At 72.6% G+C, this 57,109-nt stretch carries 47 protein-coding genes; 23 read left to right on the forward strand and 24 right to left on the reverse strand.

The annotated features are described in order from the left end of the window. Positions 1-1,437, reverse strand: a 1,437-nt coding sequence (locus A949_RS0129685) for an MFS transporter (RefSeq protein WP_019359697.1), incomplete at its 3' end; no start/stop codon positions are given. A 75-nt stretch (positions 1,438-1,512) separates the two neighbouring features. On the opposite strand from A949_RS0129685, the gene A949_RS0129690 reads away from it, so the two are divergent. The 5 genes from A949_RS0129690 (at position 1,513) to A949_RS0129710 (ending at position 5,992) form a co-directional block, all read left to right on the forward strand. Continuing rightward, positions 1,513-2,130 carry a TetR/AcrR family transcriptional regulator gene (locus A949_RS0129690; RefSeq protein WP_019359698.1) on the forward strand — a complete coding sequence of 206 codons (618 nt, stop codon included), beginning with the start codon at positions 1,513-1,515 and terminating at the stop codon, positions 2,128-2,130. Positions 2,131-2,266: 136 nt separating this feature from the next. Next, the gene (locus A949_RS0129695) at positions 2,267-3,472 is read left to right on the forward strand and encodes a cytochrome P450 (RefSeq protein WP_019359699.1); all 1,206 of its coding nucleotides are present in this window, start codon (positions 2,267-2,269) and stop codon (positions 3,470-3,472) included. Beyond that, positions 3,469-3,705, forward strand: a complete 237-nt coding sequence (locus tag A949_RS0129700; protein ID WP_019359700.1) for a ferredoxin — start codon at positions 3,469-3,471, stop codon at positions 3,703-3,705. Before A949_RS0129695 ends, A949_RS0129700 begins: the two co-directional genes overlap by 4 nt. Before the next feature lie 300 nt (positions 3,706-4,005). Then, a complete protein-coding gene (locus tag A949_RS35055) occupies positions 4,006-5,577 on the forward strand; it encodes a phenylalanine aminomutase (D-beta-phenylalanine forming) (RefSeq protein ID WP_019359701.1) in 1,572 nt (523 codons plus the stop codon). Between the two features lie 22 nt (positions 5,578-5,599). Further along, on the forward strand, positions 5,600-5,992 hold the full coding sequence (locus tag A949_RS0129710) for a nuclear transport factor 2 family protein (RefSeq protein WP_019359702.1): 393 nt from the start codon (positions 5,600-5,602) through the stop codon (positions 5,990-5,992). Positions 5,993-6,029: 37 nt separating this feature from the next. On the opposite strand, the gene A949_RS0129715 is transcribed toward A949_RS0129710, so the two are convergent. The 6 genes from A949_RS0129715 to A949_RS0129740 all read right to left on the reverse strand — a co-directional run bounded on the left by A949_RS0129715 (position 6,030) and on the right by A949_RS0129740 (position 13,117). Further along, positions 6,030-7,616, reverse strand: a complete 1,587-nt coding sequence (locus A949_RS0129715) for a benzoate-CoA ligase family protein (protein WP_019359703.1) — start codon at positions 7,614-7,616, stop codon at positions 6,030-6,032. Between the two features lie 118 nt (positions 7,617-7,734). Continuing rightward, positions 7,735-9,126, reverse strand: a complete 1,392-nt coding sequence (locus A949_RS0129720) for an FAD-binding oxidoreductase (protein WP_019359704.1) — start codon at positions 9,124-9,126, stop codon at positions 7,735-7,737. A gap of 57 nt (positions 9,127-9,183) precedes the next feature. Then, positions 9,184-10,206: an acyltransferase domain-containing protein gene (locus A949_RS35060; protein WP_019359705.1), complete on the reverse strand. Its 1,023-nt coding sequence runs from the start codon at positions 10,204-10,206 to the stop codon at positions 9,184-9,186. Positions 10,207-10,266: 60 nt separating this feature from the next. Beyond that, entirely contained in the window at positions 10,267-10,515 is a 249-nt protein-coding gene (locus A949_RS35065) for an acyl carrier protein (RefSeq protein ID WP_019359706.1), read from the reverse strand. Between the two features lie 95 nt (positions 10,516-10,610). Beyond that, positions 10,611-11,849: a ketosynthase chain-length factor gene (locus A949_RS0129735; protein WP_019359707.1), complete on the reverse strand. Its 1,239-nt coding sequence runs from the start codon at positions 11,847-11,849 to the stop codon at positions 10,611-10,613. After that, entirely contained in the window at positions 11,846-13,117 is a 1,272-nt protein-coding gene (locus A949_RS0129740; RefSeq protein WP_026005160.1) for a beta-ketoacyl-[acyl-carrier-protein] synthase family protein, read from the reverse strand. The genes A949_RS0129735 and A949_RS0129740 overlap by 4 nt, the downstream gene beginning before the upstream one ends. A gap of 187 nt (positions 13,118-13,304) precedes the next feature. Between A949_RS0129740 and A949_RS0129745 the strand changes: the two genes are divergently transcribed. The 3 genes from A949_RS0129745 to A949_RS0129755 are packed head-to-tail and all read left to right on the forward strand — an operon-like array spanning position 13,305 to position 16,080. After that, a complete protein-coding gene (locus A949_RS0129745) occupies positions 13,305-14,105 on the forward strand; it encodes an SDR family NAD(P)-dependent oxidoreductase (RefSeq protein WP_019359709.1) in 801 nt (266 codons plus the stop codon). Between the two features lie 35 nt (positions 14,106-14,140). Then, positions 14,141-14,884 carry a class I SAM-dependent methyltransferase gene (locus tag A949_RS0129750; protein ID WP_019359710.1) on the forward strand — a complete coding sequence of 248 codons (744 nt, stop codon included), beginning with the start codon at positions 14,141-14,143 and terminating at the stop codon, positions 14,882-14,884. After that, positions 14,881-16,080, forward strand: coding sequence for a thiolase family protein (locus A949_RS0129755; RefSeq protein WP_019359711.1), 1,200 nt, complete (start codon positions 14,881-14,883; stop codon positions 16,078-16,080). The genes A949_RS0129750 and A949_RS0129755 overlap by 4 nt, the downstream gene beginning before the upstream one ends. Positions 16,081-16,158: 78 nt before the next feature. Here the strand turns inward: A949_RS0129755 and A949_RS0129760 are convergent, their stop codons facing one another. Then, on the reverse strand, positions 16,159-16,944 hold the full coding sequence (locus tag A949_RS0129760) for an enoyl-CoA hydratase/isomerase family protein (protein ID WP_019359712.1): 786 nt from the start codon (positions 16,942-16,944) through the stop codon (positions 16,159-16,161). Continuing rightward, complete coding sequence (locus tag A949_RS0129765; RefSeq protein ID WP_019359713.1) at positions 16,941-18,554, reverse strand: class I adenylate-forming enzyme family protein; 1,614 nt, start codon at positions 18,552-18,554, stop codon at positions 16,941-16,943. The genes A949_RS0129760 and A949_RS0129765 overlap by 4 nt, the downstream gene beginning before the upstream one ends. 212 nt (positions 18,555-18,766) lie before the next feature. On the opposite strand from A949_RS0129765, the gene A949_RS0129770 reads away from it, so the two are divergent. Continuing rightward, complete coding sequence (locus tag A949_RS0129770) at positions 18,767-19,225, forward strand: nuclear transport factor 2 family protein (protein ID WP_026005162.1); 459 nt, start codon at positions 18,767-18,769, stop codon at positions 19,223-19,225. A gap of 81 nt (positions 19,226-19,306) precedes the next feature. Here A949_RS0129770 and A949_RS36965 read toward each other — a convergent pair whose 3' ends face one another. Next, complete coding sequence (locus A949_RS36965; RefSeq protein WP_078534808.1) at positions 19,307-20,158, reverse strand: AfsR/SARP family transcriptional regulator; 852 nt, start codon at positions 20,156-20,158, stop codon at positions 19,307-19,309. 920 nt (positions 20,159-21,078) lie between these two features. On the opposite strand from A949_RS36965, the gene A949_RS0129780 reads away from it, so the two are divergent. Then, complete coding sequence (locus A949_RS0129780; RefSeq protein ID WP_019359717.1) at positions 21,079-22,125, forward strand: LacI family DNA-binding transcriptional regulator; 1,047 nt, start codon at positions 21,079-21,081, stop codon at positions 22,123-22,125. 6 nt (positions 22,126-22,131) lie between these two features. Here the strand turns inward: A949_RS0129780 and A949_RS0129785 are convergent, their stop codons facing one another. The 7 genes from A949_RS0129785 to A949_RS0129815 form a co-directional block, all read right to left on the reverse strand. Then, positions 22,132-22,842, reverse strand: coding sequence for a sulfite exporter TauE/SafE family protein (locus A949_RS0129785; protein ID WP_019359718.1), 711 nt, complete (start codon positions 22,840-22,842; stop codon positions 22,132-22,134). Continuing rightward, a complete protein-coding gene (locus A949_RS38350) occupies positions 22,839-22,997 on the reverse strand; it encodes a hypothetical protein (protein WP_019359719.1) in 159 nt (52 codons plus the stop codon). The genes A949_RS0129785 and A949_RS38350 overlap by 4 nt, the downstream gene beginning before the upstream one ends. Beyond that, a complete protein-coding gene (locus tag A949_RS0129795; protein WP_019359720.1) occupies positions 22,994-24,433 on the reverse strand; it encodes an amidohydrolase family protein in 1,440 nt (479 codons plus the stop codon). Before A949_RS0129795 ends, A949_RS38350 begins: the two co-directional genes overlap by 4 nt. Before the next feature lie 94 nt (positions 24,434-24,527). Continuing rightward, a complete protein-coding gene (locus A949_RS0129800; RefSeq protein WP_019359721.1) occupies positions 24,528-25,934 on the reverse strand; it encodes a solute carrier family 23 protein in 1,407 nt (468 codons plus the stop codon). A 989-nt stretch (positions 25,935-26,923) separates the two neighbouring features. Then, the gene (locus tag A949_RS0129805; protein WP_019359722.1) at positions 26,924-27,796 is read right to left on the reverse strand and encodes a glycoside hydrolase family 16 protein; all 873 of its coding nucleotides are present in this window, start codon (positions 27,794-27,796) and stop codon (positions 26,924-26,926) included. Between the two features lie 482 nt (positions 27,797-28,278). Then, positions 28,279-30,516: an MMPL family transporter gene (locus A949_RS0129810; RefSeq protein ID WP_019359723.1), complete on the reverse strand. Its 2,238-nt coding sequence runs from the start codon at positions 30,514-30,516 to the stop codon at positions 28,279-28,281. A gap of 109 nt (positions 30,517-30,625) precedes the next feature. Beyond that, positions 30,626-31,225 (reverse strand): TetR/AcrR family transcriptional regulator, encoded by a 600-nt coding sequence (locus A949_RS0129815; protein WP_019359724.1) that lies wholly within the window; start codon positions 31,223-31,225, stop codon positions 30,626-30,628. Positions 31,226-31,760: 535 nt separating this feature from the next. On the opposite strand from A949_RS0129815, the gene A949_RS0129820 reads away from it, so the two are divergent. Further along, complete coding sequence (locus A949_RS0129820) at positions 31,761-34,061, forward strand: PI-PLC domain-containing protein (protein ID WP_019359725.1); 2,301 nt, start codon at positions 31,761-31,763, stop codon at positions 34,059-34,061. A gap of 55 nt (positions 34,062-34,116) precedes the next feature. Here A949_RS0129820 and A949_RS0129825 read toward each other — a convergent pair whose 3' ends face one another. Beyond that, a complete protein-coding gene (locus A949_RS0129825) occupies positions 34,117-34,536 on the reverse strand; it encodes a Fur family transcriptional regulator (protein WP_078534806.1) in 420 nt (139 codons plus the stop codon). Positions 34,537-34,724: 188 nt separating this feature from the next. Between A949_RS0129825 and katG the strand changes: the two genes are divergently transcribed. After that, the gene (gene katG, locus A949_RS0129830) at positions 34,725-36,938 is read left to right on the forward strand and encodes a catalase/peroxidase HPI (RefSeq protein ID WP_019359727.1); all 2,214 of its coding nucleotides are present in this window, start codon (positions 34,725-34,727) and stop codon (positions 36,936-36,938) included. Between the two features lie 110 nt (positions 36,939-37,048). Here katG and A949_RS0129835 read toward each other — a convergent pair whose 3' ends face one another. Then, positions 37,049-37,984, reverse strand: coding sequence for a LysR family transcriptional regulator (locus A949_RS0129835; protein ID WP_019359728.1), 936 nt, complete (start codon positions 37,982-37,984; stop codon positions 37,049-37,051). A 134-nt stretch (positions 37,985-38,118) separates the two neighbouring features. Between A949_RS0129835 and A949_RS0129840 the strand changes: the two genes are divergently transcribed. The 5 genes from A949_RS0129840 (at position 38,119) to A949_RS0129860 (ending at position 45,515) form a co-directional block, all read left to right on the forward strand. Further along, positions 38,119-39,429 (forward strand): aspartate aminotransferase family protein, encoded by a 1,311-nt coding sequence (locus A949_RS0129840; protein WP_019359729.1) that lies wholly within the window; start codon positions 38,119-38,121, stop codon positions 39,427-39,429. A gap of 341 nt (positions 39,430-39,770) precedes the next feature. Then, entirely contained in the window at positions 39,771-41,816 is a 2,046-nt protein-coding gene (locus A949_RS0129845) for an NADH:flavin oxidoreductase (protein WP_019359730.1), read from the forward strand. Between the two features lie 106 nt (positions 41,817-41,922). Continuing rightward, positions 41,923-43,191 (forward strand): aromatic ring-hydroxylating oxygenase subunit alpha, encoded by a 1,269-nt coding sequence (locus tag A949_RS0129850; RefSeq protein WP_019359731.1) that lies wholly within the window; start codon positions 41,923-41,925, stop codon positions 43,189-43,191. After that, entirely contained in the window at positions 43,188-44,399 is a 1,212-nt protein-coding gene (locus A949_RS0129855; RefSeq protein ID WP_019359732.1) for a hybrid-cluster NAD(P)-dependent oxidoreductase, read from the forward strand. Before A949_RS0129850 ends, A949_RS0129855 begins: the two co-directional genes overlap by 4 nt. Positions 44,400-44,600: 201 nt before the next feature. Continuing rightward, entirely contained in the window at positions 44,601-45,515 is a 915-nt protein-coding gene (locus A949_RS0129860; RefSeq protein ID WP_026005166.1) for a LysR family transcriptional regulator, read from the forward strand. A gap of 26 nt (positions 45,516-45,541) precedes the next feature. Here the strand turns inward: A949_RS0129860 and A949_RS0129865 are convergent, their stop codons facing one another. The 3 genes from A949_RS0129865 to A949_RS0129875 all read right to left on the reverse strand — a co-directional run bounded on the left by A949_RS0129865 (position 45,542) and on the right by A949_RS0129875 (position 48,167). Next, on the reverse strand, positions 45,542-46,111 hold the full coding sequence (locus A949_RS0129865; protein ID WP_019359734.1) for a hypothetical protein: 570 nt from the start codon (positions 46,109-46,111) through the stop codon (positions 45,542-45,544). 240 nt (positions 46,112-46,351) lie between these two features. Next, positions 46,352-46,774 (reverse strand): TraR/DksA C4-type zinc finger protein, encoded by a 423-nt coding sequence (locus tag A949_RS0129870; RefSeq protein ID WP_019359735.1) that lies wholly within the window; start codon positions 46,772-46,774, stop codon positions 46,352-46,354. 241 nt (positions 46,775-47,015) lie between these two features. Continuing rightward, entirely contained in the window at positions 47,016-48,167 is a 1,152-nt protein-coding gene (locus A949_RS0129875) for a S1 family peptidase (protein WP_019359736.1), read from the reverse strand. Positions 48,168-48,701: 534 nt separating this feature from the next. Between A949_RS0129875 and ctaD the strand changes: the two genes are divergently transcribed. From ctaD to A949_RS35075, 3 genes are all read left to right on the forward strand, one after another. Further along, positions 48,702-50,438 (forward strand): aa3-type cytochrome oxidase subunit I, encoded by a 1,737-nt coding sequence (gene ctaD / locus A949_RS0129880; protein ID WP_019359737.1) that lies wholly within the window; start codon positions 48,702-48,704, stop codon positions 50,436-50,438. Between the two features lie 8 nt (positions 50,439-50,446). Continuing rightward, positions 50,447-50,794, forward strand: a complete 348-nt coding sequence (locus tag A949_RS0129885) for a hypothetical protein (RefSeq protein WP_019359738.1) — start codon at positions 50,447-50,449, stop codon at positions 50,792-50,794. 87 nt (positions 50,795-50,881) lie between these two features. After that, positions 50,882-51,832 (forward strand): DUF389 domain-containing protein, encoded by a 951-nt coding sequence (locus tag A949_RS35075; protein WP_019359739.1) that lies wholly within the window; start codon positions 50,882-50,884, stop codon positions 51,830-51,832. Between the two features lie 123 nt (positions 51,833-51,955). Here the strand turns inward: A949_RS35075 and A949_RS0129895 are convergent, their stop codons facing one another. Next, on the reverse strand, positions 51,956-52,780 hold the full coding sequence (locus A949_RS0129895) for an SAM-dependent methyltransferase (protein ID WP_019359740.1): 825 nt from the start codon (positions 52,778-52,780) through the stop codon (positions 51,956-51,958). Positions 52,781-53,128: 348 nt separating this feature from the next. Here A949_RS0129895 and A949_RS35080 point away from each other — a divergent pair, with 348 nt between their 5' ends. Together A949_RS35080 and A949_RS0129905 are read left to right on the forward strand one after the other, a co-directional pair. Beyond that, positions 53,129-53,743, forward strand: a complete 615-nt coding sequence (locus A949_RS35080) for a hypothetical protein (protein ID WP_019359741.1) — start codon at positions 53,129-53,131, stop codon at positions 53,741-53,743. A 185-nt stretch (positions 53,744-53,928) separates the two neighbouring features. Further along, entirely contained in the window at positions 53,929-54,513 is a 585-nt protein-coding gene (locus tag A949_RS0129905) for a TerD family protein (RefSeq protein ID WP_019359742.1), read from the forward strand. Positions 54,514-54,819: 306 nt separating this feature from the next. On the opposite strand, the gene A949_RS0129910 is transcribed toward A949_RS0129905, so the two are convergent. Further along, positions 54,820-55,497, reverse strand: a complete 678-nt coding sequence (locus A949_RS0129910) for a GntR family transcriptional regulator (protein WP_019359743.1) — start codon at positions 55,495-55,497, stop codon at positions 54,820-54,822. A gap of 144 nt (positions 55,498-55,641) precedes the next feature. Here A949_RS0129910 and A949_RS0129915 point away from each other — a divergent pair, with 144 nt between their 5' ends. Further along, the gene (locus A949_RS0129915) at positions 55,642-57,072 is read left to right on the forward strand and encodes a malonyl-CoA decarboxylase domain-containing protein (RefSeq protein WP_019359744.1); all 1,431 of its coding nucleotides are present in this window, start codon (positions 55,642-55,644) and stop codon (positions 57,070-57,072) included. The last annotated feature ends 37 nt before the right edge of the window (positions 57,073-57,109 follow it).

The raw sequence follows: 57,109 nt of genomic DNA on the forward strand, positions 1-57,109 counted from the left end.
CCCGACCGGTGCCGGCTCCGGCGCATGCGCCGCGGGCAGGGCACAGGCCATCAGCGCCACGGCCGCGCACACCGCCGCGCTCGCCGCGAACACCGACCGGTACGCCAGGTCCCCACCCGCGTGTGCGGTGGCGAGGGTGACGAGGGCGGCGAGTCCCACGACCCCACCGAGCTGGCGGGTGGTGTTCATCAGCCCGGAGGCCGCACCCGCGTCCTGCTCCTCCACCCCGGAGGTGACGGTGGTGGTGATCGGGGTGATCAGCAAGCCCATCCCGGCGGACATCACGATCGCGGGTCCCAGCAGGCCGCCCCAGTAGCCGCTGTGCTCCCCGATGCGGCTCTGCCACAGGAAACCGACCGCGGCGAGCAGGGCGCTGAGCACGATCAGCGCACGGGCGCCGGTGCGGCGCATGGCGACCGGAGCCAGCCGCGCGGCCGCGATGCCGACGAGGGTGTGCGGCAGGAAGCCGACCCCGGTGGCGAGGGCTCCGTAGCCGAGGACGTCCTGCATGTAGAGCGAGAGGAAGTACCACATGGGGATGAAGCAGGCCCCGGCCAGCAGCATGGTGACGTTGCCCGCCCAGATCGGCCGCAGCCGCACCAGCCGCGGCGGCATCAGCGGCGCCGCCGCGAACCGGGCCTCCGCGTACACGAAGGCCGTCAGTGCCGCGGCACCCAGTCCCAGTCCCGCCAGTGTGGTCGGGTCGCCCCAGCTGTGCTTCCCGGCCTGGTTGACGCCGTAGACCAGCGCGGTGACCCCGAGGGTGGCCAGCACCGCGCCCGGGATGTCGAGCCGTCCGGAGCCGTTGCGTTCGGTGTCGGCGGGCAGCAGGCGCACGGCCGCCAGCACGGCCGCGGCCCCGATGGGCACGTTGATGAGCAGGATCCAGCGCCAGGACAGCGTGTCGGTCAGCACGCCGCCGATCAGGTTGCCCGCCGCGCCGCCGGCCGAGCTGACGGCCGTCCAGATCGCCAACGCCTTGGTGCGGCGGGCGCCTTCGGCGAAGGTGGTGGTCAGCACCGTCAGTGTGGCCGGGGCCAGTACCGCGGCGCCCAGCCCCTGGACGGCCCGCATCCCGATGAGCAGGCCCGGCGCCACGGCGAGGCCGCCCACCAGACTGGCGGCGGAGAACAGCACGAGGCCCCACAGGAACACCCTCCGGCGGCCGAAGAGATCGGCGAGGCGGCCGCCCAGGAGCAGGAAGCCGGCGAAGACCAGTGCGTAGCTCCCCACGACCCACTGCAGTCCCGCGGCGTCGAAGCCGAGAGCGGTCCGGATGGACGGCAGTGCGACGTTGACCACCGACACGTCCAGAACCACCATGAACTGCGCCGCGCAGGCCAGCCAGAGCAGCGCCGTCTGGCGGCTCGTCAGGACCCCGGCCCGCTCCGCGCCCTCCACCGGGCCGCCGGCGGCCCGGCCTTCGCGTTGTCCCATGTCTTTTCCCCATCGTCGCCCGGACTTTATAGTACAGCGGTACTATGAAAACGCGCCGATCGGAAAGGGGCCACCGTGCCGAAACGCGTCGACCACACCCAGCGCCGGGCGCACATCGCCGACGCCCTGGTCCGGGTGGCCGCACGCGACGGGCTGCACGCGGTGACGCTGCGCGCGGTCGCCGCTGAGGCGGGGATGTCCCTGAACCTGGTGCAGTACTACTTCGACACCAAGGCCGAGTTGCTGCACGCCGCGCTGCTGCGGCTGGAGCGGCTGAGCCACGAGCGGTGGGCCGAGCGGCTCGCGGCCCTGGACGATCCCGACTCGGCCCGGGCCTGTCTGGAGGCCTTCGTCGACGAGGCGCTGCCGGCCGACGAGGCACGCCACACCTTCCGCCTCGTGTGGATGTCCTACGCCGTGCTCGCCATGACCGACCCCGAGCTGGCCGCGCAGCCCTTCGTCGCGGGCCCCGACCGGCTGGAGCGCCAGCTCGCCGGGATCCTCGGCACGGCGCAGTCCGCGGGAGAGCTCGCGAGCGACCTCGATCCCGATGCGGAGGCCGCCCGGCTGCTGAGCCTGAGCCACGGCGTCGGAACCAGCGTTCTGGTCGGACAGCGCACCCCCGACCAGGCCCGCGACGTGCTGCGCTACCACCTGGCCCGACTGTTCGGCGCCGCCCCCGTCCGCCCCTGAGCAGCCGACCACCGTCCGACGGCGGGTCCCGGTCACGCGCCGGGCCGGGACCACGGCCTCCCGCCGGGCCTCCCGCCGGCCTCGGGCCGGCCGGGTGGACGGCGCGCACGTCCCCCTCGACGCACAGGAGGAGTCAGTGACCACCCACAGCCGGCAGGTACGGGACTTTCCCTTCGAGACCCCCGCACGCCTGTCCATGGAGCCGCTCTTCGCGGCGCTGCGCGAATCCGAACCCCTCAGCCGGGTGCGCCTCCCGTACGGCGGCGAGGCCTGGCTGGTGACACGCTACGAGGACATCAGGACGGTGCTGGGCGATCCCCGGTTCGGCAGAGCCGGGACGCTGCACGAGCGGGCTCCGCGGATCCAGCCGGACCCGGCCGGCGAAGGCGTCCTGATGTCGCTGGACCCGCCGGACCACACCCGGCTGCGCAAGACCGTCGCCGGAGTGTTCACCAAGCGCCGGGTGGAGGAGCTGCGGCCCGGCACGGAACGGATCGCCCGGGAGCTGCTGGACGCCATGGAGGCCGCCGGCCCGCCCGCGGACCTGGTCACCTCCTTCGCGCTGCCGCTGTCCGTCACCGTGATCTGCGATCTGCTCGGCGTGCCCCGGCAGGACCGCGAGAAACTGCGGAGCTGGTCCGACGCGCTGCTGTCCACCACCGCGTGCACCCCTGCCGAGATGGCGGCGTCCACCGAGGCGCTGGCCGACTACTTCGCGACGCTGGTACGGCAGCGGCGGCAGGAGCCGGCCGGCGACCTGCTGGGCGCGCTGGTGGACATCTGCGACAGCCGGCAGGGGCGGCTCGACGAGGAGGAACTGGTCCTCCTCACCCGCGATCTGCTCATCGCCGGCCACGAGACCACCGCGAGCCAGCTCGCCAACTGCACCTATCTGCTGCTCCAGCAGCCCGACGGCGCGGCACGACCGGATGCGGACGGGCGGATGCCGATGGCCGCGGTCGAGGAACTGCTCAGGTTCATCCCCCTGGGTTCGGGCAGCTTCCGGGCGCGGGTGGCCACCGAGGAGGTGGAGCTGTGCGGGCGGCGGGTGCGGCCCGGCGAGACGGTGTTCGCGCCCACCGTGGCGGCCAACTGGGACCCCGGGGTGTTCAGCGACCCGGGCACGCTGGACTGGGAGCGGTCCCCCAACCCGCACCTGGCCTTCGGACACGGCGTACACCACTGCCTGGGCGCCCAGTTGGCCAGGATGGAGCTCCAGGTCGCCCTGGGCGCGCTGCTGGACCGCCTGCCGGGCCTGCGGCCGGCGGTCGGTGAGGGGGAGATCGAGTGGAAGACGGGGATGCAGGTCCGCGGCCCCAGGACGCTGCCGGTGCGCTGGTGACGGGGGAGCCCGCGGCCCCGCGCTGGCGGCTGGCGGTCGACGCGGAGCAGTGCATCGGATCGGCCGCCTGTGCGGGTGCCTGCGCCCGCTTCCGGATGACCGACGACGGCCGTGCCGAGCCCGTGGCGGAGATCGTCGATGCCGAGGAGGCGGTACGGGACGCCGCGGAGTGCTGCCCGGTGGAGGCCATCACGGTGACCGACGCGGACACCGGCGCGCCCGTCGCCCCGTAGCGGGCGCCGGCCGGAGGGACCGGCGTCCCCGGGCCGGGCGGGGGCGGGGACCGTCGCCCTTCCCCGCGCGTCCGGGGCACCGGCGGCGCGCGGGCGGGCGCCGGCCTTGGACGGGGCTCAAGACCGCCTTGCTTCGGCGTGGAGCGCGGGGCGCTTGAGTGAAGGCGGTGCGGCGCACCGCGTGCGGAACCGCCTGGCCGCGTCCAGGAGGCCGCCCGCGTGCCGCGGCACGTGTCCCGTCGTACGGGCCGGCAGCTCGTGCGCGGGGTCCACCGATCTTCCGGCCGCTAAGGGAACTTCATGACCTTCGTCATAGAGCTCGACACGAACGTCACGCTCGACCAGCTCGAGGACGTGGCGCGGCAGCGGACCCCCGTTCGGCTGTCCGCGCCCGTCCGCGACCGGGTCGGTGCCTCGCGGGCAGTCCTGGAGAAGTTCGTCCAGGACGAGCGCGTCATCTACGGCGTCAACACCAGCATGGGGGGCTTCGTCGACCATCTGGTCCCGGTCTCCCGGGCGCGGCAGCTCCAGGAGAACCTGCTCAACGCCGTGGCCACCAACGTGGGTGCCCACCTGGACGACACCGCCGTGCGGTCCATCATGCTCTCCCGCATCGTCTCCCTGGCACGGGGCAACTCCGCGATCACACCGGCGAACCTGGAGAAGCTGGTCGCCGTCTTCAACGCCGGGATCGTGCCGTGCGTCCCGGAGAAGGGGTCGCTGGGCACCAGCGGCGACCTGGGCCCGCTGGCGGCGATCGCCCTGGTCTGCGCCGGCCAGTGGAAGGCCCGCCACCGGGGCCGGACGCTCTCCGGACAGGAGGCCCTCGACCAGGCGGGTCTGGAACCCATGGAGCTGGGCTACAAGGACGGCCTCGCGCTGATCAACGGCACCTCCGGCATGGTCGGCCTGGGCACCATGGTGCTGCGGGCCGCCGATCGGCTGGTCGGGACGTACCAGCAGGTGTCGGCGCTCTCCGCGGAGGGCCTGGCGGGGATGACCAAGCCCTTCGACCCGCGCGTGCACAGCGTCAAACCGCACCGTGGCCAGCATGCGGTGGCCGCGCGGCTGTGGGAGGGGCTCGCCGACTCGCGACTGGCGGTCAACGAACTGGAGACCGAGCAGACCCTGGTCGGGGAGATGGGAACGGAGGCCAAGGCGGGCTCGCTGGCGATCGAGGACGCCTACTCCATCCGGTGCACGCCCCAGATCCTCGGTCCCGTGGTGGACGTGCTGGAGCGGATCGGCGCGACCCTGCAGGACGAGCTGAACTCCTCCAACGACAACCCGATCGTGCTGCCCGAGGAGTCGGAGGTGTTCCACAACGGGCACTTCCACGGCCAGTACGTGGCGATGGCGATGGACCACCTGACGCTGGCACTGGCCACCGTGACCAACCTCGCCAACCGGCGCGTCGACCGCTTCCTGGACAAGAGCAACAGCAACGGGCTGCCCGCCTTCCTCTGCCGGGAGGATCCTGGCCTGCGGCTGGGGCTGATGGGCGGCCAGTTCATGACGGCCTCGATCACCGCCGAGACCCGCACCCTGACCGTGCCGATGTCCGTGCAGTCCCTCACGACCACCGCGGACTTCCAGGACATCGTCTCCTTCGGATTCGTCGCCGCACGCCGGGCCCGCGAAGTGGTGGCCAACACCGCCTACGTCGTGGCCTTCGAACTGCTCTGCGCCTGCCAGGCGGTCGACATCCGGGGCGCGGACAAGCTGTCGTCCTGGACCCGGCCGCTCTACGAACGCACCCGCGCGATCGTGCCGTTCCTCGACCGGGACGTCACGCTGACCGACTACGTCGAGCAACTGGCCGCGGAGCTGACGGGCGACGGGTTCGCCGCCGACGCCGCGCCGGTGCACTGAGCACCCGGCGGGAAGGAGAGCCATGAGTACGACTCTGTCCGAGCAGGCGGTCGCGGACTTCGTCCGGGACTGGAGCACGGCCGAGGAACGCGGCGACCACACCGCACTGGACGGACTGCTCGCGGACGACTTCACGGGCGTCGGACCCCGCGGGTTCATCCGCAGCCGCGAGCAGTGGCTGGAGCGCTACCGGTCGGGAACCGTGCGCAACTCCTCCTTCGAGGTGAGTGACCTGCGCATCCGGATCCTCGGCGGGACGGCCGTGGTGGTGGCCGCGCAGACCCAGGAGAGCGTGAACGGGGACGCCGACGCCAGCGGAGCCTTCCGCTTCACGCTCATCGTCACCGGCGGGGCCGGACGGCTGCGCCTCGCGGGCCTGCACCTGAGCCCGCGGGCCGCCGCGGCCCCCGGCTGAGCCGCCGGCGCCCGGGTACTGCGGCCGTCCGCGCCTGTCATCCGGCGCGGGCGGCTTCCGCGTGCCCGGCGGCGCCGTCCGCCACGGCGTCCTCCCGGTTCCGGAGGGCGAAGCGCTGGATCTTCCCGGTCGCCGTGCGGGGGAGGGCCGCGACGAACTCCACCAGGTGCGGGAACTGGTGGCTGGGCAGCCGGTGCTCGCACCACTGCCGCAGCCGCCGTGCCAGATCCTCGGAGCCCTGCTCGGCGTGGCGCAGCACCACGAACGCCTTGATCCGGGTCAGCCGTTCGGTGTCCACACCGACCACGCCCGCCTCGGCGACCTGGGGATGCTCCTGGAGGACGGCCTCGATCTCGGTGGGCGCGACCCACAGTCCGGACACCTTCAGCATGTCGTCGGCGCGGCCCTCGAACCAGTAATACCCGTCCTCGTCGCGGCGGTAGCGGTCACCGGTGCGGTACCAGGTGCCGTGCAGCACCGCGCGCGTCCGGTCGGCCCGATGCCAGTAGCGGTCCATCATGCTGCCGCCCTGCACGTACATCTCCCCGCTGCCCGGTCCCTCGACCTCGCCGCCCTCGGGGCGGACGAGCCGGATCCGGTAGCCGGGCACGGCCCTGCCGGACGATCCGGGGCGCAGCGCCCGCGGGGAGTTGCTGCAGTAGACGTGCAGCATCTCGGTGGAGCCGACCCCGTCCAGCACCTCCAGCCCGGACAGGTCCCGCCACCGCTGCCAGACGTGGACCGGCAGCGTCTCGGCCGCCGAGACACACAGCCGCAGCGAGCCCAGATCCCGGCGGCCGGCTTCGGGGGAGCGCGGCATGGCGTTGTACAGGGCCGGTACGGAGAACAGCACCGTGGGGCGGAACCGCTCGATCGACTCCAGCACCAGGTGCGGTGCGGGGAAGCCGGGCAGCAGCACGCTCGTGGCCCCGGACCAGAGCGGGAACAGCAGGCTGTTGCCCAGGCCGTAGGCGTGGAAGAGCTTCGTGGTGGACAGCTGAACATCGTCCCCGGTCAGGCCGAGGACCTCGCCCGCGTACTGCCGGCACACGGGTGCGATGTCCCGCTGCAGGTGGACCACCCCCTTCGGGTTGCCCGTGGAGCCCGAGCTGTAGAGCCACAGCGCCGGGTCCTCGGAGTGCGTCGTCGCCGGATCCAGCGCGCCCTCGTGGGCCTCGACCAGGTCCGGCAGGCAGAGCCGGTCCGCCGCCCCGGACGGCCCGCCGCTGATCACGGTCACGCCCGTCTCCCGCAGTACCGGGGCCAGTTCCTCGTACCGTTCCGCCTCCACGACGGCCGCCCGTGCATAGCTGTCACCGGCGTAGAAGCGGATCTGCTCGGGGCCGGTCCGGGAGGTGAGCGGCACCGGGACGGGCACGGCACCGATCCGCGCGGCACCCAGGAAGGCCGTGAAGAAGGCCGGTGAGTCGTCCAGGACGAGCAGCACCCGCTGCTCGCGCTCCACTCCGAGCGCGCGCAGGGCGCGCCCCATGCCGCACATCCTCCGGTGCAGTTCGCCGTAGCCGACCGCACCCTGCGGCCCGAGGAGGGCGGCCTTGTCGCTGAGACCGGCTTCCAGAGTGCGGTCGACCAGTGCCGAGAGGTTCCGGTGGTCGGCGGTCATGGCGGCTCCTGTTCGGGGGCGTCGGGCGGAACGCGGCTGGGTGTGCCCCTGCCCCGGGTCCGGCGGAACCGGATCCGGGGCAGGGGTGGTACGGCGAAGGGCGCACGCGGCGCGCCGGTCAGGGGGCGTGCGGGGGGATGTTCTGGTTGAGGCGGAAGAGGTTGGCCGGGTCGTAGCGGGTCTTGACGGCCCGCAGCCGCTGGTACTTCTCGCCGTAGGAGTCCCGCGTGCGGTCGGCCTCCCCCGGGTTGAGGAAGTTGACGTAGCCGCCGGAGAGCCTGTCGGCCAGCTTCCGGTAGCCGTCCCTGGCCCAGGCGGTGTGGCGGGCGTCCTCGGTCGGGTCCCGCCATGCGGAGGCGAGATTGATCACGAAGGGTGTGCGGCGGTTGGGGAAGGCGGTCGCGTCGTCGGGGACGCGGGCCACGGCTCCTCCCAGGTACAGCAGTTCGAGCTGGGTGAACGGGGAGGCGATGTCGGCCGCGTGCTCCAGCACCGTGTCGATGGCCGCGTCGTCCAGCTCGGCCAGGTATCCGCTCTTGGTGTAGACCCGGTCGGGCACGACCGCGCCGGGGAAGGAGTACGCCTGCAGGGCCCGGTAGGGCAGCGTGGCCTTCGTCAGCCCGTGCGGCTTGCCGACGGGCAGGATCGCCTCCAGCTGCCGCTCGCCCTCGTGCGGATCGCCGATCCAGCAGCTCATCGCGCAGATCACCGGTTTGCCGTGCAGCTCGGCCGGCAGTTCGGGCAGCGGCGGTGCCAGGCGCAGATACAGGGCCCAGGTCAGCTCGTCGGGTGCCGTCGCCATGTGGTCCCGCCAGGCCCGGATGACCTGCGGCCCCTCGTCCAGCGAGTAGTAGGTGCTGGCGAACCGGACGGGGCCCACCGGGTGGAGGCCGAACTCGAACTCCGTGACCACCCCGAAGTTTCCGCCGCCGCCCCGCACCGCCCAGAACAGATCCGGATTCTCCTCCTCGCTCGCCGTCAGGACACTGCCGTCCGCGGTGACGACCTGCGCGGAGACCAGATTGTCGACCGAGAGCCCGTACTTGCGGCTCAGCCAGCCGAAGCCGCCGCCCAGTACGAGTCCGCCCAGGCCGGTGTGCGAGACGACGCCGGCCGGTGTGGCGAGCATGTGCGCCTGGGTCGCCGTGTCGAAGGCGCCCAGCAGGCAGCCGCCCTGCGCCCGGGCGCGCTGCCGCCGCCGGCTGACCCGGACGCCGTTCATCGGCGAGAGGTCGATGACGATCCCGCCCTCGCACGTGGAGTGCCCGGCCATGCTGTGGCCTCCGCCGCGTACCGCGACGACCAGTCCGCTGCGGCGGGCGAACCCCACCGCCGCCACCACATCCTGGGTGCCGGAGCAGCGGGCGATCAGTGCGGGACGGCGGTCGACGGTGCCGTTCCAGATGCGCCGGGCCTCGTCGTAGTCGGCGTCTCCGGGCCACACCAACTCACCGCGGAATGCGGCACGGAACGCCGCCACGTCGGACGGGTCGAGCTCTGGGAAGTGCATGCGTCTCCCTTTCTGCAGCGCTGCTGCGGGGCGTGGTCCCGGGGTGTGGCCGGGAGTTCAGAAGTCCGGCGACAGCGCCGAGGGGGCGCCCGGCCCGGCGGCCAGCTGCTCCAGTGCGGCCCGCACCGACTTCACGTCGTCGTCGGGGGCGCCGGCCCGGGCGGGCAGCAGGGCGAGTGCCTCCGTGTCGCCGTCGGCGACCGCCCGGGTGCGCCGCGCCAGGGCGGTCAGGCTCTGCCCGGGACCGGTCTCCACCAGCAGGTGCCGGCCCCTGCTCAGCAGGCGCTGGAGCGTGGGGCCGAAGAGCACGGGCTCGGCCGGCTGGCTGGTCCAGAACCGCCAGTCGGTGGCGGTCGCCTCGTCGAGCGTGTGGCCCGTGTAGGCCGACAACACGGTGGTGTGCGGCGGGCGCAGCGGCGGGCGGGTGAGCGCGTCGGCGTGCGCGGCGGCCACCCGGCGCATCACCGGATGGTGGAACGGCTGCAGGGCGCGTGCCCGGGAGCAGGTGACACCGGCCCGGCGCAGGGCGTTCTCCACTCGGCCCAGGGCCGGTTCCGGAGCGGAGAGCAGCACCTGACGGGGGCCGTTGACGGCCCCGATGACGACGTCCGGCCCCAGATGGGGCTCGACCTCCTCGGGAGCGGCGGCCACCGCCAGCATGCCGCCGGGTGGCGCGTGCCGGTAGACCCCGATGTACTCGGAGAGGTAGCGCAGCCCGCAGTCGAAGCTGAAGACGCCCGCCAGGGTGGCGGCCGCCAGCTCTCCCACGCTGTGCCCCAGCACCGCGTCCGGGCGCAGACCCGCCTTCGCGAGCATGGTTCCCAGTGCGCAGTCGACCGCGTACAACAGCGGCTGGGCGTAGGAGATGTCGTCGAACGCGGCGGGCGCCTCGGTCGCCAGCCAGCCCGCGCGCAGGGCCCGCCCGCTGGGGCCCAGCGCCTCGAAGGCGTGGTCCATGGCGGCGGTGAAGGACGGTGAGACGCCGTAGAGTCCGGCGGCCATCCGGGGATGCTGGGCGCCCTGGCCGGGGAAGGTGAAGACGACCCGCGGGCGCTGGGTGGTCGGTGTCGGCGCGTCCATCTGCTGGCTCCTGCGGCACGGTGGTGGGCGGGACGAGGCGCGGAGGGGTACCGGTGCGCCTCAGTCCCGTTCGGCGGGCACGTTGGCGTAGTCCAGGACGGCGCGCGGCGTGCGCAGGTCGCGGATGACGTCCTCGGGGATGTCGACGTCGTGGCGGTGCTTGAGCTGGGCCGAGGTCTCCAGCAGCACCAGGGAGTCGTACCCGAGCATGTCGAACTCGCGGTCGAGGACCTCCTCGCCGTGCGCGGCGGCCTGCTGGTCGCCGGAGCACTCGGCGAGGATCTCCAGGAGCTGGTCGAGGCTGAGCATGTGAGCGGGTCCCTTCTCGGCGGCGGATCGGCGTACGGGGGCACTTCAGCGGACTGCGGGGAGCATCGGGGGGAGGCCCGGGAGCGGGGCGGGCCTCAGGACGGCGGGCGCTCGACGACGACCGCGGAGTTGAAGCCGCCCGCACCGCGCGCGAGGACGAGCGCGGTGGACAGCGGGCCGAATCGCGGTTCGTCACGCACGAGGTCGATCCGGTGGTCCGCGGCGGGCTCGCCGATGTTGACCGCCGGCGGGATGACGCCGTCGCGCAGCGCGAGCAGGGCGCACACCACGTCGAGCGGCCCGCCGCCGGCCATCAGGCGGCCCACCATGGTCTTGGGCGCGCAGACGGGGACGCCGAAGGGGCCGAAGACGGCGCGCAGGGCCGCGGCCTCCCGGGCGTCGAGTTCGGGTACTCCGGCCGCGTCGGCGACCACCAGGTCGACGGCGTCCGGCCGCAGGCCGGCGTCGGCGAGCGCGAGTTCGATCGCCCGTTGCAGACCGGGCGGCCGCGGCACCCCGGGGGCCGGATCGAAGGTCGAGGCGTGGCCGGTGATCCTTCCGTACGGGGCCCGGCCCGGCCGTGCGCGCCCCGGGTCGGCCGCCTCCATGACGAGTACGGCGCCCCCCTCTCCCGGTACATAGCCCTCCGCCCGCCGGTCGAACGGCAGGTAGGCGGTGGCCGGATCGGTGGCCGTGCTGACCGCGCCGGAGGCCAGGTGCGACACCCACCCCCAGGGGTCGAAGGAGGACTCGACCCCTCCGGTGAGCATGAGCCGGCCGCGGCCGCGGTTGAGGGTGCGGCGAGCCAGCCCGATCGCGTCGAGTCCGCCCGCCTGTTCGGCCACCACCACCCCTCCGGGGCCGCGCATCTTGTGCCGGATGGAGATCTGGCCGGTGTTCACGGCGTAGAACCAGGCGAAGCACTGGTAGACGCTGACGTGCTGGGGCCCCTTGGACCACAGCTTCCGCATCTCGCGGTGCGAGAACTCGAAGCCGCCGGTCGCGTTCGAGGTGACCACACCGCACTCGTAGGTGCCGAGCTCGCCGATGTCCGCCTGCGCGTCCTCCAGCGCCTGCTCGGCGGCGACCAGCGCGAGCCGGGTGACCCGGTCGGTCTGCGGCAGCAGCCGCCCGGGCAGGTGCGCCGCCGCGTCGAATCCGGTGATCTGACCGGCCAGCCGCGCCGTGTACGGCTCCGGGTCGAACTCCCGCAGCGGCGCGATGCCCTGGCCGCCCGCCAGCGTGGCGTTCCAGTACTCCTTGGGCCCCAGCCCGGTGGGGGCGGTCACCCCCAGCCCGGTGATCAGCACGTCGGTGCTCGCACTCCTGCTCATCCGCGGCCTCCTCGCCACTTCTCCAGCACCATGGCGCTCTGGAACCCGCCGAAGCCGCTGCCGACCGTGAGCACCGTGTCGAGGGCGCGTTCGCGCGCCTCCAGCGGCACGTAGTCCAGATCGCACTCGGGGTCCGGCTCGTGCAGATTCGCGGTGGGCGGCACCACGCCGTCCCGGATGGCCAGCGCGCAGGTGGCCACCTCGATCGCGCCGATCGCCCCCAGCGAGTGCCCGATCATCGACTTGATGGAGCTGACGGGGATGTCGTAGGCGTGGCCGCCCAGCGCCTTCTTGAACGCCTCGGTCTCGTGCAGGTCGTTCTGCTTGGTTCCCGAGCCGTGCGCGTTGACGTAGTCCACGGACGTGGGGTCGGCGCGGGCCTCGTCCAGCGCCAGCCCGATGGCGCGCGTCATCTCGTCGCCGTCCCGGGCCAGCCCGGTCATGTGGTACGCGTTGGACTGCGCGGCGTACCCGGTGATCGTCCCGTAGACCTCGGCGCCCCGCCGCCGCGCGTGCTCGCTGTCCTCCAGGACGAGCATGGCCGCGCCCTCGGCGATGGCGAATCCGTCCCGGGTCCGGTCGAAGGGCCGGGTGGCGTGCTCGGGGTCGTCGTTGCGGCGGGTCGTGGCCTTGATCGCGTCGAAGCAGGCCACGGCGATCGGGGTGACGGGAGCGTCGGTGGCGCCGGCGACCATCACCTCGGCCCTGCCTTCCTGGATCAGCTGGCAGGCGTGGCCGAGGGCGTCGATGCCGGAGGTGCACCCGGCCGAGACGACGGAGACCGGCCCCTCCGCGCCGACCGTCCAGGCCGTCTCGCGGGCGAGGGAGCCCGGCACGAAGTAGTCGAAGAGGTGCGGGGACTGGTAGCTCTGGTCGACCAGCCACTCGCGTCCCTCGTCGGAGAGGACGACGTACTCGTTCTCGATGCTCGTGGCGGATCCCACCGCGTTCCCCACGCTCACCCCCAGACGCGTGGGGTCCAGGCCGCTCCCCGCGGCGATCCCGGCCTCCGCGGCCGCCCGCCTGGCGCAGGTCACCGCCAGCAGCCCGGCCCGGTCCAGCCGCCGGATCTCCCGGTGGCCGAACCCGCATGCCAGGGGGTCGAGGTCGATCTCTCCCGCCGCTTGCGAGCGGAACGCGGTCGGATCGAAGGCTGTGGTCCTGCGGATGGCGCTGCGCCCCGCAGTGATCATCTTCCAGAAGCCCTCGGTGTCCGTCGAACCGGGCGCAAGGACGCTCAGGCCAGTAATGACAATGTGTCGGCTCACACTCCGAGACCCTGCGGGGCGCCGCTCCAGCAGTGGGCAACCGCCGCTCCCGCGCCGCTCCAGCGCGGCTTGCCGGGCCCCGGTGGCCCTGTTGCGCGGGCCTGGACCGGCGCTGCATCGGGTGCCCGGAGTCTCGCTGTCGGGCCGGCACACTCCGGCCGCCCCGACGAAGGGAGAGGGCTTCGCCATGCCCGCACACACCGAGTCCCCGAGCGTCGCCCTGGTCACGGGGGGCACCAGCGGCATAGGTCTGGCCATCGCGCAGGCTCTGCTGCAGGACGGGCTCAAGGTCGTCGTCACCGGCCGCGACACCGGCAAGCTGGACACGGCCGTCAGGTCGCTGAAGATGGAGGACGACTGGTTCGACGTGGCCGGCTACGCCTGCGACGTACGGGACCGCGGCGCGGTCCACGCCATGGTGGAGCAGTGCGCCGAGGAGCACGGCGAGCCGAGGATCCTGGTCAACAACGCCGGTCGCAGCGGCGGCGGTGCGACGGCCGCGATTCCCGACGAGCTGTGGCTGGATGTCATGGACACCAATCTCAACAGCGTGTTCTGGGTGACGCGCGAGGTCGTCCGGGCCAGCGAGGCCATCAAGCAGCCGACCGGGCGGATCATCAACATCGCCTCCACGGGCGGCAAGCAGGGGGTGCCCTACGGCGCCCCGTACTCCGCCGCCAAGGCCGGTGTCATCGGCTTCACCAAGGCGCTGGCCAAGGAACTGGCCCTGGCCGGCGGCCCGACCGTGAACGCGGTGTGCCCCGGCTATGTGGAGACGCCCATGGCCCAGGAGGTACGCACCAGCTACGCCGAGCTCAACCGGATCAGTGAGGAGCAGGTGCTCACCGAGTTCCAGTCCAAGATCCCCATCGGCCGCTACTCCACACCCGAGGAGGTGGCCGGCATGGTGCGCTACCTGGCAGGCCCGGCCGCCGCCTCGGTGACCGCGCAGGCGCTCAACGTCTGCGGCGGACTGGGAAGCCACTGACGCCTCGATCCGCCGTCCGGAGAGGGAACCCCCGTATGACCATCGATGTATCCCCCGAGTCCTCCGCGTTCGGGTTCGAGGGCCAGCCCTACTACGAGCACCGGCGGCTGCGGCTGTACGACGCCGTCGTGGTGCACGCCTCGAACCGGGTGCTCTGGCGCTGCCCCAAGGACCGGCTGCTCGACCACTACAACGAGTGGATCACCTCCCGCCACCTGGAGGTCGGTCCGGGCTCGGGCTACTACCTGGACCACTGCCGCTTCCCCCCGGGCGGCGATCCCGAACTGACCCTGCTCGACCTCAACCCCGACCCGCTGCGGTTCGCCGCCCACCGCCTGCGCCGCTACACCCCGCGGTGCGTGCAGGCCGACCTGCTGGAGCCGCTGTCCGGACTCGGTGCCGGCGGATTCACGTCCATCGCCTGCAACTACGTGCTGCACTGCCTGCCCCGGCCGCCCGGTGGCAAGCAACTCGTCCTCAAGCACCTCAGCCGGGAACTCGCGCCCGGCGGCGTGCTGTTCGGCAGCACCGTGCTGTCCGGGGGCGTCAGGCACACCGCCCTCTCCCGCCGCTTCAACCTCCTGTACCAGCGCCAGGGCTCCTTCCACAACCAGCACGACAGCGTGCGCTGGCTGCACCGGGCGCTGGAGGAGAACTTCACCAGCCACTGGATCGAAGTGCGCGGCAGCGTGGCGCTGTTCGCGGCCCGGGCGGCGGACAGCGCACGGACCGGTACGCAGGCGCCGGACGACCTTCCGCGCGAGAGGCCGGGCGCATGACCTCGGCAGCCGTCTACCGGGATGCGGCCGTCCCGCTGCGGGCGCTGTGGTCCTCTCCCTTCGCCCGCTGGGGCGGCGCGCTGTCCCGGATCTCCAGCCTGGACGCGGCGGTGGCCGTCACCGACCGGGCGCTGTCGGAGCGCGGTGTGGACCGTGCCGCCGTCGAGGGCCTGGTGCTGGGCTGGACGGTTCCGCAGCCCGCGATCTTCTACGGGGCCACGACGCTGGCGGCCCGGCTGGACATGCCGGGTGTCTCCGGCCCGATGCTCAGCCAGGCGTGTGCCACCTCCGTCGCGGCACTGCACCAGGCCGCCGCCTCGGTGTCGGCCGGGACCGGTCCGCAACTGGTGGTCACCGCGGACCGGACGAGCAACGGCCCGGAGCTGGCCTGGCCCGCGGCCGGGTCCGAGCGCGGCCCGGTGCGGGAGAACTGGGTGCGGGACAGCTTCTCCCGCGATCCGGTCACCGGCCGCAGCATGCTGGCCACCGCCGAGGCCGTCGCGGCCGAGTGCGGATTCACCCGCGGGGAGCTGGACGCCCTCGCCGTGCTGCGCTCGGAGCAGTACACCGCCGCGCTCGCCGACGACCGTGCCTTCCAGCGCGCCTGGATGATCGCCGTCGAGGCCGAGGACGCCGAGCACGGGCCGGTACGGCTGGCGGCCGACGAGGGGATACGGACCGTCTCCTCCGAGGCCGCCGGCGAACTGCCGCCCGTCCGCACGGGCGGCACACACACCGCCGCCGCGCAGACCCACCCCGCGGACGGCACCGCGGGCGCGCTGGTGACCACGGTGCCGCGGGCCCGCGAACTCGCCGGCGGGGGCCCGGTCGTGCGGCTGGTGGCGTCCGGCCACGCCCGGGTGGAACCGGCCCGGATGCCCAAGGCGCTCGTACCGGCCGCCCGCGCGGCGCTGGACGCCGCCGGGCTGAAGTGCGAGTCGATGGACGCCGTCCACACGCACAACCCCTTCGCGGTGAACGACCTCTACTTCGCCCGGGAGACCGGGATACCGCCGGAGGCCATGAACACGACCGGCAGCAGCCTCGTCTTCGGACACCCGCAGGGCCCGACCGGTCTGCGGACGATCACCGAGCTCGCACACGTCCTGCGGGCGCGCGGTGGCGGCCTGGGGCTGTTCACCGGCTGCGCGGCGGGCGACACCGCGGCGGCGCTCGTCGTCGAAGTGTCCGACTGACGCGTCCGCGCGGACCGGCGGGGCCGCGGGCACCGTGCCCGCGGCCCCGCCGCGCCCGGGCCTCGCTGCGGCCGCGGGTCATCCCGCGGGACCCGCCAGCGCCCTGGCCAGCCCCGCCCGGGCGATCCCGCTCGCCTGCACCTGCCGCACGGCTGCGCTCTCGCGTGCCATCGCCTCCTCCACCTGGTGCGGAGAGGGCCGCAGCAGCCGCAGATGTGCGGCGGTGGACGAGCCCGGCGGATTCCACCGGTGGATCAGCCCGACAGCGGCGGGCACCAGCGCGTCGGTCTCCACGACGTCGTCGAAGAGGCCGAGGCCGCGTCCCTGCCGGGCATCGACGCGGGCTCCGCTCAGCAGCAGGTCCAGGGCGCGGGAGGCGCCCGCGAGCCGGGGCAGGAAAAGGCTGGCGGCGTTGGAGACGGTGAGTCCGACACCGTTCTCCGGCCACACGAAGCCCGCCGAGGGCGCGGCGACGCGGGCGTCGAAGCTGAGCGCCAGCTCGCCCGCCCCGCCCACGGCCAGGCCGTTGACGGCGGCCACCACCGGGACCTCGGCGCCGAGCGCGGCCCGCGAGACGTCGTTGAACAGATCCATCTCGGCCGGCAGGTCGAGTTGCCCGGCGGTCGCCTCGCGCAGGTCCATCCCGGCCGAGAAGGCCCGCCCCCGGCCGGTGACCACCACTCCGCGCACCAGACGGCCGTCGCCGTAGTACCGCAGCAGTCCGGCCAGATCGCGGCGCATGTCCCGGGAGAGGGCGTTGAGCTTCTCCGGACGGCTCAGGGTCAGTACGGCGACATCGTCCCGGACCGCGACCGCCAGCTCCTCCGGGCTGCGCAGCCGCACCACGCCGCTCACGCCGCTCATGTCCAGGAGTCCTTCGCCGCGTCGAACGCACCGCTGCGCTGGTCCGTGCCGGGGCGCAGCAGCCGGCTCTTGCGGACCCGTGCCGAGGGCGTCATCGGGAAGCTCTCGACGCACTCCAGATAGGCCGGCACCTTGAACTTCGCCAGCTGCCGCCGGGTGTGCGCCAGGACGCTGCGGACCGTGGCCCCGGTGGGGCGGTAGCCGTCGCGCAGCAGCAGGAACGCTTTGGGCAGTTCGCCGAACAGCTCGTCGGGGATGCCGACGACGGCGGCTCCCAGCACGGCCGGATGCGCTTCGAGGACGCTCTCCACCTCCGCCGCCGCGATGTTCTCACCCCCGCGCCGGATCACGTCCTTCAGCCGCCCGGCATGGCGGATGTCCCCGTCCGGGCCGGTGCAGCCCAGGTCCCCGGTGCGGTACCAGCCGCCGCGGAACGCACGCCCGGTGCTCTGCGGGCTGTTCCAGTACTCGCGCATCATGGGCCTGCCGCGGACCAGGATCTCGCCGGTCCGGCCCGGCCGCACCGGGTTGCCCCGCTCGTCGGCGACCATGACCTCCTTGCCGGGCGGCGGGCAGCCCAGCCCGCCGGTGCCCGTACAGGCCGCGTCGTGCGGCGGCACGATCAGATCCAGTCCGCTCTCCGTGGAGCCGTACACCTCGCGCCAGGCCGCGCCCCAGCGCTCCTCGAAGGGGCGGTGCAGCTCGCGCGGAATGCCGGAGCACAGCACCAGGCGCATGGCGTGGTCCCGGTCGCCGGAAGTGGGCGGCTGCTTGTGCAGCAGCATCGGCATGCTGCCCAGCACGTAGGTGACGGTGGCCCGGTGCTTCCGGACCGCGGGCCAGAAGCCCGATGCGGAGAACCGTTCCAGCACCACCAGCGGGATGCCGTGCATCAGGCACATCACGGCCTTCCACTGGGGATCCACATAGGAGAACGCCTGCGCGGTCAGGACCACGTCGTCGGCGCCCAGGCCGGAGGCGGCGGCGATCCCCCAGGCCGTGCGCAGCCAGTAGTCGTGGCTGAGCACGCACGCCTTGGGGAAGCCGGTGGTGCCGGAGGTGTACTGGAAGTTGACCGTGTCGTCGGAATGCCACCGCCCCGCGCCCGGCACCCGGCCGCCGGGGCAGCGCACCGCCGCGGCGGCCAGTTCCCGCACCGTACGGACCGCGCAGCGCTGCCGGAGGCCTGCGCCGACCCGGTGGGCCAGGCCGGCGCAGGCCTCCGAGGCCAGCAGCAGCGCGGCCCCGGAGTCGGTGAGCAGATGGGCCAGATCGGACGCGCCGCAGCGGCTGTTCACCGGCACCGTGACGGCACCGGCCTTGACGGCGGCGAGCCAGCACAGCGGCCAGTCGGCGGAGTTCTCCATCAGGAGCGCGATCCGGTCCCCGGGCTCCACCCCGTGCGCGAGCAGTGCCGCGGCCAGCCGGTCGGTGCGCTCGTCGGCCTCGCGGAAGGTGAGCGTGTCACCGCCGCAGCGCAGGAACTCCCTGTCCCCGTACAGCCGGGCCGCCTCCCGGACGAGTTCGGCGAGGTTCTGCCACCGCGGCACCGTCCGGGGACCCCGAGCGGCGGGAATCGGTGCGGTCTGGGCCTGAGGGGCCGGTTCCATGCTGCTGGCCTCCGTCGCGTCAGGTGGTGGCCGGCGCCACCGCTGGTCCTGGGACAGGGCACCAGCGGCGGCTCGTGCGCGGAGCAACGGGGGGTCACCGCACGGTCTCGGCCGTTGCCCGGGGCGAGCCCCGCGCTTTACCGGGCGTGGAGAGCGGCCTGGAACGGTCGCTGCGAGCAGGAGCAGTGCGAGCCGAGGCGGAGGAGGAAGCGTTGACGACCCAGGTCCCGCACGAGGTGGAGGAGAGTCCGGTGGCCGGTGCGCTGTTCGTCCAGGTGCAGCAGTTCTACGGCCGGCACATGCGCGCCATGGACGAGGGCCGGGTGGCGGACTGGACGGGCGACTTCATCCCGGACGCGGTGTTCGCCACCAACGCGCGGGCCGAACCGCAGCGCGGCCGGGACGAGATCGCCCGGAACGCGGCGGCGGCCGCGCGGCAGCTGGAGGAGAAGGGCGTCCTGCGCCGCCACTGCGTCACCACGTTGGAGGTCGACGAGGACGCCTCGGGAGTGCTCGTCGCCCGGATGTACGCGCTGATCAGCAGGACCGTCGTCGGTGGCGCCCCGGAGCTGGAGTTCGTCTGCACCTGCCAGGACGAGCTGGTGCGGCAGTCCGGGCGGCTGTTCATCAGGCACCGGCAGGTCCACCGGGACGACCTGCCCCGGACCTGACCCTCCGGCCGGAGTCCGCGGGCCGGGAGAAGCGCCCGGCCCGCGGGGGGCGGCAGCGCGCGTGCCGGCCGCCGCGGCCGGTCACGCCTTCCAGGGGTTGGCGGCCGGCCATTTCAGCCGCAGCGGCGGGGGATCGCTGGTCCGTCCCGGGAACGGGGTCGAGCGTGCGCTGTCCAGCCGCGGATCCGCGGAGAGGATCGCCTGCTGCAGCGTCTGCAACTCCCGGGACGGTTCCAGGCCCAGTTCGGTCACCAGCGACTGCCGGAGCTGGTTGAAGATCTTGAGCGCCTGGGGACGCCGGCCGCAGCGGTAGAGCGCCAGCATCAGTTGGCGGTGGAATCCCTCGTGCTGCGGGTACTGGGACGCGAGGCCGCTCAATTCACTGAGCACCTCGTGATGCCGGCCGAGTTCGAGTTCCGCCTCGATCCGGGTTTGCTGGACGCCGCTGCGGCTCTCCTCCAGCCGCACGATCTCCGCCTCCAGATGCAATCCCCGCCGTACGTTGGCCAGCGGCGGCGCGGCAAAGATGTTCAGCGCTGCGCGGAACTGTTCCACGGCCGCCGGATGATCGCCCGACTGAAAGGCGTGCTGCCCGGCCAGGCGATGTTTTTCGTAGCGCTGGAGGTCTACCTTCTCCGGTGCGATACGGAATTCATAGCCATTTGGCGTGGTGACCAGTACATCCTTCGGGGACGCATTCTTGAGGAGCTCCCCCAGCATTTGGCGAAGCTGAAATATGTACGTCTGCAGTGCGCTCAGTGCGCTCCGGGGAGGCCGCTCGGCCCACAGTTCCTCGATCAGCGCATCGGTGCTGACCAGCCGATTCGCGTTGACGAGTAAGAGGGCGAGCACCTGCCTGGCCTTGGGTGCGCTCGGCGTCCTGGTGCTGCCCCAGGTCCTCAGCGCAACATGCCCGAGAACTTCAACGTCCACAGTTCCATCACCCCGTTCGCGGTTTGAAAAACGACACAGTGGGCACCGAAGCGTTTTCGGGTGCGATTCCTGGGGCGCTCGCCCCGCGTGAGCAGCCCTGCCGGGCGCTTCATATTACGCGCGGAATGACACCTGGATTCCCCGCCGCCGAGGCGCCGTTCCCGCAGCAGGGGTCGTATGGAGTCTATGCATGTGACGGAAACGTATCCGGGTGACAATTTCATGGTCAAGGACTCGGGAGGCGAATCCGGCCATATTCGGGTTTCCTATTTGGCTGTCACATGCACGGTCATGAGGAAGGCGCCTCCCGCATCCGGGTGGGGCGGGTCGGATCCTTGCCGTCCGGGACCGATTCTCGCCTCTCGTAAGGGTAGGGTCCGGTTCCATTCCCGCCCCGCTGCGGCAACGGCCGCGCTCCGGGCCGCGGCTGCGGGCGGAGGCATCCGGTGCGCGGGGTTGGCCGGGTTCCTGCGCCCCGCCTACCCGGTGATGGCCCGCCGGATCCGGTGGCCGGCCGGCCTCACCCGCTCCCGGCGCGTGGCGTCGCCGGAGGTCAGAGCACGTGCGCCGGGGGCCGGCCGGGCCGTGCCGGTGCGCGGCCCGGCGGGGTCCGTGGGCGGGACCCCGACGGCCGGAAGAAACAGGCAGCTTGTCTGATTAATGACGTCGCGGCCTGTGTGTTTCGTTACATCTGGAATGAGACTCCGTCAGGGGGCTCGCCCGCCTGTCCTCGCCCATCCGTTCTTGCACACTGCACCCTCGAGCCCCTGACGCCCCGTCGCCCCCACCGCCCGCCGGGCGGCGCAGCGCTCCCCGCCGTCGACGGCGCACCGTGCAGTTCCGGCCGGGAGGGCGTACCACCGCGGCAGCCGATCAGGGAGACTGAGGCCCTACCCAGACCGTGAGGAGTTCTCGCACCGATGGCCAGCCCCCGCCCGGGTTCCGCACCGCGTCAGCCGACGATCGCCGATGTCGCGCGGGCCGCCTCCGTCTCCCGCACCACGGTCTCGCACGCGCTCAACGGGCTGGGCAAGGTCGACCCCCGCACCCGCGAGCGGGTCAGACGCGTGGCCGAGGAGTTGGGTTACCGTCCGAATCTGCGGGCCCAGCGGCTGCGCCGCGGCGAGGCCAAGACCATCGCGCTGCTGTCCTCGATGCCCCTGGCGGTGGCCGGGGGACCCTCCCGGCTCGGGTTCTACATGGAGGTCGCGGCGGCCGCCGCCGAGCACGCACTCGCGCACGGCTTCGCGCTGGTGCTGCTGCCGCCGGGCGAGTCGGGTGCCGGGCTGGCGACGGTGGACGTCGACGGTGCGATCGTCGTGGAACCCGGGGAGTCGGACCCGGTCGTCGCCGAGCTGACCCGGCGCGGGCTGCCGTGTGTGGCGCTGGGCCGCCCGCCGGGCGCCGACGGCGAACCCTATGTCGACCTCAACGCCGAGGCGGTCGCCGCACTGCTGCTGGACCACCTCTCCCGGCAAGGAGCCCGGCACCCCGCCCTGGTCACGGCTGCCGGAACCCGGACCTCCGCGGTGGACGCGCGGGCGGCCTACGCGCGGGCCGCCGAGCGGTACGGATGGCGACCGGTGACGGCCGTCGCCGAGGAGTCCGGGGGTGAACAGGCGGGCTACGAGGCGGTCGCCGCACTGCTGCGCGACCATCCGCGTACCGACGCGCTGTGCGTACTGGTCGACGCCTTCGCGGTGGGCGCGGTACGGGCGGTGCGGGAGAGCGGGCGCACCGTCCCGGACGACGTCATGATCGTCACCCGCTACGACGGCCTGCGGGCCAGGACCTGCGCACCGGCGCTGACGGCTGTCGACCTCCACCTCGAACAGGCCGCCGCGGCAGCGGTCGAACTGCTGCTGCGGCGGCTGCGCGACGAAGCGCCGTACGCTCCCGTCCGGGCGCCGGACCCGACGCTGGTGACACGTGCCTCCTCCAGCCGCGGGCCCGGCGACGGCGTCTAGGACCGCTCAGATCCCCAGCATCAGCACCAGCCCGGAGACCAGCGCGAAGGCCAGCACGGCCAGCCGCAGGCGGCGCGCGTCGAGCCGGTGGTGCACGAACCGGCTCAGGGCGGCGCCGGCCGCCAGCGCGGGCAGCACCCAGAGCACGGTGCCGAGATGGTCGGCCCGGCCGCGCCCGGTCGCGAACAGCAGTGCCAGGGAGGCGATCTCCCCGACCAGGAAGCAGACGGCGACCGTGGAGCGCAGTTCGCTGGGCGGCCGGTGCTGGTACACCAGCGCGAGCGGCGGGCCGCCCACCCCCGTGGCCGTCTCGGTGATACCGGTGACCAGTCCCGCGCCCAGATAGGCGCCGCGGCCGGGAGCGAACTCCGGTGCCGCCAGGCTGACCAGGGCGGCGAGCACGGTCGCGGCTCCGACGAACAGGCCGAGGCCGCGTTCCGGGATCGCGGTGAGCAGCAGCAGCCCCGCCGGGGTGGCCGCCAACCGGGCACCGGTGATCCAGCCGGCCCCGCGCAGATCCAGACTGGACCGCTCCCGCCAGGCCACGTACAGGTTGAGCGGAATCATCGACGCCAGCAGGAAGACCGGCAGCAGTTCCGGGTCCACCAGACCGGCCACCGGGGCCACGATGAGCGCGAAACCGAGGCCGCCGGCGCCCTGCACGAAGGCCGCGACGGCCACCGTCGCCGCCAGCAGCGCGAGGAGTTCGCCGCTCATCGGACCACCTCCGCGATCCGGTGGCCGCGGGCGGGGCCGTCCGGGCCGGTGTGTCGTCGGCTGCCGCCGACCGCGCGGTGCCGGCCGCCGCCGACCGGGGTGTGTCGTCGCCTGCCGTGACGTCCGCCGCCGCCGGCCTCGGTGCCCGCGCTCATCGCACGGCCTCCGTCGAGGGCCGGTGTACCCGGACCACCGGTGCCCGGTCCACCACCGCGCGGGCCGACTCCCGGGCCCGTGCGACCAGTTCCGGACCGTCCCAGTCCACGGGACGGCCGTACCACAGACGCAGCCGCCCCGCGGTGAAGACCGCGTTGATCTGGTCGCGGTTGCCGCGCCGCACCAGTTCCCAGGGCAGGTCGTGCGAGGGGCACATCTCCGGCCCGGTGAGGTCGACGAGCAGGAAGTCGGCGGCGGCACCCGCGGCCACCAGCCCCGTCCGCACGCCCCCGGCTCCCGGCCCCGGTCCGCCGCCCAGCCCGACGGCGTCGGCGCCCAGCCGGGTGCCGTGCTCAAGCCAGGTCCGGCCGCCGCCGCAGGAGGAGTCCCCGGCGGCCAGTCCGTGGGTGAGGCGCTGGGCGGTCTCGGCGGCGTCGAGCAGCCGGAAGGCGTCCCCGCGGGTGCCGTCGGTCCCCAGCCCGAACCGGATCCCCTCCTCGGCCATGGTGAGTGCCGGTGCCACGGCGTTGCCCTTCCAGGCGCTGGCCACCGGGTTGTAGCTGACGGCGGTTCCGGTGTCGCGCAGGAGGGCGAGTTCGTGCGGGGTGAGCAGGGTGGCGTGCGCGGCGAGCAGGTGGGGGCCGAGCACGCCCAGTTCGTGCAGATGCTCCAGGGGCCGCGCACCGTGCCGCAGCAGCGAGCGTTCGACTGCGGCGAGATGCTCGTTGACGTGGATCTGCAGGACCGCTCCGGCTTCGGCGGCCAGGTGCGCCATGGCGCGCAGGGTCGGCTCGCTCGCCGCTTCCGGTATGGAGACGGCGAGCGAAGGATGCACCAGCGGGTCGCCCGCGTAGCGCGCGAGGTGCTGCTCCGCCCGGGCCCGCACCTCCCGGGCCGCGCCGGTGCTCCCGCTGTCCGCGCTCTGGTCGGCGTCGTTGCAGATCTGCCCGAGCACACAGCGCAGTCCCGCGTCGCGGGCGGCGTTCGCCACGACGTCCACGTCCACCGGGGCGCGGGTCCCGGCTTCGGCGACGGTGGTGAACCCGCCGCGCAGCGCCTCCAGGGCGGCGAGTTTCGCGGCCACGTACGCCGACTCCTCGTCCAGCGCCCCCTCCAGCGGTACCCACACCCGGCGGAAGATCTCCGAGGGTTCGCCGAACGCCAGTGCGGCGCCGAAGCTCTGGGTGAGGTGGTGGTGGGCGTCGACGAAGCCGGGCAGCAGGGCGGTGCCGGGCAGCCGGACCGGCGTCAGGTGCGGGAATTCCCGGGTCAGGCGGGCGGCCGGGCCCACAGCGGTGAACTCGCCGCCGTCCACGACGACCGCGTGCTCGGCGGCGGGTCCGCCGGGCAGCAGCACGGTTTCGGGGGCCAGCAGCAGGGGCTCGCCGTCGCTCCGCGCGAGGGAGCCGGGCGCGGGAAGGTGCAGGGGGTGCATGGTGTCCTTGCTGTAGAGGTGTCCGTGTTCGAGGTGTCCGAGGTGTTCGAGGCGCCGGGGCCGCAGACGCCGCGGCGGGGAGAGGGTCGCGAGGTCAACGGGCGGGGGATCCGTCCCCGGCGGTGGCGGTCGCGCCGGTGCCCGCCGGCTGCGCGGCCTCCGCCGTGTCCGCCGTGTCCGTCCCCGCCGTGTCCGTGGCCTCCGCCGTGTGCGCTGTCTCCGGGGCTTCCGTCGTCTCCGCGGCGGGACGGGTGCGCCAGGGCACGCGGTGGAAGAGCGCGTGCAGCAGGGCCGCGCTGAAGGCGCCGACCGCGACCCCGCTCTCCAGCAGGATCCGCAGGTTCGGGGGCAGGTGGTCGTACACACCGGGCACCAGGATGGGCAGCAGCCCGAGCGCCAGGGCGACGGCGACGACGAAGGTGTTGGTGTGGTCGTCCAGGCCGCTCCGGCCGAGCATGTGCACCCCCAGCACGGTGATCACTCCGAAGACGACCAGCGCGGTGCCGCCCACGACCGGTGCGGGGATGGCGTTGACGAGCCAGGCCACGGGTGCGAGGAAGCCGATGGTGATCAGGACGAGGCCCGCGGCGACGGTGACGAAGCGGCTGCGGACTCCGGTGATCCGCACGATGCCGATGTTCTCCCCGCTGGTGACCATCAGCGGCAGCCCGAAGAAGCCGCCGGCCAGCGAGATGACGGCGTCCCCGCGGATGGTGCGCGGCGCGTCGCGGCGGGCGTCCGGTTCCTTGCCGACGGCCTCGCTGTTGATCACGGTCTGGCCGGTGGCCTCGGCCATCGAGGCGAGGCTGTAGACCAGCAGCGGCACGGAGGCGAGCAGGTTGAACTGCGGTGTGCCGAACGGCATCAGCTCCGGTACGTGCAGCAGCGCCCCGCCGTCGGCCGCGGTCGGATGCACCCGGCCCAGCAGTGCCGCCAGCCCGGTACCGGCCAGCAGACCGAGCAGCACGGAGAGTTGACGCAGCGTGCCGCGCAGCAGTCCGTAGGCCGCCGCGGTGCAGCCGACCGTGGCCAGGCCGAGCAGCAGGGCGCCCGGCTCGCCGAAGTCGCTGCTCCCGGGGCGCCCGGTGACCAGCAGCGCGCCGACCTTCACCAGATTCACGCCGACGATGACGATCATCGTCCCGATGACCAGCGTGGGGAAGAACCGCAGCAGCCGGGAGAAGACCGGCAGTACCACGAAGTAGAAGACGGCGGTGATGATGACCGCGCCGCAGGCCGTGCGCAGGCCGTGCTGGTCGGCGATGGAGAGGAAGAGGATCAGCGGGGCGCCGCCGGGCAGCATCACGAACGGCAGCCGTGCCCCGAAGCCCCAGGGGCCCAGGGACTGGAGCAGCGAGCCGAGCCCGGAGAGCACGAAGGCGGCGGACAGCAGGTTGGCCGTGAGTGCCGGGGTCAGGTGGAGGGTCGAGCTGACCAGGAAGACGCTGGAGATGGGTGTGGCGGCCATGACCAGCACGTGCTGGATGCCGAACAGCAGCATCCGGTGCACCGGGCGGGGGTCGTCGACGGGGTGTCTCGGTGGGCCGGCGGCGCCTGCCGCGGCGGGGTCCGGGCCAGGGTGAAGAGCGTTGCGTAGCGACACGGTTGGGCTCCGTTCCGGATTCGGCTCGCTCGGTTCCGCCTGCGTATCCGGGCCCGGACGGTGGCCGGATCACAGGGGCCAAATCGATTTGGCCGCCAGTATGGGCGGCGCGTCACGGCGCGTCAACACATTGCCTCGGACCCTGGTGGGCCCCGTGTCCCGCCTACGGCGACAGGGCGCCGGCCGGGGGGAGAGATGACGGACCTGCTTGGCGCGTCAAGGCTGCCGGGAGGCGCTCGGTGCCGGTCGGACCCCGAGGCGTGCCGGCAGGGCGTGGACGGCGCCTTCCGGGCGCTGTTCCCGGGGAGTGTGCGCAAACAGCGTCTCCGTGGCGACGCTGTCCGGGGGTTTCCGGTCAGGCCCGGGCCGGACGCCGGGCGCGTGCCCGATGGAGTGGCGCATCGCCCCGGCGTCCGGCCGGCTCCGCGGCACCGGCGAGCCGGTCGGGTCGATCGGCGGCGCGGTCGGATACGGCTCTCCGCACGCTTTCAGCCGTCGCCTTCAGATGTTCGTCCAGGCATGCCCGGGAGACGGTTCCGGACGCGGCGCCGTGCCCGGCTTCGCAGGCGATCCCGCCCCGGGGTTGGTTCCCCGGCTCCGGTGGCCGGGCGGGTGGCTGTCCGGTCGTGGTGGCCAAGGGCCTCCGCGGTGCGGTGGCGGGTTGCGCGCAGCGGGGGAGTGCGACTGCGCCCCGGGCTCGCAGGGCGCCGGCCCGGGACGCGGCGACGTGGCCCGCGCAGCCGCCCGACAATGACGGTTCCCGCCCCGCGGCGGAGTCCGCGACGACGCGAACGGCCCGGCCTCTGAGCGCCGTCCCTCCCGGGCCCCGCGCGCCACAGGTGCCCGCGTCTGTGCGCAGACGCGGGCACCGGGTGGGGGTGTGCGGGCTAGTCGCCCGTGCTGACCCGCACGTAGTCGACGGTCATCTGCTGCGGGAAGTTCGTGGAGCCGTCCGGGTCGCCCGGCCAGTAGCCGCCCACGGCGAGGTTGAGGATCAGGAAGAACGGCTTATCGAACACCCAGCGGTTGCCGCCCACGTCGGCGGGCGTGCGCGTCTGGTAGACGTTACCGTCCACCGACCAGCTCACGGAGCCGGGTGACCAGTCGATGGCGAAGGTGTGGAAGCCGTCGGCGAACGCCTCGCCGCCGGGCAGGGTGTATCCGGCGCCGATGCCGCCCGATCCGGAGTAGCCGGGGCCGTGCAGGGTGCCGTGCACGGTGCCCGGTTCGAAGCCCACGTTCTCCATCACGTCGATCTCGCCGCAGTCGGGCCAGCCGACACTGCCGATGTCGTCACCGAGCATCCAGAAGGCCGGCCACATGCCCTGGCCGCGCGGCACCTTGATGCGGGCTTCGACGCGGCCGTGGGTCTGGGTGAACCGGCCCGCGGTGTTCAGCCGTGCCGAGGTGTACTCGCACCTGCCGTACCAGCACTGGTAGTTGCCGGGGTTCTCCTTGCGGGCGGTGATGACCAGATGTCCGTTGCCGTCGAGTGCGGCGTTGTCGGTGCCCGCCGTGTAGTACTGGCGCTCGTGGTTGTCGACGTTGTCACCGGTCTCGGTCTGCCATTTGCCGCTGTCGACCGGGGCGCCCGCGGGGCCGTCGAACTCGTCGGCGAAGGCGACCGCGCGGGTGCCGCCGGAGGCGTGCCGGGAGTCCGCGGCGTCGGCGGACGCCGTGCCGGGCAGCAGTGCCGCGGTGAGGCAGCACAGCAGGGAGGCGCCGCACGCGGCGATGCGGCTTCGGCGGGAGAGTCTCACGTCAGCCCGTCCTTTCGTGGGGGGAGTGGACGTTGGGCCTGCGCATGACAAGCAATCCTCGACGGAGCGCGTCCGTGAATCGTCCGTGTACGGCAGGCCGCGGGCTTTCTTGATGACTTGTTGTAAGTGCGTCGGACCTGCCCGTCAAGGCTTTGGTCCAGACCGGTTTGTGTTCAAGGAATGACGCCGAGCGCTTCCCGTGCCCCGGCGGGCGTCCCGCTCCGCCGTCCCCACCGGCGGGCCCCGCGGCACCTGCTGCCCTGTCGAGCACCCATCGCGAACTGCGGATTCCGCGCCGGAAGTCCCAGCAGCACGCGGGTGCCGCACCGGCCGGGCACAGCGCGGATGCAGGTGTCACCTGTTCGACATGTGTCCGGCGCGCCGGACGACGCCGAACCGTGGCCGCGCACCCTCTCCCGCACCGGAAGGCCGGGAGGGCCCCGTCTGCACGGAGCCCTCCCGGCCGGGTGCCGCGGCGGATCTCAGGTGCGGACCAGCTCCCGGTCGTCGTCGGCGTCCGGACCCGCTCCGCTGCCGTCGGCAGCGGAGCGCAGGCCCTCGCCCTCGATGTCGACGTCGGGCAGCGCCCGGTCCAGCCATCCGGGCAGCCACCAGGCCCGCTTGCCCAGCAGGGCCAGGACCGCCGGGACGATCGCCATCCGGACGACGAACGCGTCGAAGAAGACCGCGGTGGCCAGGCCGAAGCCGATCATCTTCACCATCGACTCGCTGGAGCCGATGAATCCGGCGAAGACGGCCATCATGATCACCGCCGCGGCCGTGACGACCCGTGCGCCGTGCCGGAAGCCGGTCACCACGGCCTGGCTCGGCTCCTCGCCGTGGACATGCGCCTCCCGCATCCGCGTCACGAGGAACACCTCGTAGTCCATCGCCAGTCCGAAGACGACACCGACCATGAAGATCGGCATCATCGACATCACCGGGCCGGTCTGCTCGACGCCCATCAGGCCGGACAGCCAGCCCCACTGGAAGACCGCGACGACCGCGCCCAGCGCCGCCAGCACGCTCAGCAGGAAGCCGAGGGCCGCCTTCAGCGGGACCAGGATCGACCGGAAGACCACGATCAGCAGCAGGAACGCCAGGCCCACCACGAGGGTCAGATACGGGACCAGTGCGTCGTCGAGCTTCTGGCTGACGTCGATGTTCATCGCGGTCGAGCCGGTCACCAGTACCTCGGCGCCGGTGCCGGCCTTCACGTCCGGACCCGTGCCGCGGATGCCGTGGACCAGGCTCTCGGTCGCCGCGGACGACGGTTCGGAGCTGGGGACCACGGTGACGATCGCGGTGTCGCCCGCCCGGTTGTACTTCGCGGGGGTGACCGCCGCGATGTCGTCCAGGCCCTTGACGTTCCCGGTCACGGCCGCGACCGCACCCTTGGGATCGTCGCTGGCCTCGGCGTCGACCACCAATGTCAGCGGGCCGTTGAAGCCCGGGCCGAAGCCCTCCGAGAGCAGGTCGTAGGCGCGGCGCTGGGTCGTGGACGTCGGCTGCGAACCGTCGTCGGGCAGCCCCAGTTCCAGCGCGGACGTCGGGATCGCCGCGGCCCCGAGGCCGACCACCCCGAGCAGCAGGACGGTCACCGGCCGGCGCACGACGAAGCGCGCCCAGCGGGTCCCCGCGTTCGGCCGCTCCGCGCCGGAGGCGGCCTTCCGCGCGGCCCGTCCGCCGCCCAGCAGCCGGCTCTTCTCGCCCGCGGGCTTCACCCGGCGGCCGACGTAGCCGAGCAGGGCCGGGACCATCGTCAGGGCGATCAGGACCGCGACGGCGACCGTGCCGGCCGCCGCGACACCCATCTTGGTCAGCATCGGTATGTTGACGACCGCCAGGCCCACCAGTGCGATCACCACGGTCAGCCCCGCGAAGACCACCGCCGAGCCGGCGGTGCCCACGGCCCGGCCGACGGCCTCCTCGCGGTCGCGGCCCTCGGCCAGTTCGGCGCGGTAGCGGGAGACGATGAACAGCGCGTAGTCGATGCCGACGGCGAGTCCGATCATCATCGCCAGCGTGGAGGTCGTGGACCCCAGCTCCAGCGTGCTGGCCAGTGCGGTGATCGTGGCGACCCCGGTGCCGACCCCGATCAGCGCGGTGAGCAGCGGCAGTCCGGCCGCGAGCAGCGAGCCGAAGGTGATGATCAGCACCACGGCGGCGACGGCGATGCCGATGACCTCGGTCGCTCCCGTCTCCGGTGTCGTGGTGAGCGCGTCCCCGCCGACCTCGACGGTCAGTCCGGTCTCGCGCGCGTCCGCGGCGGCCGCCCGCAGGTCGTCCCGGGTGGAGTCGGCCAGCTCCATGCCGGAGGACTCGTACGCCACCGAGGCGTAGGCGGTGGTGCCGTCCCGGCTGACGCTCTTGGCCTGGTAGGGGTCGGCGACGGAGGCGACCTCCGGACCGCCGGAGAGCTCCTCGACCGTCTGCTGGACCGCCGCCTTGTTGCCGGGGTCGGTCATCTTCTCGCCCGCGGGTGCCTTGAAGACCACGCGGGCGGTGGCGCCGTCGGCGCTGCTCCCGGGGAAGCGCTGCTCCAGCAGGTCGAATGCCTTCTGGGCCTCGGTGCCGGGGATCGAGAACGAGGTGCTGCCCGCGGCGGGCGCACCGGCCGCGCCGATCCCGGCGACTGCCAGCAGCGCCACCCAGAACAGGGCGACGAGGTGCCGTCGCCGGAAGGCGAGGCGTCCGAGTTTGTAGAGGAACGTGGCCACGACGGCGTACTCCCGGTCTGTCGTGCGGTGTGAGGGCAGGGTCGATCAGCCCGACGACGTGAGCGGTGACGTCAGGTGGAGGGAACGGGCGGGGTGGTGGGCAGGCTCGTCAGCGAGCCGGCACGCCGAGGGCGGGGAGCACGACGGCGTCGATGTAGGAGGCGAGGAACGCCTGGGTGGGCGGCTGGTCGTCGATCAGCGCGCGGGTGGCGAAGGCGCCGATCAGCATGTGCACCACGTACTCCAGCGCCGGGTTGTCCGCCCGGACCTCGCCCCGGTCGACGGCCCGCCGCAGTACCCGCTGGAACTCCGCCATCTCCGGCTCGATGAGCAGTTCCTTGAACGCCTGCAGCAGGTCCGGGTTGTGGTGCACCGCCATGAACAGCCCCCGCATCAGCGCGGAGTTCTGTTCCATGGCGCAGTCGTCCTCGCGTGCCACGAGAGCGTGGAAGTCGCCTTGCAGGGACCCGGTGTCGAGGTCGCCGGTCCGGCCCGGCTTGCTGTGCCGGACCGCCTTCGCCACGAGTTCCGGCTTGCCGCCCCACTGCCGGTAGAGGGTCGCCTTGCTGGAGCGGGTGCGGGCCGCCACGGCGTCCATGGTGAGGGCGTCGTAGCCGACTTCCCGGAGCAGGTCGAGTACGGCCTCGTACAGCTCGGCCTCGCGCTCGGGGGTGATCCGGCTGCGGCGCGTCGCTGTGCTCTCCGTCATGCCTCCCTCTCTTCCCGTTCCGAACGAAACGGTTTCGTACGGAGAACGGTACGCCATTCGGGATAGCGAAACGAAACGGTTTCGTACGTGTTCTGGGTCACACCTCGCCGCCCGTGCCCTGTGGTCGCGGGGCGGCCCGGCGCGGCCGCCACCCCGGGCTGCCCGCCGCCGTCCGGGGGGCTCGGCGCCGAGCGGCGCGGGCGGCCTCGGCGACAGCGCGGCAGCCGGCCCGCCACTCCCGCGGCCCGGCACCCCGGCGACGGGAGCCCGGCGCCCCCGGCGGACCGTCCGGGTGTCCGGGGCCATGGCGCCGCGTCCGCGGGGTAGACGACAGCCATGACGCGCTCCGGCACCCCTCCCGCAGCCACCGGCCCCGACGCCCCGTCCGTCCCCGCGCGGCCCGGGGAACACACCAGCGGCCGCGGCGCATAGCCTGGTCGCGGCTCCCCGCGCCGCCGCTCCGCACCGCAGCGGCGCACCGCCCCCGGGCCGCGCCGAGGCCCGCACGAACAGCAGACGACCCCCAGGAGTACGGGTGCCGCGCAACACGCACGACACTGCCCCGGACACGGAACGAGACGAGGAGAAGCCCGACTCGGCGACCGGCCGGCCCAACACCCCCACGCGGCCCGGCGCATGGCGCCGGGCGCGCTGGGTGCGCGTCGTGCGACCGCTGGCGGCGCTGCTGGCGGCGCTGTGCGTGGCGGCGCTGGCGACGGTGGGCACCCTGCGCAACACGGTCCTGGACCGCGGCTACTACCAGCACGTCCTGGACGAGGAGCGGGCCTACGACCGGCTCTACGACGAAGTGCTCGTCGCCCCCGAGGCCCAGCCGGTCACCCGCAGCCTGCTGGCGCGCCTGCCGGTGCCCGAGTCCGTGGTGACCGCGAACCTCAAGACCGTCCTGCCCCCGGCGACGGTGCGCGAGCTCACCGACGAGCAGATCGCCGAGGTCACCAGCTATCTCCGAGGCGAGAAGGACACCCTCTCCGTCTCGGTCGACCTCTCCCCGGTGCTGGCGAACATGGACAAGCTCGCCGAGGTGTACCTCGGCGGACTGGTCTCCCAGGCCCAGGGCCGCGACAAGGCCGACTTCCCGGCCGCCGTGAAGCGCATCGACGCGGCGCTGGACGATGTCGCCGCCGGACGGCGCCCCGCCGACCTGCCCACCGTCGACCTGAGCGACCGTGCGGTGCGGGACATCAGCAAGCTGCTGCTCTCCGCCGTGCCCGAGGAGCAGCGCAAGACCCTGCGCCCGCAGATCGAGGGCGCGCTCGGGGTGGGGGACGTCGCCACGGCCCTCGCCGCGGTGGGACCGCACGTGATCGGCGGACGCGCGGGCGCCGGAGCCGACGAGGGTGAGCGGGAACTGCTGCGCATCACCGAGGGCGGCCGATGGGACGTCGTCAAGGACCTGGACAGCGGGGGCGTGTACACCGGCCCGCTGGAGGAGGCACGGGGCTTCACCCGGCTCGCACTGGGCTGGGTCTACCCGCTCGCCGTCGTCGTCGGGGCCCTGTCCGTCGCCTTCCTGTGGCTCACCGGACCCCGCCGCCGGCTGCGCCGGCTGCGCGTCGTCGGCTGGAGCATGGTCGCGGGCGGCCTCCTGACGGCCGGCCTGTTCCGGCTGGTGCAGTGGAAGGCGGACGGCCTGTGGGGGACGGCGCCGGGCTCCTGGCCGCCCTCGCTGGCCGTGCTGGTGGAGGATCTGGAGAGCACCGCGCTGAAGACGCTCACCGCCGCCGGAGCCTCCGCGGCCCTCACACCGGTCGCGATCGGGGCGCTGCTGGCCGCGCTCTCCTACGTACGGCGGCGGCCCCGGGCCGCGCAGTCGCTGTCCACCAGGGGCCGTACCGGGATGCTGGCCGGTCTGTCGGCGGTCACCACCGCCGCGGTGGTGCTGGGGGTCACCTTCGTCCCGGCCGCCGCGAGCGGCTCCGGCTCCGAGCAGGCCCTGTGCAACGGCTCGGCCCGCGCCTGCGACCTGCGCTACGACCAGGCCGCCTACGTCGCCACCCACAACTCGATGTCGACGACCGCGGACCGTTTCATCAGCCCCCTCCAGGACGGCGACATCACCGCCCAGCTCGACAACGGCGCCCGGGCGCTGCTGGTGGACACCCACACCTGGGAGCGGCCCGACCAGATCGCCGAGCGGCTGAAGGTCTCCGAGTTCGCCCCGGAGATGCGGGACAAGATCACCGGACTGATCGACGAGGCCACCCCCACCGAACCGGGCCTGTGGCTGTGCCATGCCGTCTGCCGCGGCGGCGCCATCCCGCTCGTCGACACCCTGCGCGACATCCGCGCCTGGCTCGACGAGCATCCGGGGGAGGTCGTGACGCTGATCGTGCAGGACGGCATCACCGGGAAGCAGACGGAGTCCGCGTTCCGGAAGGCCGGCCTGGAGGACCTGCTGTTCACCCCCGACGACAACCCGAAGGCGGAGTGGCCGACGCTGGGCAAGATGATCGAGGACGACAAGCGCCTGGTCGTCTTCGCCGAGCACGCGGACGGGCCCGCGCCCTGGTACCGCAACTTCTACCGGTACGGAATGGAGACGCCCTACGCCTTCTCCTCCCCGGAGAAGATGTCGTGCGCGCCCAACCGGGGCGGGACGGGCAAGCGGCTCTTCCTGATGAACCACTTCATCACCAGCGGCGGCGGCAGCCGGATCGACGCACGGGAGGTCAACGCGAAGGGATTCGTCCTCGACCGGGCCCGGCGCTGCGAGGCCGAGCGCGACCACCCGGTGAACTTCGTCGCCGTCGACTTCGCCAATCTCGGCGACGCGGCGGCCGCTGTGGACACCCTCAACGCGGGGCGGCGCCCCTGAGCGCCCCTGAACGCCGGGTGCGGCGCCGGCCGGCCGTGCTCGGCTCGGCGCCGGTTCAGGCCCGGGCGGCGCAGTCGGGGCACCGGCCCCGGTAGGTCAACTCGGCGCCGGAGACGGTGAAGCCGAACCGCTCGGAGGCCGGCAGGTCGGCCAGCGGGTCGCCATCGGGGTGGACGTCCCGGATGGTGCCGCAGTCGGAGCACACCAGATGGTGGTGTGACCGGTGCGCGTTGGGGTCGTAGCGCTTGGCGCGGCCGTCGGTGGCCACCTCGCGGACCTCGCCGAGCAGCACCAGCTCGCCCAGGGCGTTGTAGACGGTCGCGCGGGAGATCTCCGGCAGCCTGGCGGCCGCCCGTGCCAGTACCTCGTCCGCGGTGAGGTGGACGTGCTCGCCGTCGAGTACCTCGGCGACAACCCGGCGCTGGGCGGTCATCCGCCAGCCGCGTCGGCGAAGCCGTTCCAGCAGGTCACTCATGCCACCAGCCCATTCGTCCCCCGACAGTCCACCGCCGGAGGGAATCCCGCAGTGGTTGTCGTATTGACTTGGAATTCGTCCATCGTAGGATCGGCTCCAGCGACAGCCAAGGGGCAGGACACAGCAGGAAAAGACCGTCGTCGTCGGGCAGTTCCTGGGCCGTGGTCCGCCGAATCCGGAGGGATCCCATGTCTGAGAATCATGAGGCGATCGTCGTGGACGCGAAGGCGGAGGGCGAGGGCTGCCCGGTCGCGCGCGCCCCTCACCCGACACAGGGCGGCGGGAACCGCCAGTGGTGGCCCGACCGGCTGAATCTGAAGATCCTCGCCAAGAACCCCGCCGTGGCCGACCCGCTGGGCGACGGGTTCGACTACGCGGAGGCCTTCGCCGGCCTCGACCTCCCGGCCGTCAAGCAGGACATCGCCGAGGTGCTGACCACCTCGCAGGACTGGTGGCCGGCCGACTTCGGCCACTACGGCCCCTTCATCATCAGGATGGCCTGGCACAGCGCGGGCACCTACCGGATCAGCGACGGGCGCGGCGGCGCCGGGGCGGGCCAGCAGCGGTTCGCCCCCCTCAACAGCTGGCCGGACAACGCGAACCTGGACAAGGCCCGCCGGCTGCTGTGGCCGGTCAAGAAGAAGTACGGCAGCGCGCTCTCCTGGGCCGACCTGCTGATCCTGGCCGGAAACGTCGCGCTGGAGTCCATGGGGGCCAGGACCTTCGGATTCGCCGGCGGCCGCGAGGACGTCTGGGAGCCCGAGGAGGACGTGTACTGGGGCCCGGAGAGGACCTGGCTGGGCGACGAGCGCTACACGGGCGACCGGGAGCTGGAGAACCCGCTCGGCGCAGTGCAGATGGGCCTCATCTACGTCAACCCGGAGGGCCCCAACGGCAATCCGGACCCGGTCGCCGCGGCCCGGGACATCCGGGAGACGTTCCGCCGGATGGCGATGAACGACGAGGAGACCGTCGCCCTGATCGCCGGCGGCCACACCTTCGGCAAGACCCACGGCGCGGGCCCGGCCGACCATGTCGGCGCCGACCCCGAGGCCGCCTCGCTGGAGGAGCAGGGCCTGGGCTGGCGCAACTCCTACGGCACCGGCAAGGGCGCGGACGCCATCACCTCCGGGCTGGAGGTCACCTGGACCGCCACGCCCACCCGGTGGAGCAACGCCTTCTTCGACAACCTCTTCGGCTACGAGTGGGAGCTGACCGAGAGCCCGGCCGGTGCCCAGCAGTGGCGGCCCAAGGACGGAGCCGGCGCCGGAACCGTCCCGCACGCCCACGACGCGTCGAAGAAGATCGCCCCGTCGATGCTCACCACGGACCTCGCGCTGCGCTTCGACCCCGTCTACGAGCAGATCTCCCGCCGCTTCCACGGCAACCCCGAGGAGTTCGCCGACGCCTTCGCGCGTGCCTGGTACAAGCTCACCCACCGCGACATGGGACCCAAGTCGCTGTATCTGGGCCCCGAGGTCCCCGAGGAGACCCTGCTGTGGCAGGACCCGCTGCCCGAGGCCGGGGCAGACGCCCTCGGAGCCGAGGACATCGCGGACCTCAAGGCCCGGCTGCTCGACTCGGGGCTGACCGTGGCGCAACTGGTCACCACCGCATGGGCGTCGGCCTCGACCTTCCGCGGCAGCGACAAGCGCGGCGGCGCCAACGGTGCCCGCATCCGCCTGGAGCCGCAGCGCGGCTGGGAGGTCAACAACCCCGACGAGCTGGCCGCGGTGCTGAGCACCCTGGAGTCCGTCCAGCGGGAGTTCAACTCCGGCGGCAGGCAGGTCTCGCTGGCCGACCTGATCGTCCTCGGCGGCTGCGCGGCGGTCGAGCTGGCCGCCCGGGACGCCGGATACGTGGTCGAGGTGCCGTTCGCGCCGGGCCGGGTCGACGCGACCGAGGAGCACACCGACGCGGAGTCCTTCGCCGCCCTGGAGCCCACGGCCGACGGGTTCCGCAACCACCAGGGCAAGGGCAACCGGCTGCCGGCCGAGTACCTGCTGCTGGACCGGGCCAACCTGCTCACCCTCAGCGCCCCCGAGATGACGGTCCTCGTCGGCGGTCTGCGCGCCCTGGGCGTCAGCTCCGGCTCCGTGAAGCCCGGCGTGCTCACCGACACCCCCGGCAAGCTGACCAACGACTTCTTCGTCAACCTGCTCGACCTCGGCACGACGTGGCGGGCCACCTCCGAGGACCAGAGCACCTTCGAGGGCCGGGACGCGGCCACGGGCGAGGTCCGGTGGACCGGCACCCGCGCCGACCTGGTCTTCGGCTCCAACTCGGAGCTGCGCGCGCTGGCCGAGGTCTACGCGAGCGACGACGCGGGGGAGAAGTTCGTGCTCGACTTCGTCGCCGCCTGGGACAAGGTGATGAACCTGGACCGGTTCGACCTGCGCTGAGCACGGCAGGCCGGCGCGCCCGACACGGGCGCCCGGCAGCAGGGCCCGGGCCGGCCTCGCCGGTCCGGGCCCGTTCCGGTCCTCCCCGGCGGGGCCGGGGTGCAGTGCGGTCAGTCCCCGCCGTCGCCGGGAGCCCCCTCGCCGTGCCCGGCCGCCCAGTGCCCGGCCACCGAGCGGAGCCGCGCGGCCGCGGCCGCGACGAGGCCCCCGCGGCGGGGATGCAGCCGTGCGTGCAGCACGATGCGCCTCCTGACCGCCGGGGTCAGCGGTACGGCCACCAGCGTGCCGGGCGGATCGGGCACCGCCAGCCGGGGCAGGACGGTGATGCCGATGCCGGCCCGCACCAGGCTGAGCGCGGCGTGGTGGTTGTCGAGCCGGGCGACGTAGCGCGGCGCGAACCCGGCCGCGGTGCAGGCGCCCAGGATGATCTGCCCGGTCGGGCTGTCGTAGATGTCGTGGTCGATCCACGGCTCGGTGCGCAGCTCGCCCAGCGCGAGGGAGTGTGCGCCCGCCAGCGGATGCGCGGCCGGAAGGACCGCGAGCAGCTCCTCGGTGAGCAGCTCGTGGCGCCGGTACCCCTCCAGCCGGATCTCGGCTCCGTCGACGGGTTCGGTCCGGATGTCGAGGTCCGGCCGGCGGCGGCCGCGTCCGTCCACGGGCTCGTTCAGACTGACCTCCGTGGTGATGTTCGGCCGCAGCTCCCGGACCGCGCGCACCACCTCGGGGATCAGTTCTTCCGCAGCCGAGGCGAAGCAGGCCAGCGCCAGGTGCTCGCCCTGGCCCGCGCGCAGGTCCGCGACGGTGCGCTCCAGCCGGGCGAAGTCCGCGAGTATGCTCTGCGCCTGCTCCGCCAGGTGGAGTGCGGCGTCGGTGGGGACGATCCCCCGGCCCTCCTTCTCGAACAGCACCAGCCCGGTCTCCCTGGCGAGGGCGGCGAGGTGCTGGCTGATCGTCGCCGGCGAGTAGTTGAGGTTCCGGGCTGCGGCGTTGACCGATCCGGCCGCGAGCACGGCGTGCAGGATCTCCAGGCGGCGGGCGCTGAGCATGGACTCATCATAAGTCGCTGCCGAATGGTCCCTCGGTTTTGTTTGCTTGTTATGGGCGATGTCCGGAGGCGATGGTGGTGTGTGTCGGAAACCGGCGCCTCCTCCGCGAGGCGCCCGTCGGTGAGGAAGTGCATATGGACACCCCCTTCTGGGCAGATGCCGATCGCCTGCTGATCCGCTACGGCGCGCCCTTCAGCCCACGCGTCGTCGAGCGCGCCGCCGGAGCCTACGTCTACGACGACGAGGGCAACGCGATACTGGACTTCACCTCCGGCCAGATGAGCTCCGTACTCGGCCACTCACACCCCGACATCGTCTCGGCGGTCTCGAAGGGGATCGGGACGCTGGACCACCTCTTCAGCGGCATGCTCAGCCGTCCCGTCCTCGACCTGGCCGCGGCGCTCGCCGAGACCCTGCCGCCCGAGCTGGGCAAGATGCTGCTGCTGAGCACCGGAGCCGAGTCGAACGAGGCGGCGATCAAGCTCGCCAAGCTCTACACCGGCCGGTACGAGATCGTCTCCTTCGACCGCTCCTGGCACGGCATGTCCCACGGCGCCGCGTCGGCGACCTACTCTGCCGGGCGGCGCGGCTACGGGCCCCCGGCCCCCGGCAACTTCTCCCTGCCGACGCCGAACGCCTACCGGTCCCCGTTCCGCACCCCGGACGGTTCCTACGACTGGGAGGCGGAGCTGGAGTACGGCTTCGCCCTGGTCGACCAGCAGTCCTCCGGGAGCCTCGCCGCGTGTCTGGTGGAACCGGTGCTCTCCTCGGGCGGCATCATCGAGCTGCCGCCCGGCTACCTCGCCCGCCTCAAGGAGCTGTGCGAGGAGCGCGGGATGCTGCTCATCCTCGACGAGGCCCAGACCGGGCTCGGCCGCACCGGGACGATGTACGCCTTCGAGCGCGACGGCGTCGTCCCGGACCTGCTGACCCTCTCCAAGACCCTGGGCTCCGGCCTGCCGGTGGCCGCTGTGCTCACCGGCGAGCACATCGAGCGGGTGTGCCACGAGCGGGGCTTCCTCTTCTTCACGACGCACGTCTCCGACCCGCTCGCGGCGACCGTGGGGGCCACGGTGCTCTCGGTGATCCGGCGCGACGGACTGGCCGACCGGGCGGCCACGCTCGGCCGGCAGCTCACCGCGCGGCTGGAGGACCTCCACGACCGCTATGAAATCGTCGGCGACGTCCGCGGCCGCGGCCTGCTCCAGGGCCTGGAACTGGTCACCGACAGGCAGCGCAGGACCCCCGCCGACAAGGCCGGGCAGGCGGTCACCCAGGAGTGCCTGGACCGCGGACTGCACCTCAACATCGTCCAGCTCCCCGGCATGGGCGGCGTCTTCCGCATCGCGCCGCCGCTGACGGTGACGGAGGACGAACTCCACGCCGGAGTCGACATCCTCGCCGCCGCGATCGAGAAGGTCGCCCCCGGGCGGGCGGGCGCCTGACCGATGGGCCCGCACCCGGCTCCGCCGCCACCGCGCAGCCCCACGGCGGCAGGGGCCGGTGCGGCCCCCTAGCAGGTCCGGTGTGTTCCGGGAAGGGACACCGCACCTGTCGATCATGCAGGCGCTTTGCACGGTTTCCTGTGACTCCGCTTGATTGTCCGCCACGAGTGCCGCCCCCACGCTGGGGGTGTACCGCTCAGGGCGCACACGGCTGCGGCACGCTGCGTCCGGTCCGGCACTCCGTTCCCGCACGCCCGCACGCCGAGGGGACGGAACGCCGCGACCACGCGGACATCCTGGCGACATCCCCCGGGCCGCCCGACGGGTTCACAAGGAGTGTCATGCGAACGCGAGTCACCGACCCCCTGCTCCAACCCTTCACTCTCAAGAACATCACGCTGCGCAACAGAGTGGTCAGCACCTCGCACGAGCCGGCGTTCGGCGAGAACGGCCTGCCCGGGGACCGCTACCGGATGTACCACGTGGAAAAGGCCCGGGGCGGGGCCGGGTTGACGATGATCGGTGGCTCGGCGGTCGTGTCACCCGACAGCCCGCCGTCGTTCGGCAACCTGCTGCTCTACCGCGACGAGATCGTGCCCTGCTTCCGCAGGCTGGCCGACGAGGTGCACGAAGCGGGGGCCGCGGTCATGTGCCAGATCACCCATCTGGGACGGCGCACCAGCAACTACGCGGGCGACTGGCTGCCCGTGCTGTCCGCCTCGCCGGTACGGGAACCCGCCCACCGCGCCTTCCCCAAGGAGGCCGAGCCGTGGGACCTGGACCGCGTCGTGCAGGACTACGCGGACGCCGCCGCCCGCTGCCGGGCCGGCGGCCTCGACGGCATAGAGATCCAGCACTACGGCCACCTCCTGGACAGCTTCCTCTCCCCGGCCACCAACCACCGCGACGACCGGTTCGGCGGAACGCTCGCGCACCGCACGGCCTTTCCGCGCCGGGTGATCCGCGCGATCCGGTCCGCGGTCGGTCCCGAGTTCGTCGTGGGCATCCGCATGTCGCTGGACGAGGACCGGCCGGACGGACTCGGCTTCGACGAGGCGCTGAGCGCCCTCCGCGACTACCTCGCGGACGGCGTCGACTTCGTCAGCACCATCCGGGGCTCGATCGAGAGCGACGCCTCGCTCTCGCGGGTCATCCCCTCGATGGGGACGCCCTCCGCGCCGTTCCTCGACTTCACCGCCGAGGTCAAACGCAGCCTGGACATCCCGGTGATGCACGCCGGACGGATCGCCGACGTGGCCACCGCGCGGCACGCCGTGCGGGAGGAACAGCTGGACCTGGTCGGCATGACCCGGGCCCAGATAGCCGACCCCCACCTGGTCGCCAAGGTGGCCGAAGGGCGCGAGGACCGGGTCCGGCCGTGTGTGGGAGCGAGCTACTGCCTGGATGCGATCTACGACTCCGGGGACACCAAGTGCCTGCACAACCCCGCCACCGGCCGGGAACTGCGGCTGCCGCACACCGTCCCGGCGGCGGCCGCGCGGCGGAAAGCGGTGGTCGTCGGCGGCGGCCCCGCCGGGCTGGAGGCGGCCCGGGTGCTGGGCGAACGCGGCCACGAGGTCGTCCTGTTCGAGGCGGCGGACCAGCCCGGCGGCCAGGTCCGCCTCGCCGCCGCGAACCCCCGCAGGCGGGACCTGCTCGGCATCGTGGACTGGCGCGTCGCCGAGTGCGGTGTGCTCGGCGTCGAACTGCGGTTCGGCGTGCTGGCCGAGGCGGCGGACGTACTGGCCGAAGAGCCCGACCTCGTCCTGATCGCCACCGGCGGCACACCCGACGCCTCCTTCCTCGCCGGCGGCGCCGAACTGGTGTCCGACACCTGGGACGTGCTCAGCGGCGCCCTGCGCCCCCGCGGCCGGGTGCTGGTCTACGACGACAACGGCGCCTACCCGGCGCTGGACGCGGTGGAAGTGCTGGCGCGCCAGGACGTCCCCGTCGAGTACGTGACCCCCGAGCGGATGCCCGCTCCCGACGTCGGCAGCATGAACGCGCCCCCCTACCTGCGGGTCTTCGCCGAACACGAGGTACGCACCACACTGGCGCACCGGCTCACCTCCGTGCACCGTACCGGGGACGGCCGGCTCGCCGCGGCGCTGCGCAGCGAGTACGCGGCGACGGAGGCCGAACGGACCGTCGAGCACGTCGTGGTGGAGCACGGCACGCTGCCCAACGCCGACCTCCACCACGAGTTGCTCCCCGGCTCACGCAACCTCGGCCGGCTGGACCACCGTGCGCTGCTGGCCGGCGAGCCGCAGCCGGCCGACGCCAACCCCGCGGGCCGCTACCAGCTCTTCCGCATCGGTGACGCCGTCACCAGCCGCAACATCCACTCCGCGGTCCTGGACGGCCTGCGCCTCTGCCTGCCGATGTGATCCGGCGCCGCTGCTTCCGCCGCCGACACCGGGCCGCAGGCCCCACCGGTGCGGCGCCGCCGATCGTGCGCCGGAGCCCGCCTCGGCGCGCGCCGAAGGGAGAAACGTGACCTCACTGGAAAGCACCCCCGCCACGCGAACCGACCGGATCCACGACGCGGTGGCACGACGGGTTCCCGGGCGCAGCCTGGAGGGCCCGTTCTACACCGACCGGGAGTTCTTCGACCTCGACATCGCCGCCGTCTTCGCCCGCCAGTGGATCTGTGTGGCCGTCGACGCCGAGCTGCCCGAGCCGGGAGACCGCACCTCGGTCGAGATCGGGCCGTACTCGGTGCTGCTCGTCCGCGACGACGAGGAGGAACTGCGCGCCTTCCACAACGTGTGCCGGCACCGGGGCGCCCGCCTCGTCGAGGGAGGGAACGACTCGGCCGGGAACCTGGTCTGCGGATACCACAAGTGGACCTACGGTCTGGACGGCAGACTGCTGCACGCACCCTCCCAGCCCGCCGGCTTCGACCGCGACTGCTTCGGCCTCGCCCCCGTGCACCTGCGCAGCGTCGGGGGGCTCGTCTTCGTCTGCCTCGCCGAACAGCCCCCGGCCGACTTCGACGAGGTCGCCTCGCGCATCGAGCCCTACCTCCTTCCCCACGACCTGCGCCGGGCCAAGGTGGCGGCCCGCACCGAACTCGTGGAGGAGGGCAACTGGAAGCTCGTGATGGAGAACAACCGCGAGTGCTACCACTGCGACGAGCACCCCGAACTGCTGCGCACCTTCTTCCCCACCTACGGCTACTCCGAGGCGGACCTTCCCCCGCGGCTGCGCCCGGCGCACGAACGGTACCTGCGGGCCGACGCGGAACTGCGTGCCACCTACGAGCAACTGGGCCTGCCGTACGCGCTCATCGAGGAGCTGGACGGCCGCGGCACCGGCTTCCGCATCCAGCGGGACGCGCTCGACCTCGCCGGTGAGTCCTTCACCCCCGACGGCACGGCCGCCTGCCGACGGCTCCTGGGCGACCTGCCCACCGCCCGCCTCGGGCATCTCGCCCTGCACCTGCAGCCCAACTCGTGGTTCCACGTGCTCGCCGACCACGCCATCGCCTTCAGCGTGCTGCCGCTCGCCGCGGACCGGACGCTGCTGCGCACCACCTGGCTGGTCCATCCGGAAGCCCAGGAGGGAGTCGACTACGACCTCGACACCCTCCAGCGGGTCTGGCGCGCGACGAACGAGCAGGACGCGCGGCTGGTCGCGCTGGCCCAGCGCGGGGTCTCCGACCCCGTGTACCGGCCGGGCCCCTACGCCCCGACGGAATACCAGGTCGAGGCGTTCTGCAGTTGGTACACCGCCCGTCTGCGCGAGGAGCTGAACCGATGAACGATGTGCTCACCGATCCCGGCCGGGAAGCGCTGCGGCAGCCGGCGGCCCTCCGCCCGGCGGACGTCGCGACGGAGGGTCCGGCGGATCACGTGCTGGTCTGCAAACAGGTCCACGACGTCAACCACGACACCAAGACCTTCGCGTTCGAACCGGCCGGTCCCGGGGTCTTCCGGCACGACCCGGGCCAGTACCTCGCCTTCACCTTCGAGGTCGACGGCAGGGAGTTCTCCCGCTGCTACACGCTCTCCTCGCCGCCCACGCGTCCGCACCTGGCCGCGATCACCGTCAAGCGCGTGCCCGGCGGCCGGGTGTCGAACTGGCTGCACGACGTCCTCGCCCCCGGGGCCGTCGTCCGCGCCAGGGGACCGATGGGCCGGTTCTCCACGGCCCGGCATCCGGCGTCCGCCTACCTGTTCCTGTCCGGGGGCAGCGGAGTGACGCCGCTGATGTCGATGACCAGGACCCTGTACGATCTCGCCTCCCCGGCGGACGTGGCGTTCGTGCACAGCGCACGCACCCCCGCCGACATCCCCTTCCGGCAGGAACTCGCGCTGATGGCGGCCACCGCGCCCGGCATCCGGGTCGCCCACGTCTGCGAGGACGACGGGAGGACCGAGCGGTGGCACGGCCACCGGGGACGCCTCTCCCTCGGGATGCTCCGGGAGATCGTCCCCGATCTCCTGGAACGCGAAGTGTTCTGCTGCGGACCGGCGGGCTACATGCGGGCCGTGCGCCGGACACTCCAGGCGGCGGGCCATCCGGAGGCCCGCTACCACGAGGAGAGCTTCGAGGCGCCCGCACCCGGACCCGCGCCCGCACCCGCGTCAGGACCCGCACCCGCGTCAGCGCCGATGCCCGCGCCCGCACCCGGGCATGCGCTCGCCTCGGCCCTCGCGTCCGGCCCCGACCCGGTCCGCTCCGCGGAGGACTCCGGGTCCGCGCCGCGGTTCACCGTGGAACTGTCCCGCAGCGGAGCGACCATCGAGTGCGACGCCGGGACCCCGGTTCTGGAGGCCGCGGCCCGCGCCGGGATCACCCTTCCCTCGTCGTGCGGCGAGGGCCTGTGCGGCACCTGCGTGACGACACTCCACCGGGGGTCGGTCACCATGCGGCACCAAGGCGGCCTCCGGCCGCGGGACAGCGCGCAGAACAAGATCCTCCTGTGCTGTGCGACACCGTTGGAGGACCTGGTCATCGACGCCTGACGGCCGGCTGGTACCCGGCCCCGGACGGACGGCCGCGCGGGAACGGGCCGGGAATCGAGGGAGCGCGTTGAGCAGCACCGGAAGCCGGCCCGTGTCCGGACCGGCGGTGACGCCCGCGCACCGCGGAGGCCGCCGCGGGCTGTGCGGGTACGCGGGCCCGTGGCGGACGCGGTCCGGCACCGGCCCGTGCGCACTGATCGCATGATCGACCACCGGCTCCGGATCCTGCAGATGGTCGCCGGGCACGGGACGGTGACCGCCGCGGCCCAGGCGCTGCACTACACGCCCTCCGCCGTCTCCTACCAACTGCGGCAACTCGCCGCCGAGGTCGGGACGGAGCTGGTGGTGCATCAGGGGCGGGGCATCCGGCTCACCAACGCGGCCCACGTCCTGCTGCGGCACGCGGAGCGCCTGCAGGAGCAGTGGGAGCTGGCCCGCGCCGAGCTGGCCTCCCTCGGCACCGAGCCCGCGGGCCGGGTCACGCTGTGCGGCTTCTCCACCGCGGCCAGCCGGCTGCTGCCGCCCGCCGCCGCGCGGCTGCGCGACAGCTATCCGCATCTGACGGTGCGTTTCGTCGAAGCCGAACCCGCCCGGTGCTTCGACCTGCTGCTCTCGGAAGAGGCCGACCTGGCCCTGCTGGTCGTCACCTCGGACTCCCCGGCGCTGACGGACGAGCGGTTCGACCAGCAGCCGCTGCTGGACGACCCGCTGGACCTGATCGTCCCCCAGGGGCATGAGCTGACGAGGCGGGAACGGGTCACGCTCGCCGACGCGGCCGGGGAGCCGTGGATCCTGGGCAACCCCGGTACCAGCTACCACCAGTTGGTACTGGCCGCCTGCATGAGTGCCGGATTCACCCCGCAGATCGCCCACCATGCCGACGAGTGGGGGACCGGCACCGCACTGGTCGCCCACGGCTTCGGCGTCATCCTCGTCCCGCGCCTCGCGCAGCTGGGCGAGGAGGCGCTGGTCGCGCGCCTCCCGCTGCACGGTGAGCCGGCGCCGGCCCGCCGCATCATGGCCGTCACCCGGCTGGGCGCCCGGGAGATCCCCGTTCTCACCCACGCCGTCGAGACCATCACCGCGACCGCCGCCCGGTTGCTGCCGGCGAGGTGATGCGGTGGCCCCGCCCCGCGGCTCCGCTACGAGGAGTAGACCTCGGTCATACTGGTGATGCGGTCCGCGGAGTCGATTTTCACATCGTAGAAGTTCAGCCCCCAGCAGTCGCTGGTGTCCGCCTTGCGCTGACCGCCGTCGAATTGCTTTCCGTCAGGGTCGGCACAGGTTTTGACATGTGCGATACCGCCGTCCCGCGCGGTGAGTTTCTTCTGCTTGGATTCCTTCTTGCTGATCACCGTGATCCGTATGTCTCCGGACGCCGGGCGGTAATTCTCGAACTCCCCGACCGGATGGTAGGAAGCTCCTTCCTGGGAACCGGCCCGGCATTCCGCCTTTGCTTCCTTGGCGACCACGGTGTTCATGGCGCCCTCCACGTGGTGGACCCAGATGACCTTGTGTCCCGGTGCCGGGGCGGGGCAGGAGTCTCCCTTTCCGTCCTTCCTGTCCTTCCCGTCCTCCGCGGCCGCTCCGGGGCTCGCCGAGGACGGTTTGCCGCCGTCTGCCGAGGTGTCCGCCGCGGGGTCGCAGGCGGTCAACGGGATCAGCGCCGCGACGAGTGCGGCTGTGGCGGGTATGGCACGAACAGAGCGCATGTACTTCCCCGTGACTGTGAGCGCGGACGGCAGGGAAACCTGTCGAACCGGGCGATCGTTCGATGTGTGACTGCGAGTCAGCCAATCGGATCATAGAGATGAGTGCACCCTGAAACTCTTCTGTTCACCGTGCGGGCGGACACTGTTTCCGACCTGTGACCATGCGCTGCTGTGGAATGTGCCGGACTCGGACGCTCGGAGATGAGGAGTGCCCGGGGCCTCACCGGGCGCACCGCTGTGTCAGGTGCGTCGTGCGGCCGCGCAGCGCACGCAGGTGGCCGCCGCGGGACGTGCCGACAAGCGCTCCTCGGGGATCGGCTCCCCGCACTCCGTGCAGCGTCCGTACCCGCCCCGCTCCAGGCGCTCCAGCGCCCGGTCCACCTCCACCAGGTGCTCCCGCGCCCGGGCCAGCAGCGCGGCGACGTGCGCCCGCTCGAATGCGGTGCTGGATCCCTCGGGGTCGTGCTCGTCGTCGACCGCCACCAGCGCGTTCGCCTCGACGATCTGCTCGAACTCCCGGCTCAGTGCGGCGATCCGCTGCTCGGTGCCGGCGCGCTCCGTCAGGAGCCGCTCCCGCGCCGCGGCCCGGGCCGCCGGGGAGAGTGCCGGATCGTGCGGTGAATCAGCCACGAAAGGGACAACGACGGCACCGTGGTCCGGCATTCCCCGGAGCCGTGTGCCCACTCCGACGGCCGCGAGCGCGGTCGTCCCGATCCTGGCTCGCCCGGCTGCGCTACGCCGGCGCCGGCAGTGTTCCGGCGCCGGGGGCGGAGGGGCAGCCCCGGGAGGGGCACCCCCCGTGGGTGCCCCTCCCGGGATGTCCGACGGACGCCGCGCGAGGCCGCGCCACGGTGTGCCGTGGCGGTCCCGCGCGCCGCCCCTCGGGCTGCCGGCCGCCGGAAGGTCAGGCGGTGCGCAGCGTCAGACCGTAGTGGTTGAGGATCTCGTTGATGGGCTGGTACCAGGTCTCACCGCCACCGGAGCAGTCGCCCCAGCCGCCGGAGGTGACGCCCTGTGCCTGGTCACCGCTGATGAAGGAGCCGCCCGAGTCACCGCCCTCGGCGCACACGCTGGTCTTCGTCATCTGGTGGACGGCGCCCTGGCTGTAGTTGACCGTCTCGTTCTTGGCGAGCACGGTGCCGCAGTGCCAGTGCGAGGTCGACCCCGAGCGGCAGATGGAGGCCCCGACCGGTGCCTCGGCGGAACCGCGCACGAGCCGGTCCGAGACCGTGCCCCAGCCCAGGACGACCGGCTCCGTCCACCACCCGCTGCCGACGTTGACCCAGGCGTAGTCGTTGCCGGGGAACGAGGAGCCCTGGAAGTTGCCGATGTAGGAGCCGTCCCAGCCGTTGACCGCCTGGCCGGCGCCGCCGCAGTGGCCTGCGGTGACGAAGCCGCCCTGGACCGAGAAGCCGATGGAGCAGCGGACGTTGCCGGTGTAGTAGGGGTCTCCGCCGACCGTGCCGGCGGACAGGGTCGACGGAGTGTGGTCCGTCGTGCGCACCGTCACCGGTCCCGCTTTGCGGGCCCGGGCCAGAAACGCCTTGACATCGTTGTCAGTCTGCTGGGAGGTGAGGACCTCGACCACGACGCGGTTGGTCTTCCAGTCGACCCGCCAACTGCTCACGCCGCCGGGCGCGTCGAGGGCGTCGATACGCTTCTTCGCGGCGTCGAGCTGGGCCGCGGTGCGGTCCACCAGGTCCACGGTCGCGCCGGCGCCCCGCACGGCCGCTGCCTTCTCGCGGTCGGCGACCGCCACGGTCAGTTTTCCGGTCTTCGGGGAGAACCAGGAGCCCGCGTAGGCGCTCCCGGCCGCTCGCCGGGCCTGCTTCTCGGTGGTCCGCGCCTGCTTCTCCGCGGCCAGCCGCTTCTCGGCCTGCTGTTCGCTGAGGCCGAAGTCCCGCTGCATGGCGTTCAGCACGCCGTCCGACGCGGGGGTCTTGTCGGTCTGCGGTTGCGCGTCCGCTGCCGTCGCCGGGAGCAGACCCGCGGCCACGAGGGCTCCGCCGGCCAGCAGCGCGGACAGGAGGGCGCGCGGGGTTCTGGTGCGTCTCATGGGTCGGCCTTTCGTTGTTCCAGCATGTCGTGGGGGTGGAACAGCAAAGCCTGGGAACGATCCCGGGAGATGCCGCTGCGCAGATTAGCGAGGGATCACGGACAGGTCCATGCCAATGTCGCGTCGGTTTTCCGCCATCGACCGGACCGAGGGTGCATCAGCTCTCGGACGTGCCCCTGTGTATCCCGCCTTCCCGCCCGCAGTCCCGGAAGGCGGCATGCCGCGACGTGCGGCGGCCACCAGCTCTCCGGCTGCCCGGGCCGGCCGATCACGGGAGGGGCGGGGTGCGGCTTTGGTCCGTCCTCGCGTCGGCGCGTCCGTGAACTCCGCGCGCATGTCGGGTTCTTGTGTGCGCAGGCACCGTGCAGCCGGAAGTCGTCAGGAGCGTCGAACCGTTGCTCGGGCGGAAGTGCGCACGCGGGGGCGGCAAGACACGCGGGGGAGAGGGCCGGAGACTCCGGTCCGGTCACTTAGGGTGTGCTATCGCATGCATTGAGTCACGAGTGGATCGATATTCACCCGCCAGGAGCAGACATGTCCACCTCGCTGGTTTCGCGGCCGTCCGGTTCGCGCCCGTCCGGTCAGCGGCGTCCTGGCCATACCGTGGTGCGGTGGCTGACGACAACCGATCACAAGACGATCGGCAGCCTCTACCTCACCACATCGTTCCTCTTCTTCCTGATCGCCGGTGTGATGGCGCTCGTCATGCGCGCGGAGCTGGCGCGTCCCGGCCTGCAGATCATCTCGCAGGAACAGTACAACCAGGCCTTCACCATGCACGGCGCGATCATGCTGATCGTCTTCGCGACGCCCCTGTTCACCGGGTTCGCGAACTGGATCATGCCCTTGCAGATCGGGGCGCCAGACGTGGCCTTCCCCCGGCTGAACGCCTTCTCCTACTGGGTGTACCTCTTCGGCTCGCTCATCGTGCTCGGCTCGCTGCTCACTCCGCAGGGCGCCCCTGACTTCGGCTGGACCGCCTACTCCCCGCTCTCCGACGGGGTGCACACACCGGCTGTCGGCGCGGACATGTGGATCATGGGGCTCGCGTTCTCGGGCTTCGGCACCATCCTGGGGTCGGTCAACTTCCTCGCCACCATCATCTGCATGCGCGCCCCCGGGATGACCATGTTCCGGATGCCCATCTTCACCTGGAACGTGCTGCTGACCGCCGTGCTGGTGCTGATGGCCTTCCCGATCCTGACCGCGGCGCTGTTCGCACTGGAGGCCGACCGCAAGTTCGGGGCACACGTCTTCGACGCGGCGAACGGCGGTGCGCTGCTGTGGCAGCACCTGTTCTGGTTCTGGGGGCACCCGGAGGTCTACATCATCGCGCTGCCGTTCTTCGGCATCGTCTCGGACATCTTTCCGGTGTTCGCGCGCAAGCCGGTCTTCGGCTACGTCGGACTCGTCGGCGCCACCATCACCATCACCGGGTTGTCCATGACGGTATGGGCACACCACATGTTCGTGACCGGCGGCGTGCTACTGCCGTTCTTCTCCTTCATGTCCTTCCTGATCGCCGTACCCACCGGGGTGAAGTTCTTCAACTGGATCGGCACCATGTGGAAGGGCTCGCTCTCCTTCGAGACCCCGATGCTGTGGTCGGTCGGCTTCCTGGTCACCTTCCTCTTCGGCGGCCTGACCGGCGTGCTGCTGGCCTCACCGCCCATGGACTTCCACGTCTCCGACTCGTACTTCGTCGTGGCCCACTTCCACTACACCGTCTTCGGAACCGTCGTCTTCGCGATGTTCGCCGGGTTCTACTTCTGGTGGCCCAAGTGGACCGGCAGGATGCTCGACGAACGCCTCGGGAAGATCCACTTCTGGACCCTGTTCGTGGGCTTCCACGCCACCTTCCTGGTCCAGCACTGGATCGGTGCCGAGGGCATGCCCCGCCGCTACGCTGACTACCTCGCGGCCGACGGGTTCACCGCGCTGAACACGTTCTCGACCATCGGGTCCTTCCTCCTCGGCTCCTCGATGCTCCCGTTCCTCTACAACGTGTGGAAGACCGCCAGGACGGCCGAGCACGTCCACGAGGACGACCCCTGGGGATTCGGCCGCTCTCTCGAATGGGCCACCTCCTGCCCTCCGCCCCGGCACAATTTCGTCACCCTGCCCAAGATCCGGTCCGAGTCGCCGGCCTTCGACTTCCACCATCCGAGCATCTCGGCACTCGACGACAGCGAGAACATCGACCGGCCCCAGGCGACCGGCTCCGGGCCGGCCCGGCACGCCCGGGGGCAGCTGCCCGACGCCGAGGGCTGAGACAGGCCATGGGCACCGGGAAATCCCCCGAAGGAGAGATCGGCGAGGGTGTCCGGCGGATCGAGGGCTATCTGCTGTGGCAGCGGCACCTGAGCGACGCCAGGGCGCGCGCCGAACACACCGTCGCCCCGCTGGACTGGCTCACCGGGGCGGAACGCGAGGACGTGGTCCGACGCGTCGCCGATGCCCTCGCTGACACCTCCCGTACCGCCCTGCGGGAGACCGCGCAGCGTGCCGTCTCCCTGCGCCGCGAGTACGAGGACCGGTACGCCCTGCTGAAACGGAGAGTCGTGGGCTGGGCGTTCTGCGGCCTCGCGGTGGTCGGCTTCGTCGAGGGCCTGCTGCTGATGAGATGACGCGCGGTCCCGGCGGCGCCCGCCACCGCGGCGACTCACCCCTTCCTCGTCGGCCGAATCCCCATGACCCGCCGGGATGCTGAACACATGATGCGCATCAGAGTGCTGTGCGAGTCCCAGGACAGCGAAGCCGTGGTCGACCTCCTCGGCGCGGAACCGGGCGTCGCGCACCTCACCGTCGCCGGAGGCGTCGGCAAGCAGCCCACCGGAGACCTGATCGAGGCGGCCATCGCCCGCGAGGTCGTGGAACGGGTGCTGCACCGTCTGACCGAGCACGGCGTGCACCGCCGGGGCGAGATCACGCTCGAGCAGATCGACACGATGGTCTCCGAGACCGCCGAGGCCGCCGAACAGGCCGTCCCCGGGGCGGGGGCCGAGGCCGTCATCTGGGACGAGCTCATCGACACCACGGGCGAGGAGAGCCAGCTCAACCCCGTCTTCCTCGCCTTCCTGACGATCGCCTGCCTGCTGGCCACCGTCGGGGTGCTCACCGACTCGGCCATCACCATCGTGGGCGCCATGGTGGTGAGCCCGGACTTCGGCCCGCTGGCCGCGCTCGCGGTCGCCCTCGCGGTGCGGCGGCGCGGCCTGGCGGCCCGGGCAGCGCTCGCGCTCGGAGTGGGATTCCCGCTGGCGATGCTGGTCACCGCCGCGTTCGCGTGGCTGGGCCGGCTCGCGGGGCTGTTCGGGCCTGCCGACCTGACCGGTCTGCACGAGGTGTCGTTCATCTACCAGGTGGGCCCGTACTCCGTCGTCGTCGCGCTGCTCGCCGGCGTCGCCGGGATGCTGGCGCTCACTTCGGCGAAGCCGGGCGCGCTGGTGGGCGTGTTCATCTCGGTCACCACCGTGCCCGCCGCCGGATTCGCCGTCCTCGCCGCCGTCACCGAGGACTGGCGGCGCTGCGGTGGGTCGCTGCTGCAACTCCTCGTCAACCTCGTGGGAGTGGCCGTCGCCGGAGGGCTCACCCTGCTCGTCCGCCGCGGACGGGTGCCCGGTCCCGGCCGGACGCCGCGGCAGCACCGCCCCTTCCGGCGGTGACCGCGCAGTCCTCCGCCGGGCCGGGCCGGACGGGATCGGTGGTGGCGGGGCCGAGCGGCGCGTCCGCGCCCGGTGTCTGACGGAGCGCGTCCGCGCCCGGTGTCTGACGGAGCGCGTCCGCGCTCAGCGTTTCACCGCCACTCCCGCCCATACCCCGGCCTCGGCTGCGGAGATGGTGCCGGGGAGCTGGCGTATCGGCCCCAGGTCGAGGTCCGTCCGCCATTCGCAGGTGGGAGTGATGCCCGGATCCAGCAGGTCCAGGCCGTCGAAGAAGAGCGCGGTCTCCTCGCGGGTCCGGAACTGGGTGGGGGTGACCGCCTTGCGGTAGTGCTCGGCCAGCGCGGCCATCCGGCCGTCGTCCATGTCGAGCGCCGCGTGCGAGAGCACCAGCGCACTGCCCGGCGCCAGCGCTGCGAGCAGCCGGCGCATGAGTCCGTACGGATCGTCCTCGTCCGGGATGAAGTGCAGCAGTGCCACCACCGACAGGGCGATCGGGGCATCGAAGTCCAGGGTCTGGTGCGCACGTTCCAGGATCCGCTCCGGTTCGCGGATGTCCGCCTCGATGTAGTCCGTCTTCCCCTCCGGCGTGCTGCTCATCAGCGCACGGGCATGCGCGAGGACGATCGGATCGTTGTCCGAGTAGACAACCCGTGCCTCGGGGGTGATCGCCTGGGTCACCTGATGCAGATTGGGTTCGGTCGGAATGCCGGTTCCGATGTCCAGGAACTGGCGGATGCCCAGGTCCTGCGCGACGCACCGGGCCGCCCGGTGCATGAACTCCCGGTTCTGCCGGGCGGCGACCATCGCGTGCGGATTCGCGGACAGCGCGGGCACCGCGGCTTCGCGGTCCACGGCGTAGTGCGTCTTCCCGCCGAGGAAGTAGTCGTACAGGCGGGCGGTGTGGGGTTTCGTCCCCGGTTGCGGAACCTGGTGACCTGCCTCGTCCATCGTGTCCTCCTCATCTGCGGCAGCAATGATCACCATCATCGGCCAGTTCGGTCCGCTCCGTGCAGCTTCTGCGCGGATTCGTGCGGCCACGGCGCACAACGGCGCATCCGGCAGAGCCTCATACCGACGCGCACCGCACCTGCCGGGAGCCCGACGAGCGGGACCGCGCCGCACCGTGCCCGTGCGCCCCGGTGTCTCCCGTCCGGGGCGCACCACCGCGTCCGATGGACACCGAAAGCGCGGGTGTACAGCCCCCCGTCACCTGCGGGGATGAGGATGTCGCCCCGAACGAGGGAACCCGTGGGTCCAATCCGCCCCCGCCCGGGCGCCGGACGTCAGGATGCGGCCATGTCGTCCTCACGTCTTCGCTCTCTCGCCCGCCGGGCGCTGCCGCTCGTCCTGATCGCCCAGGCCGCTCTCGGGGCGGCGGCCGCGACCCCGGCCGCCGCGTGCCCCGGGAGCACTTGCGGCGGCTCCGTCGTCGTGGCTCCGCTCTCCCAGGAGCCGCCCGACCCGGGCCCGTGCACCAGCCCGGAGAAGGTCGTGTGCATGATCCGGGCCGAGACTCCGGAGGAGCGTGCCGAGTCCCGCGAGGTCCGGATGCGCTACCACGCGCTGCTGGGCGAGATGGAGCGCAGGGAGTGCGCGATGCGCGCCCGGGGCCGCTCGGAGGAGGAGATCGCCCGGGAGCTGGTGCGGATGCGCAACGAGGCCAAGGAGATCACCCGCGCCGGGATGTCGGCGGAGGAGGTCAGGCGGCTGGAGGAGCGCAACCAGGAGAAGTACGGCAACCCGCTGGGCCCCACGGCTGACCAGCTGCACGCCAAGTACGGCTCCTGGCGGGCGGTCAGCGACGCCGCGACCCGCTCCAGTCGTGCCGTGGACGGCGAACTGGGGCTGGAGTACCGGCCCTGCCCCTGCGGTACGGAGTCGTCGTCGCGCACGGCGGCCCTCCTCGGCTGACACCGTGCCGGCCGGCGGGGGCGCATCGGGTCTCGTCGGTCCGGTCGGTCTTCCTGCGGGGCCGGAACCTTCGCGCGCGGCCGGCAGTTCTACAGTGCTGTAGACGCCGGTTGTCAAGACCACCGGCCGAGAAGCGAGCCGGAGCAGTCGCCCGGGCTCCACCGTCCCAAACTGGAGGCTTACGGATGATCACGCTGACGAAGGAAGACGAGCCGGCCGATCTGGACGGCGTCACGCACCTGTCCATCGGTGCGTCCTGGGACCCCACCGCCGGGAGCAGCGGAGGGGTGCTGGGCAAGATCCGCCGCAAGGCGGGCACCGACCTCGACCTGATCGCGATCGCCATGCAGGGACCGGACCCGGTGCGGATAGCGGGTCTGGACTCCCTCGACCCGTTGGGGAACGGATCGCTGCTGCACACGGGCGACAATCAGACCGGTCATGGGGACGGGGACGACGAGACGGTGACCGTCGAGTTCGAACGGATCCCGTCCAACCTCACCTCGATCGTCTTCGTCGCGGCCGCCTACAAGCGGGGCAGCGCGTTCCAGCGGGCGCGGAACATCAGCTTCAAGGTGTACGACGCGACGGGCGGCAGTTCCCAGCAGGTCGCCGACATCTGGCCGAGCCTGCTCACCGACGACAACGCCTGTGCGGTGGCCAAGGCGATGCGGGTCGGCACCGGCTGGAAGCTCAAGGTGATCAACGAGACCGGGAAGGTCAAGCAGGGCAACGAGCAGTCCCTGATGCGCTTCGCCGTGGACAAGTGAGCGGCGTCCGGCAGCTCCTCCGCCGGGCCGCCGGGCCGGTGCGGTCTTCCGCGCGGTGAGGCGGCTTCCGCCGCACCGCGCGGCTCCGCCGCGGGAGGGCCGAGCGACGGCGGTGCTGCGTGTGCCACGAGGGGCGGCCTTCCGGGGCCGCTCCTCGGACCGTTCGCAACACCCCGGCCCGTCACGGCGCTGACCTGTGCCGCCCGGGGCGTCCGCTCGCGCGGCGCTCGCTCACGGCGGCACATGGACCGGGCCCGTAGTCCGACCGAGCCCGCGGCGCCGTTGGGGCGGGGACCGCGGACGGGCTCAACCGGCCGCGGATGCGGACTGGTTGAGATGCCTCCAGGTCCGTATCAACTGGCTGAACTCCTTGACCTGGACCAGGACGTGGTCCCGCGCGGCGTTCTCGGCGGTCTCCGCGTCGCCGGCCGCGATGGCCGCGGCGATCCGGCTGTGCTCGGTCAGGGAGCGCCGCATGCGGTCGGGCACCCGCAACTGCAGCCGTCGGTAGGGCTGCAGGACTCTTTTGAGCGCGTGTACCTGCTGACGCAGATATTCGTTGCCGCAGGAGTCGTAGACGATGCCGTGGAAGCAGGCGTTGGCGTAGTAGTAGCGGTCGGCGTCGCCGGCCAGCGCGTGGACCTCGCATTCGCGCAGCGCGCGTTCCAACTCGTCCAGCGCCTCCTGTTCGATCCGCCGGGCGGAGAGCCGCGCCGCCATCCCCTCGAGTTCCGCCATGACTTCGAACCGCTCGGCCAGTTCGGAGACGCTCAACTCGGTGACGTACGTGCCCTGTTTGGCGCGGATCTGCACCAGTCCGGACCGCTCCAGTGCCTGGAGGGCTTCCCGGACCGGTGTGCGGGAGCAGCCGAACTCCCGCTCCAGCCGCGCGGGGTCCAGCCGCTCGCCGGGGCGGTAGCGGCCGTCGACGACGGCGTTCTCCAGCGCGTCCCGTACACGCTGGGATTCCGGGACTCGAGCCATGCGCACCTCCGAACGGTCAGGTTATCCCGTCATCCGTGGCGCCCAGGGGGTAGCGCGCCTTACTCATGTGCTTTACGGTGCGGCTGTTATATACATCACGCCCCATGATGCATACACGGGGTCGACGGCACGCGGAGGGCGGGAATGGAACCTCAGGACGGCAGGCTGCTGACCGGGCAGTTCCGCAACTCCGGCAGCCGCCCGGACAGCACCCCGGCGGCCGGTCCAGGTGGCGGTGGCGGAGACCTCCGCCACCGCCACCTGGACCGGCTGTCGGCGGCCTGCGAGGTGCTGATGGGGCACGCGGGCGAAGCCTCGATGCGCACGGTGGCGGCAGCCGCCCTCGCTGCCTACGGCGAACTCGACGACCACGGCAAGCGGGCGTTCTTCACCCGCGTCACCAGCGCCTACGACGCCTCACCCGACCGGATCCGAACCGCCTTCCGCAGATGGGAGGAGGCCCGCAGCCGCGGATCCCGGGGCGCGGAGGAACTGGTCCAGCTCTTCGACGAGGTCGAGCCGCCGCGGCAGTTGCTGCTCCGCCGGATGAACCACGCTCCCGGCGCCACCCTCGCCCTGGTCGGCATGCGTGCGGATCTGCGTCGGCTGATGCGCTCCGACCCGCGGCTGCGGCCCCTCGACCACGACTTCCACCACCTGCTCACCTCCTGGTTCAACCGCGGCTTCCTGCGGATGTCGGAGGTCGGCTGGGAGGCGCCCGACGAACTGCACCAGTACCTGCTGCGCGGCGAGAAGGTGCATCCGATGGCGAGCCGGGCCGAACTCCGGCGCCGCCTGCAGCCCGAGGACCGCCGCGTCTACGCCTTCTTCCACCCGGCCACCGGGGACGTGCCGCTGATCTTCGTGGAGGTCGCCCTCGTCCGGGGGATGCCGGACAGCATCGCGCCCCTGCTGGAGCCCGGACCGGTCCTGGACCCCGCGCAGGCGGACACGGCCGCTCTCTACTCGATCAACAACGCCCTGGACGGCCTGGCCGGAGTCTCCTTCGGCAGCTTCCTCATCAAGCAGGTCATCGAAGACGTGGGGGAGCAGCTGCCGCAGCTGCGGCAGTTCGCCACGCTCTCGCCCGTCCCCGGCTTCCGGCGCTGGCTCACCGAGCGGGCCCGGCGGGAGGACGGACTGCGGACGCTGCTCGAGGAGCTGGAGGCCGCGGAGCGGCAGCGGAATCCCGCTGCCGCGGGGTCCGCACGGACACGTTCCCGGCTGCTCCCGGTGCTGGCCAGGTACATCGCCGTCGAACGGCACGAGGACGGGCGCCCGCTCGACCCGGTCGCCCGGTTCCACCTGGGCAACGGGGCCGCGGCCTGGCAGGCCAACTGGCCGGCGAACGACGCGCCGGAAGCCTGGCGGCAGTCCTTCGGCGCGATGGTCAACTACCGCTACGAGCCGGAGCACGTCGAGCGGCGGCACGAGGAGTTCGTCCGCCACCGCACGGTGGCACTGGGCGGTCCGCTGCGCGCCGCCCTGCCGCACCACGGCCGGCCCCCGGCCGCGGGGACCGGCACGGCGGACGACCGGACCGCGCGGGGCGGGTCCGCTCACCCCCGTGGTTGACGCCCGCATCGGCGGCACCGGCGGCGCAACCGGACGG

The sequence above is a fragment of the Streptomyces sp. AA1529 genome (genome assembly GCF_000280905.1).
In the GTDB taxonomy this organism is placed as follows: Bacteria; Actinomycetota; Actinomycetes; order Streptomycetales; family Streptomycetaceae; genus Streptomyces.

What these genes read in the sequence shown, in the direction of transcription:
- A949_RS35055 (WP_019359701.1), top strand. Translation starts at nt 4,006, where the DNA reads ATGACCTTCGTCATAGAGCTCGACACGAACGTCACGCTCGACCAGCTC.
- A949_RS0129710 (WP_019359702.1), top strand. Translation starts at nt 5,600, where the DNA reads ATGAGTACGACTCTGTCCGAGCAGGCGGTCGCGGACTTCGTCCGGGAC.
- A949_RS0129715 (WP_019359703.1), bottom strand. Translation starts at nt 7,616, where the DNA reads ATGACCGCCGACCACCGGAACCTCTCGGCACTGGTCGACCGCACTCTG.
- A949_RS0129720 (WP_019359704.1), bottom strand. Translation starts at nt 9,126, where the DNA reads ATGCACTTCCCAGAGCTCGACCCGTCCGACGTGGCGGCGTTCCGTGCC.
- A949_RS35060 (WP_019359705.1), bottom strand. Translation starts at nt 10,206, where the DNA reads ATGGACGCGCCGACACCGACCACCCAGCGCCCGCGGGTCGTCTTCACC.
- A949_RS35065 (WP_019359706.1), bottom strand. Translation starts at nt 10,515, where the DNA reads ATGCTCAGCCTCGACCAGCTCCTGGAGATCCTCGCCGAGTGCTCCGGC.
- A949_RS0129735 (WP_019359707.1), bottom strand. Translation starts at nt 11,849, where the DNA reads ATGAGCAGGAGTGCGAGCACCGACGTGCTGATCACCGGGCTGGGGGTG.
- A949_RS0129745 (WP_019359709.1), top strand. Translation starts at nt 13,305, where the DNA reads ATGCCCGCACACACCGAGTCCCCGAGCGTCGCCCTGGTCACGGGGGGC.
- A949_RS0129750 (WP_019359710.1), top strand. Translation starts at nt 14,141, where the DNA reads ATGACCATCGATGTATCCCCCGAGTCCTCCGCGTTCGGGTTCGAGGGC.
- A949_RS0129755 (WP_019359711.1), top strand. Translation starts at nt 14,881, where the DNA reads ATGACCTCGGCAGCCGTCTACCGGGATGCGGCCGTCCCGCTGCGGGCG.
- A949_RS0129760 (WP_019359712.1), bottom strand. Translation starts at nt 16,944, where the DNA reads ATGAGCGGCGTGAGCGGCGTGGTGCGGCTGCGCAGCCCGGAGGAGCTG.
- A949_RS0129765 (WP_019359713.1), bottom strand. Translation starts at nt 18,554, where the DNA reads ATGGAACCGGCCCCTCAGGCCCAGACCGCACCGATTCCCGCCGCTCGG.
- A949_RS0129780 (WP_019359717.1), top strand. Translation starts at nt 21,079, where the DNA reads ATGGCCAGCCCCCGCCCGGGTTCCGCACCGCGTCAGCCGACGATCGCC.
- A949_RS0129785 (WP_019359718.1), bottom strand. Translation starts at nt 22,842, where the DNA reads ATGAGCGGCGAACTCCTCGCGCTGCTGGCGGCGACGGTGGCCGTCGCG.
- A949_RS38350 (WP_019359719.1), bottom strand. Translation starts at nt 22,997, where the DNA reads ATGAGCGCGGGCACCGAGGCCGGCGGCGGCGGACGTCACGGCAGGCGA.
- A949_RS0129795 (WP_019359720.1), bottom strand. Translation starts at nt 24,433, where the DNA reads ATGCACCCCCTGCACCTTCCCGCGCCCGGCTCCCTCGCGCGGAGCGAC.
- A949_RS0129800 (WP_019359721.1), bottom strand. Translation starts at nt 25,934, where the DNA reads ATGCTGCTGTTCGGCATCCAGCACGTGCTGGTCATGGCCGCCACACCC.
- A949_RS0129815 (WP_019359724.1), bottom strand. Translation starts at nt 31,225, where the DNA reads ATGACGGAGAGCACAGCGACGCGCCGCAGCCGGATCACCCCCGAGCGC.
- A949_RS0129825 (WP_078534806.1), bottom strand. Translation starts at nt 34,536, where the DNA reads ATGAGTGACCTGCTGGAACGGCTTCGCCGACGCGGCTGGCGGATGACC.
- katG (WP_019359727.1), top strand. Translation starts at nt 34,725, where the DNA reads ATGTCTGAGAATCATGAGGCGATCGTCGTGGACGCGAAGGCGGAGGGC.
- A949_RS0129835 (WP_019359728.1), bottom strand. Translation starts at nt 37,984, where the DNA reads ATGCTCAGCGCCCGCCGCCTGGAGATCCTGCACGCCGTGCTCGCGGCC.
- A949_RS0129840 (WP_019359729.1), top strand. Translation starts at nt 38,119, where the DNA reads ATGGACACCCCCTTCTGGGCAGATGCCGATCGCCTGCTGATCCGCTAC.
- A949_RS0129845 (WP_019359730.1), top strand. Translation starts at nt 39,771, where the DNA reads ATGCGAACGCGAGTCACCGACCCCCTGCTCCAACCCTTCACTCTCAAG.
- A949_RS0129855 (WP_019359732.1), top strand. Translation starts at nt 43,188, where the DNA reads ATGAACGATGTGCTCACCGATCCCGGCCGGGAAGCGCTGCGGCAGCCG.
- A949_RS0129860 (WP_026005166.1), top strand. Translation starts at nt 44,601, where the DNA reads ATGATCGACCACCGGCTCCGGATCCTGCAGATGGTCGCCGGGCACGGG.
- A949_RS0129865 (WP_019359734.1), bottom strand. Translation starts at nt 46,111, where the DNA reads ATGCGCTCTGTTCGTGCCATACCCGCCACAGCCGCACTCGTCGCGGCG.
- A949_RS0129870 (WP_019359735.1), bottom strand. Translation starts at nt 46,774, where the DNA reads ATGCCGGACCACGGTGCCGTCGTTGTCCCTTTCGTGGCTGATTCACCG.
- A949_RS0129875 (WP_019359736.1), bottom strand. Translation starts at nt 48,167, where the DNA reads ATGAGACGCACCAGAACCCCGCGCGCCCTCCTGTCCGCGCTGCTGGCC.
- ctaD (WP_019359737.1), top strand. Translation starts at nt 48,702, where the DNA reads ATGTCCACCTCGCTGGTTTCGCGGCCGTCCGGTTCGCGCCCGTCCGGT.
- A949_RS0129885 (WP_019359738.1), top strand. Translation starts at nt 50,447, where the DNA reads ATGGGCACCGGGAAATCCCCCGAAGGAGAGATCGGCGAGGGTGTCCGG.
- A949_RS35075 (WP_019359739.1), top strand. Translation starts at nt 50,882, where the DNA reads ATGATGCGCATCAGAGTGCTGTGCGAGTCCCAGGACAGCGAAGCCGTG.
- A949_RS0129895 (WP_019359740.1), bottom strand. Translation starts at nt 52,780, where the DNA reads ATGGACGAGGCAGGTCACCAGGTTCCGCAACCGGGGACGAAACCCCAC.
- A949_RS35080 (WP_019359741.1), top strand. Translation starts at nt 53,129, where the DNA reads ATGTCGTCCTCACGTCTTCGCTCTCTCGCCCGCCGGGCGCTGCCGCTC.
- A949_RS0129905 (WP_019359742.1), top strand. Translation starts at nt 53,929, where the DNA reads ATGATCACGCTGACGAAGGAAGACGAGCCGGCCGATCTGGACGGCGTC.
- A949_RS0129910 (WP_019359743.1), bottom strand. Translation starts at nt 55,497, where the DNA reads ATGGCTCGAGTCCCGGAATCCCAGCGTGTACGGGACGCGCTGGAGAAC.
- A949_RS0129915 (WP_019359744.1), top strand. Translation starts at nt 55,642, where the DNA reads ATGGAACCTCAGGACGGCAGGCTGCTGACCGGGCAGTTCCGCAACTCC.